The sequence below is a fragment of the Spiractinospora alimapuensis genome (genome assembly GCF_018437505.1).
Classification (GTDB): domain Bacteria; phylum Actinomycetota; class Actinomycetes; order Streptosporangiales; family Streptosporangiaceae; genus Spiractinospora; species Spiractinospora alimapuensis.
In genome coordinates, this window is record NZ_CP072467.1 from 3,648,424 (window position 1) to 3,705,543 (window position 57,120).

The window sequence follows — 57,120 nt, forward strand, 5'->3', positions numbered from 1 at the left end:
CATCGCGCCACAGGGTACTTGGCGATGGTGTTCGTGGATGCCCGGCAGAGGTGATGCTACGCGTCCACCAATACTCCGCGCCTGGAATTGGAGTTACTGACGAACCCGTGTGATTCGATTTGGGACGGGTTTGAGCTGGGGATTTCTAGTTTGGGTCGATTTGTCAGCACAATTTGTGTCCGAGTGAAATGGGGGGACGGGGCTGTCATCACGGGGCCTCCGCTGTGACGGCGACAACACCCGCGGCGAGCGCGTCCTGCTCCGTGACCAGCCGTACCGCCGACTCCGCCTCCAAGGTGCCCTCGAACCCCACGACGTCGGTACCGAAGGTGAGCGGCGGTCCGACCGCCCCCTGGGAGTAGCTGGCGAACGCGTTGTTCGGGTCCTGGTCCCCGCCGAGCGGCGTCAGGGGCTGTTCGTCGAGTAGGACCTGGTCACCCGGGATGTCGGCGTCGCCCTCCCAGGCCACCACGTCGAACCGCGCCGCCGCGTCGGCCGGGAGCAGACCGGCGAGCGGGAAGGCGATGCCGTCCGAGTCGTGCTGGATCGCCTGGGCGGTGTCAAGCACCATCGCGGTCTGGTTGGGCGCGTCCGGGTCGTCGATCACGGTGACCAGGGACCACCCCGCGTAGTGGCCGACTCCGGCCTCCCCGGGAATGTCCGCGACCCACCACGTACCGCCTCCTTGGTCACGCACCTGCTCGGTGACGTCGGCGAATCCCTGGTAGGCGGAGTAGTTGGGGAGCTCCACGGAGTCCACCTCCTGGGCCGGCACCTCGGTGTAGCCGTCGGCCTGCGGTCCGCGGAGGCGGGCCGTGGCGCCGGAGGCGGGATCGGCGACCCCGGAGAAGTACAGTCCCGCCCAGCGCACCTCGGCCCCTTCGGGGACGGACAGCTCCGCGGCACTCGACATGGAGGTCGTGGGGTCGTCGTCATCGTCGGCCGGGCGCATCGACCACGCGTCGTTGTTCCGGTTGTCGCCGCCCCGCTCCAAGGCCTGCGCACACGACCCCTCGTCCGCGTCGTCCTCCGGTTCGGGCTCCGACGGGACCTCCGGCAGGTCCTCCTCGGGGTCGGGTGCCGGGACGTCGGGAGTGGGCGGGAGGTCCGGGCCGTCCACCCCAGGGGGCGGGGTCGGATCGGGGAGGTCGGGGACATCCGGCGATTCGGGGACGTCCGGAACCTCGGGATTGAACGGGTCCGGAATGTTCCACGCGGGTTCGGTGGAGACACCGGGCTCGGGGTTCGGGGCGAGCGGTTCCGGCACGATGGGCAGTTGGCCAGGTACCGGGTTGGGCACACCGAACGGGAAGTCGGGCTCGCTGTCGTCCGTACAGCGCAGCAGGGCGTTGCCCACCGCCTCCACCCGCAGCGACCCGGTCCCCGCGTAACGCGCCGGGACGCCGTCGGTGGTCACACCTCGGTCCGCCTCCGCCTCGGCCAGGACCTCGCCGTCAGCGGTGCGCACCGAGAGGGAGAGCGTCCCCTCTCCGCTCGCGGAGCTGGCGACGTCGACGTCCACGTAGTCGGTGGTGCTGGCGCCGGCCTCCAGACCCGCGCGTGTGCACTGTGCCCCTTCGGGTTCGGGAACACAGGTCCATCCGTCGGTCTGTGACCGCGGTGTCGCGGGGGCCGACGATCCGGCTGCGGCCCCCGGAGCCAGCGACACCCCGTCGGGGAAGGTCAGGTCCGCCGTGAGCTCCTCGGTCCCTTCGCCGCCATTGTTCACCAGGCTGATCACGACGACCCCGGGGCGTCCGGGCACCAGTGCGCCCGCCGGCGCGATCGAGGCCCCGTACTCGGGGTCGTCCTCGCTCTCCGGCGGGTCGACGGCCTCCGGCGGGATGATGACGGGGAACAGGGGCGGAGGAGGCGCCGGGATCGAGAAGCCGGCGACGGCCGGATCGACGGACGGGTCGTCGGGGTCGTCGTTGTCGGCCGCGGCCGCCGAGTCGGGGCCGTCCGTGTCGGAGTCCGCGCCGTCGGAGTCGCCCCCGTCACCTCCACCGTCGCCGTCACCATCCCCGCCGCCCGAACCGGATCCGCCGCCGCCACCACCGCCGCCAGGCTGGTCCGGAGCCGCCTGGGCCGGCACCTCCGACTCGTCGTCGATCGGTTGATGGTCGCCGATCGGGGCGAGCGCGACCGCCGCGATGACCAGCGCCGCCGCAGCGCCGGCCGCGACCCCCTGCTGCTGCCGCTTCGGCATACGTCCCCAGACGCCGACCGCGGTCCCGGCCGTGGGCAGCGCCGACAGGTAGCCGGTGAAGCCGACCCCGGCGATGAGTGGTCCGACGATGCCGCGCAGCCCCACGTTGACGTCCATGAGTTCCGCGTAGACGTGCCGGCAGTCCCCGCAGGAGTCCAGGTGGCCGTCCACCGTCGCCGACTCGCGCTTGGCCAGCCCGCCCCGGACGTAGGCCCCGAGGCGCTCCAGCGCCGGACGGCACTTCTCCTCGGGCGCGTTGTTGGCGAGGTGCATCTGCAGGTAGCCCTCACGCAGCCGCTCCCGGGCGCGGTAGGCCAGGGCCGCGACGCCGTTGGCGCTCAGGCCGAGGATGGGGGCGACGTCGGACGGCCGCGCCCCCTCGATCTCCGTGTGCCACAGCACCGCCTGGTACCGCTCGGGCAGCGCGAGGAACGCCCGGGCGATGAGGGACCGCTCCAGCCCCTCCAGCGCCGGGTCGACGAACGGCTCACCGCAGTCGAAGGGTGAGATGTCGTCGGTGAGCACGTGGCGCTTCTGCCCGCGCAGGCGGTCGTAGGCCACGTGGCGTACCGAGGCGAGCAGGTAGGCACGGAACCCGTCCGTCGGCCCCGCTCCGCGCTGGAGGATGCTCAGCACCCGGGCGAAGGCCTCCGAGACGATGTCGTCGACCTCGGAGCGATTGCGGGCGAGCTGACCGGCCAGCGACCGTGCGGCCTCGCAGTGCCGTTCGTAGAGGGTGGCGTACCCCGACGTGTCACCGGCCCGAACCGCATCCAATAGCTGGTTGTCCGCGACCTCCGCCTCGGCCGAGCCGTAGGACCCTTCGTTCACCGATCATCCCTCCGAGGCGTCCCGAGACCGGGGCGCTGACCACGTGGGAGGGGGATGGAGCCGTGTTCACGTATCGGCGTATGTGTGAAGGAATCTGGCACTCCCCCCACCCAAGGCGAAAACCACAGGAAAAAAATCATGCCGTAGTCGCGTCATAGTCGCAGCAGATTCCAGTTATCCACATAGGCGACAACGCAGGAGTCATACGGAGGCCCTGGTCGGAAGCGGTGGACGCGACGCGAGTCGCCGGAGAAGGGAGGTGGCCATGCACGGGTGGCCGGTGGGCACACATCACAAACGACCGCAGGATCTGCGGACGACGTGGTGCTGGAACAGTCACGAACGGGGATGGGAGTCGGCCGAGGAGTGGTGGACGCCCGCGGTCGAGTCGCTGTGCCGCGCGCTCGTCGACGCACGGGGCGACGTGGCGCAGGTGTGTGCCCAGTTCGGTGGCGAGCGGGCACAGGCCGGTGTCGGGGTCGGCGCCACGATGGAGGACTTCGCGGCCCTGTGTGAGGTGACCGGCGGGGAGAACCCGCCTTTTCCGTTGGTGAAGGCGCTCGTCGAGGGGTGGGTGGACGGGACGCGGTCGCGTGACGACTGCCGCGACCCCCTGACCGGTCTCGCGGTGCCCGGCTACCTCCGCACCCGCCTGGGCGAGTTGTACGAGGCGTCCGCGGGTGATCCCCCGCAGGAGTCGCACCGGCTGCTCGTCGCGGTGGTCGACTCCGCGGCGGACCCGTGGAGCCGTATCGCCCGCCTGATTGTGGTCAGTCATGAACTCCGGTCCTTTTTCGGCGGTGGAGTGACTGTAGCGCTCCTGAGCAAGAGCCGCGTCGGAATCCTGGCAGCGCACGACGAGGGTGACCCGGACCGCGTCGCCGGTCTGGACCGAGATCTGCGTCGTCGGCACGGGGCGGAGCTCTGGAACGTTCCGTTGCCGGGAACTTATCCAGAGGCCGCGCAGCTCCTACGGGACATCGCGCGGCCCTCCTGACGCCGCCGGCACTGTTGGCCCCGTAGAGGGGGCGGGGCCCGGTGCCGGCGGCCCGTCTCGACGCGTCGGTCCCCATGAGGGGGGCGGGACCGGCCGGTCGAGACGCGGAGCGCGTTCGAGAGGAGGGGCTCGAACGCGCCCACACCGGACCCTCGGTCCCGACTGGGGAGTGGGGCTGACGGTCCGGGCTCCGGGGGCGTGCTCGAGAGGGAGTGGCTCGAGCGCGCCCCACCTCGGCCCGTCGGTTCCCACGAGGGGGGCAGGACCGGCGGGCCGAGACCGGGGGAGTTGGGGAAGAGACCGGGCCGCGTTCGAGAGGAGGGACTCGAGCGCGGCCCACTAGCGGGCGGCCGATTCACGAAACGCCCCGCCAGCGGGGACTCCAGGCAGTAAGGTGCGTTTCATGCGCTTTCAGCACGCCGCTCAGTTCGACACCGAGCTGCTGATGGGCGACACGGTGATCGAACGCGGAAGCACACTGTTGCCGGGCCCGGAGCCGGAGCGGTTCGACCCGCTGCGGAACTGGGCGCAGCTCTGCGCCAACGTCGAGGACCAACCCGTCACCTGGCGCGCCATCAAGGCCGGCGAGGTCGTCATGGACGGGGCCTGCTACCCCCGCGAGGGAACATAGCCCCGTCAGCCCGTGCGCCGCACCACCGCGCACGGTGTCAGAAGCACGGCCGCCGGTCGACATTCCCGCACCGAACGGAGCGTGCGGGGCGATTCGTCGTGCGGTGAACGAGCCGAGCCCCGTGCCCCCGGGCGGGAGCCCGGGCCGGGCCACGCCCGCTGGCCCCCCGTGCGCCGAACCATCGCGCACAGTGGCAGCGATCCCGCCGGCCATGGCCACGTCGGCGCCGTCCGCAGGCCCCCTACGGCAGGGCGTGGGCGTGTCATCTGCGGACCATCGTCGAGGCGAGCGAGGGCGTCAGGGGCGCTTCCGTGAGGGAGCGCACCCCGCAGGTGTCGTGCGGTGACGGAGCCGCCCCCACGCTCCGGGCGGGAGCCGCGGCCACGCCCGGACACGGGTCACGGGCGCGCCGGGGGGCGTGCCCGTGACCGTCGATGTTTCTCGTGAATCAACGCGGAGTCACGTCACAGCGCACGTGCGCTGCGCTGACCGCATTTGGAACAGCGGAACTCTCGTTCGGTTGGGTAGTGAATCCAGTCGTGCTCTCCGCCTCGCGGGCAGGCGCTCATGAGGGGTCTTCACCAGCCTTGGTCGGGTGCGAAAGCGTCCACGAGGGAACGCTTCCCCGGTGCGCGGAGCGAACACCGGGGTGGTTGACATTGGCTGTCTACCCAGCGGGCGCCGGTCCCTATCCGACGGTGAGCTCCGACGGGGTGGGGCCGACCACGAGCCGGTCCTGGCCGTCGGGCTTGTCCACGAGCACGCCGTCGCCGTCGCGGAGCTCTCCGGAGAGGAGCTCCCGGGCCAGGGGGTCGCCGATGGACCCCTGGACGAGGCGACGCAGTGGCCGGGCCCCGTAGCTGGGGTCGTATCCCTGGGTCACCAGCCAGTCCCGGGCGGCCTCGGTGACGTTCAGCGTGAGCCGCCGGTTCGCGAGGCGTTCGGCGAGTCGGTCCACCTGGAGGTTCACGATCTGCGCGAGCTCGTCCTTGCTGAGCGCGTCGAACATGATGATGTCGTCGAGCCGGTTCAGGAACTCGGGCTTGAACGTGGCGCGCACGATCTCCAGGACCCGGTCCCGCCGCGCGGCCTCCGCCATGGAGGTGTCCACGAGGAACTGCGAGCCCAGGTTGGAGGTGAGGATGAGCAGGGTGTTGCGGAAGTCGACCTGGCGCCCCTGGCCGTCGGTCAGCCGCCCGTCGTCCAACACCTGCAGCAGCGTGTCGAAGACCTCGAGGTGCGCCTTCTCCACCTCGTCGAGCAGCACCACGGTGTAGGGCCGGCGGCGCACCGCCTCGGTGAGTTGACCGCCCTCCTCGTAGCCGACGTATCCGGGCGGCGCACCGACCAGTCGGGACACGGAGTGCTTCTCGGAGTACTCGCTCATGTCGATCCGGACGATGGCCCGTTCGTCGTCGAACAGGAACTCCGCCAGCGCCTTGGCGAGCTCGGTCTTACCCACCCCGGTCGGACCGAGGAAGAGGAAGGAGCCGGTGGGCCGGTCCGGGTCGGAGATGCCGGCCCGGGCGCGACGCACCGCGTCGGAGACGGCGCGCACGGCGGCGGACTGGCCGATCAGCCGCTTGCCGAGCTCGTCCTCCATCCGCAGGAGCTTGGAGGTCTCGCCCTCCATGAGCCGCCCGACGGGGATGCCGGTCCAGGACGACACGACCTCCGCGACGTCGTCGGCGCCGACCTCCTCCTTCACCATGAGGTCGTCGTTCTGTTCGGCCTCCTCCTCGGCGGAGGACGCCTCGGCGAGCTGCTTCTCGAGGTCGGGGATGGCGCCGTACTGGAGCCGGGACGCGGTCTCGAGGTCGTTGTCGCGTTCGGCCCGGTCGGCCTGGCTGCGGAGTTCGTCCAGGCGTTCTTTCAGTTCTCCGACCTGGTTCAGGCCCGCCTTCTCCGCCTCCCATCGGGCGTTGAGCGCGTCCAGGCGTTCCTGGGTGTTGGCGAGCTCGTCCTGGAGGCGTCGGAGCCGGTCCTGGCTCGCCTCGTCGGACTCCTTCGCCAGGGCCATCTCCTCCATCCTCATCCGGTCCACGGAGCGCTGGAGTTCGTCGATCTCCACGGGTCGGGAGTCGATCTCCATGCGCAGGCGGGACGCGGCCTCGTCGACGAGGTCGATGGCCTTGTCGGGGAGGAAGCGGGCGGTGATGTACCGGTCGGAGAGCGTCGCCGCCGCCACCAGCGCGGAGTCGGCGATCTGCACCTTGTGGTGCGCTTCGTACCGGCCCTTCAGCCCGCGCAGGATGGCGATGGTGTCCGCGGCGGAGGGCTCGTCCACGAGCACCTGCTGGAAGCGCCGTTCCAGCGCCGGGTCCTTCTCGATGCGTTCGCGGTACTCGTCGAGCGTGGTGGCGCCGACCATGCGGAGTTCGCCCCGCGCGAGCATGGGCTTGAGCATGTTGCCGGCGTCCATGGCGCCCTCGGAAGCACCCGCGCCGACCATGGTGTGCAGTTCGTCGATGAAGGTGACGACCTGCCCCTCCGACTCCTTGATCTCGTTCAGGACCGACTTCAGGCGCTCCTCGAACTCGCCGCGGTACTTGGCGCCGGCGACCATCGCCGAGAGGTCCAGGGACACCAGCCGCTTGTTGCGCAGGGACTCGGGCACGTCGCCGTCCACGATGCGCTGTGCGAGCCCCTCCACCACGGAGGTCTTGCCCACGCCGGGGTCGCCGATGAGGACCGGGTTGTTCTTGGTGCGGCGGGAGAGGACCTGGATGACGCGCCGGATCTCGGTGTCGCGGCCGATGACCGGGTCGAGTTTGCCGCCGCGCGCCATCTCGGTCAGGTCGACGCCGAACTTCTCCAGGGACTGGTAGGTGTCCTCCGGGTTCTCCGACGTGACCCGAGCGTTGCCCCGCACCTGCTCGAACGCCTCCAGCAGGGCGTCCGGGGTGGCTCCGACCTCGCGCAGGATTCGGGCGGCCTCCCCGCCGTCGGAGGCGAGTCCGACGAGCAGGTGCTCGGTGGAGATGAACTCGTCCTCGAGCTGCTTGGCGCGCTGCGAGGCCGTGTTGATGACGGTGATGAGCTCCCGCGAGCTCTGCGGCGCGTTGACGCTGGCGCCGCTGACCTTGGGCAGAGCGTCGATCGCCTGCTCGGTGCGTTGTTGCACCGTGTTGGGGCTCGCTCCCACCGCCTGCAGCAGGGGACGGGTGATGCCGTCGGACTGCTGCACGAGCGCGTCCAACAGGTGGACGGGCTCCACGTTGGGCGTGCCGTCGGTCGTGGCGCGACGCATCGCGCCGGAGAGGGCCTCTTGGCTCTTGCGGGTGTACTTCAGGTCCATACTTCCCGTCCCCTCGGGTCGATCCGGTTCACACGACGGTGTGCGGCGGTCGGCTACCTGGGGGGTTCGCCCGACTCGAAGATCGTGACGCGCGCGTGGCGGACCGGCAGGATCTCGGCCCCCGGTCGGGTCTGTCCCACGCCGCGGCGCGCCACGGCGTTACGTGCCGCCTGCAGCTCGTTGCGCATGTGGAACACGTGCTGCCGCAGTTCCGCGACCTCACGCTCGAGCTCGAGGATCCGCTTGATGCCGGCGAGGTTGATGCCGTGCTCCTGCGAGAGGCGCTGTACTTCGCGCAGGAGCTGGATGTCGCGCATGGAGTAGCGCCGGCCCCGGCCGGAGGAACGGCCGGGGGAGACGAGACCGAGACGGTCGTACTGGCGCAACGTCTGCGGGTGCAGACCGGAGATCTCCGCCGCCACCGAGATGACGTACAGCGGAGTGTCGTCGTCGAACCGTCTGTCGTTCATGTTCTAGGCCCCCTTCGCGCGAGCCTCGAGACCGCTGCGTGGATCCTGGTCGGATGTGGCGGCCTGGTACTTCTCCAGGGCCTCACGGGCCGTGGGGTTCAGGGTCTTGGGGACCGACACCTCCACGGTCACCAGCAGGTCGCTGATGGTTCCGTCCCGTCGCGGCGCCCCCTTGCCGCGGACCCGGAACGTCCGCCCGTTGGGCGTGCCCGGTGGGATCTTCACGGTGACCGGGAAGCCGTTCAGGGTGGGGACCCGAACGTCGGCACCGAGCGCGGCCTCCGGGAAGGAGACCGGGATGGTGACGGTGAGGTTCTCGCCTGACTTGCCGAACAGTTTGTGCTGCTGCACATGCACCACCACGTAGAGGTCTCCGGCCGGTCCCCCCCGTTCTCCCGGCGCTCCTTTGCCCTTGATTCTGATGCGCTGCCCGTCGCTCACCCCCGCGGGGATGCGCGCCTGGATCGTACGGGTGCTCTGCCCCCGGCCGCTGCCGCTGCAGAAGGGGCATGGGTCGTCGACGACGAGGCCGCGCCCCTTGCACTCCGGGCAGGGTTCGGACAGGGAGAAACCACCGAGGTTGCGGCTCGCGTGCCCGGTGCCCTCGCAGTTGGGGCACACACGCGGTGTCGTCCCGGTCTTGGCGCCGGTCCCGTTGCAGTGGGCACAGGCGGACTCGCTGGTCAACCGGAACGAACGGGTGATGCCCGACGCGGCCTCCTGGAAGGTCAGCGTCGTCTCGGTCTCCACGTCGGCCCCGCGTCGGGCCTGGGTCGTGGTCGGACCGCCGCGGCCACGGTTGCCGAACAGGCCCCCGAACAGGTCGCTCAGGCGTTCTCCACCGGCCTGTCCTGCCTGGCCGAAGAGGTCCCCGACGTTGAAGTCGCCGGTCCCGCCGCCACCCCCCGGACGGTAGGACCCGCCGAACATCGACCGGGCGTCGTCGTACTCCTTGCGCCGGTCGGTGTCGGAGAGGACGTTGTAGGCCTCGGAGATCTCCTTGAAGCGGTCCTCGGCCGACTCGTCGCCCTTGTTCGCGTCCGGGTGGTACTTGCGCGCCAGCTTGCGGTAGGACTGCTTGATCTCGTCCTGCGTCGCCGTCTTCGAGACCCCGAGGACCTTGTAGTAGTCCTTCTCCAGGTAGTCCTTCGTGCTCATCGGCGCCTAGCCTTCTCCCGCTCGTCCGCTACGTCGTTGCCACCCGGCCGAGATTCTCGTGCCCGGGGTCGCCCCCGGGCACGAGAACTCCGCATTACTCTCGACTCGCTTCGGTGGCGTCCCCGGCGCCATCCGACTCCTCGGCCGTCGCGGACTCATTGTCCTCCGGCGGCGCGGCCGCCGACTCGGCGGCCTCCTCTGGTTCGTCCGCGGGCCCGCCGACGACGACGCGGGCCGGACGCACCACCCGCTCCTCGACGCGGTAACCGGGCTGGAATACCTCGATCACCGTCGGCGTGCTCAGCCCGGGCGTGGGGACCATGGTGAGCGCCTCGTGCACGGTCGGGTCGAACGTGTCGCCCTGTTCTCCGTACTTCTCCAAGCCGAACTTGGTGACGAGGGCCTCCAGGGACTCACCGACGGACCTGAAGCCGCCGGTGAGCTCGTCGTGGTCCCGAGCGCGACCGATGTCGTCCAGGACGGGAAGGAGTTCCCCGAGCACCTGGATCAGGGCCTGGTCGCGGGTCGCGGCCCGGTCCCGGTCGACCCGCTTGCGGTAGTTGGCGTACTCCGCCTGTACCCGCTGTAGGTCGGCGGTCCGTTCCGCGAGCTGCTGCCGAACGCCCTCGACGTCCTCGGCGACGCCCCCGTCCGTCTGGTCGGTCGCCGCTGCCGTGGCCTCGGCGTCGGACGGCTCGGACTCCGGGGTCACGCCCTCGGACTCCTGCTTCTCGGCCTCCTCCACCGTGGGTTCTCCTGCCTCTGCGCTGCGGGCCTGGAAGGTCTTGGGGTCGATCCGGCGGTTGTCCCGGATGACCGGACCGTCCTGGTCCGTGTCGTTGTCCTGCTCCGGTCGCGCCATCAGGCTGCTCCTCTCCTGATCAGGCGCTACCGTCGCGCTTGCCGGTGTCGTCGTCGACGACCTCGGCATCTACGACGTCCTCCTCGGCGCCACCAGCCTCCTCGGAGCCGGCGGCGGCTCCCTCGGACGGGGCCTGGCCCTGGCCGTAGATCGCGGATCCGATCTTCTGGCTGGTCAGGGCGACCTTCTCGCTGGAGGTGCGGATGGCCTCGATGTCGCTGCCCTCAAGAGCGGACTTCAGCTCGCCCAGGGCGGCCTCCGTCTCCTCCTTGGTCTCGGCCGGGATCTTGTCCTCGTTGTCCTTGATGACCTTCTCGGTCTGGTAGACGAGCGACTCCGCGTTATTGCGGACCTCGGCCTCTTCGCGACGCTTGCGGTCCTCTTCCGCGTACTGCTCGGCGTCCTTGACCATCTGGTTGATGTCGTCCTTGGACATCGCCGAGCCGCCGGAGATGGTCACCGACTGCTCCTTGCCGGTGCCGAGGTCCTTCGCGGTGACGCTGACGATGCCGTTGGCGTCGATGTCGAAGGTGACCTCGATCTGCGGCGTGCCACGCGGCGCCGGCGGGATGCCGGCCAGGTCGAAGACGCCCAGCTTCTTGTTGTACTGCGCGATCTCGCGCTCACCCTGGTAGACCTGGATCTGCACCGAGGGCTGGTTGTCGTCCGCCGTCGTGAAGATCTCCGAGCGCTTGGTCGGGATCGTGGTGTTGCGCTCGATCAGCTTGGTGAAGACGCCGCCCTTGGTCTCGATGCCGAGGGACAGCGGGGTGACGTCCAGCAGCAGGACGTCCTTGACCTCACCCTTGAGCACACCCGCCTGCAGCGCGGCACCGATGGCCACGACCTCGTCGGGGTTGACGCCCTTGTTCGGGTCCTGTCCGCCGGTGAGCTCCTTGACGAGCTCGGCGACGGCGGGCATGCGGGTGGAACCACCCACGAGGACCACGTGGTGCATCTGGCTGACGTTGATGCCAGCGTCCTTGATGACCTGGTGGAACGGGGTCTTGACCCGCTCGAGGAGGTCGGAGGTGAGGCGCTGGAACTCCGCCCGGGTGAGCTTCTCCTCGATGTGGAGCGCGCCCTCGGGCGAGGCGGTGATGTAGGGAAGGTGGATCGTGGTCTCCGTGGAGCTGGAGAGCTCGATCTTCGCCTTCTCCGCGGCCTCGCGCAGCCGCTGCATGGCCATCTTGTCCTTGGACAGGTCCACGCCGTTGCTGCTTCGGAACCGCTCGACGAGCCAGTCCACGACGGCCTGGTCCCAGTCGTCACCACCGAGGTGGTTGTCGCCGTTGGTCGCCTTGACCTCGACCACTCCGTCGCCCACCTCGAGCAGGGAGACGTCGAAGGTTCCACCACCGAGGTCGAAGACGAGGATGGTGTGCTCGTCCTCCTTCTCCAGGTGGTAGGCGAGGGCCGCCGAGGTCGGCTCGTTGATGATGCGCAGGACGTTCAGCCCCGCGATCTGCCCGGCCTCCTTGGTGGCCTGGCGCTGGGCGTCGCTGAAGTACGCGGGGACGGTGATCACGGCGTCCGTGACGTCCTCGCCGAGGTACGCCTCGGCGTCCCGCTTCAGCTTCTGCAGGATGAACGCACTGATCTGCTGGGGGTTGAAGGACTTGCCGTCGATGTCGATCGACCAGTCCGTGCCCATGTGCCGCTTCACCGAGCGGATGGTGCGCTCGACGTTGGTGACCGCCTGACGCTTGGCGACCTCACCAACGAGAACCTCGCCGTTCTTCGCGAAGGCGACGACGGACGGCGTGGTCCGGGCACCCTCAGCATTGGTGATGACTGTGGGCTCGCCGCCCTCCATGACTGAGACGACCGAGTTGGTCGTACCCAGGTCGATACCGACCGCACGTGCCATGAGTTCTTGTCCTCCGTCAAGATTGAGTCTTACCGACGCAATGCTCCTGCACCGCGCGGCGTGTGTCAAATCAGTTGAGTCTCATCGACTCAAGTTTAAGTCTCGCCCTGGTCAACGAGAGGCGTGGCCGGATTGTTCCCTGGGTCGGTGACGAATCGCCCGGGCTCCCTCCCGCCCGTGCGGCCGGTCCCCACGGATACCTTCCCGCGATGCGGGGGCTAATGCCGCGCTGACCAGCGGCATCTGCGCCGTCCGGCATGCGGAGGCCGCCGTGGTCGGAGCACGTCGCGCGCAGAGGGGAGCGGGCGGCCGGTCCGGGACGCGCCTTCGCCGCCCCCGCTGCCAGGCCAGAGGCACCGTTGGTACTACCGTTCGACGGCATGGGGTTCGGTGGCGTGGGTAGGGGTGCCGCTGTCCCCTCGCGTGACTACCGACCAGTAACATCACGCAGGATCGACTGTGTGACGAAACACTGTGTGCCCAACACTGTGTGACCTTCAGGTTCAGCCTTGATAGGAGGCCGTCGGCGATGCTCAACGTCGTCCTTGGGATCAGCACGGTAGTCATCGGGCTCGCCGCGGCGGTGATGTTCGGCCTGGCCGTGGCGAAGATCGTGCGCACGGTGCGGTTGGGGCGACCCGTGGAGCCCGAACGCAAGGGGCCGTTCGGCCAGCGGCTCACCACCGTGGTGATCGAGACCCTCGGTCACACCCGCATGCTGAAGTGGCGCTGGATCGGCGTCGCCCACTGGTTCATCATGGTGTCCTTCCCGGCGCTGGTGTTCACCGTGATCGAGGCCCAGGGGGAGGTGTTCGACCCCAAGTTCACGTTGCCCCTCATCGCCGACTCGACCATCTACGGACTGTTCATCGAGGTCATCGCGGCGGCGAGCCTCGTCGGGATCGTCGCGCTGCTCGTCTACCGGCTCCTCAACCGACGCCGGGGCCGCTCCTCACGCTTCGCCAACTCCCGGATGTGGACGGCCTACTACGTCGAGTCCTACATCCTCGGCCTGCTGCTGGCCATCTTCGTGATCCGCGGCTTCAAGGTCGCGATGGACGACTTCCCCTTCCCGGTGTGGGCGACACCGGTGTCGCACGCCGTGGGCTCGGTCCTCTCCGGCAACCCGGACGTCGCGCTGCCCGGAATCGTCATCACCGCGGCCTTCAAGCTGATCATCTCCTACGCCTTCTTCATCGTGCTCGCGCTTGTGCTCACGATGGGCGTCGGCTGGCACCGGTTCACCGCCCCGATCAACATCTACTTCAAGCGCAACGCCGACGGCGCCCCCTCCCTTGGGCCGGCCAAGCCGATGATGGACGCCTCCGGCACGAAGCCGCTGGACTTCGAGGAGGCCGACCCGGACGTCGACCCGTTCGGCGCCGCCAAGATCACCGACTTCAGTTGGAAGGGCCTGCTCGACTTCACGACCTGCACCGAGTGTGGCCGCTGCCAGACCCAGTGCCCCGCGTGGAACACCGGCAAGCCGCTGTCCCCGAAGAAGGTCGTCATGGACCTGCGGGACCACACCTACGCGACGGCCCCGCACCTGCTCAACGGCACCACCGCGGAGTCGGAGAACGTCCCCCAGGACGTCCTCGCGCTGTTGGAACGTCCCCTGGTCGGCACGGACGGCGCCGGGGTCATCGACGCGGAGGAGCTGTGGGCCTGCACGAACTGCGGCGCGTGCGTCGAGGAGTGCCCGGTCGACATCGAGCACATCGACCACATCCTGGACATGCGGCGACACCAGGTGATGGTGGAGTCCGACTTCCCCACCGAGGCCAACAGCCTCCTCAAGAACCTGGAGGAGAAGGGCAACCCGTGGGGGATGGCCGCCAACAAGCGCATGGAGTGGATCTCGGAGCTGGACTTCGAGGTGCCCGTCGCCGAGGACAGCCTCCCCGAGGGCACCGAGTACCTGTTCTGGGTCGGCTGCGCCGGGTCCCTGGAGGACCGGGGGAAGAAGACCACGAAGGCCATCGCCGAACTCCTGCACACGGCGGGGGTGAAGTTCGCCGTCCTCGGCCAGGAGTCGTGCACCGGTGACCCGGCCCGTCGGCTCGGGATGGAGTACGTCTTCCAGATGATGGCCGAGCAGAACATCGAGACCCTCAACGAGATCGGCGCCTACCGCATCGTCGCGAGTTGCCCGCACTGCTTCAACACCCTGGGGCGCGAGTACCCGGAACTGGGCGGCAAGTACGAGGTCATCCACCATACGCAGCTCCTGGCGCAGTTGGTGGAGAGCGGGAAGCTGACCCCGGTCAACCCGGTCGAGGAGAACATCACCTACCACGACCCCTGCTTCCTCGGCCGACACAACAAGGTCTACACCCCGCCGCGGGAGATCATGGAGAAGGTCCCGGGTGTGAAGACCCAGGAGATGCACCGCTGCAAGGAGCGCGGGTTCTGCTGTGGGGCCGGCGGCGCCCGCATGTGGATGGAGGAGCGGACCGGCAAGCGCATCAACACCGAACGCGTGGACGAGGCGCTGACCACTAACCCCGACACCATCTCCACCGGCTGCCCGTACTGCCAGGTGATGCTGGGCGACGCCGTCAACGAGAAGAAGGCCAAGGGCGAGGTCAAGGACACGGTCGAGGTCATCGACGTCTCGCAGCTCCTCGTCCGGTCGGTGCGCAAGCCGGAGGCGGCCACGTCCGACGCGGGGCCGGCCGAGACCCCCGCCGCGGAGTCACCGGACGCGAAGAACTCCGACGACGCCTGAACGAGCTAGACACGCGAAACACGGCGGGGGAGCACCCAGTGCTCCCCCGCCGTTCGTCACTCGTGACGGCCCGTGCCCCGCCTGGGGCCTACCGCCACCGCACCTCGCGGTGCTCCACGGCGCGTTCCTTGTAGTGCTGCGCGGTGTCGGCGAAGCTGGCGCGGTCGGCGTCGGTCAGCTCGCGGATGACCTTCCCCGGGACGCCGGCGAACAGGACGCCGGCCGGTACCCGCTTGCCCGGGGGAACGAGCGCGCCCGCCGCGACCAGGGTTCCGGCGCCGATGTGCGCGCCACCGAGGACGTTCGCCCCGATCCCGATCAACGCCCCCTCTTCCACCGTGGCGCCGTGCACCATGGCCTGGTGCCCCAGGCTGACGCGGTCGTGCAGGATGGCCGGCTCGCCCGGGTCGCAGTGCAGCGAGCAGAGGTCCTGGATGTTGCACTCGTCGCCGACGATCATGTCCTCGGTGTCGGCGCGGAGGACCGAGCCGTACCAGACGCTGCTGTTCGCGCCGAGCCGTACCCGGCCGACGACGACGGCGCCGGGGGCGACCCAGGCGCTCGGGTGGATGTCAGGTTGACCGAAATCGGCATCGCCGATTCTCGCTGATGTCACATGCGCTCCCACGTGCGTTCGGGTCCCGGCCGTGTGGCCGGCGACCTACTGCGCCAGCGTTGAATCCCGCATACCGTAGTAGACGGCCCGAGCCACGGGCTCGCTGCCCCGGCCGAACCGTCCTAGGTGTCCCTGCCGAGGTGTGGGGGAAACCGAGCTTGACCGGGGCGACGGACCGCATATCGTCAGCACAATTGAACAGCCCGTCATGGCCTTCGCCCCACCACATCTCCGGCGTCGCCGGGCCTCTCGGTGGAGCCTCGGAGCGGGAACAAAAGGATCGCTGAGGTCCATGTGTTCTTCGCGTCTGAGGGGAATGATGGGTACCAGTCGGGGTGACCCTCCCGATCCATAGCCGACCTGAGTTGATATAGGACATGAACGAGCAACGCAGCGATATCGTGCCGGGCTTTGTCAAACAGGAAGCCTTCACCACCGTCAAGAAGGGCTACGACAAGCAGCAGGTAGACGAGTACATCTGGCGTAACCACAACCAACTGCGCGACAGCCAGGAACGGCTCTCCCGCTCTGAGGACGAGATCGAGCGCCTGCGCCGTGACTTGGCCGAAGCCAGGGAGAAGGCGACGGTCAAGCCGCACCACGAGCAGGTCAGCGAGCGGATGAACGCGATCCTGCGGATCGCGGAGGAAGAGGCCGACTCCAAGCGCGCGCAGGTGGAGGAGGAGATACAGCGCATCCGTGAGGAGTCGACCAAGGACTCCAAGCGCCTGGTCAAGGACGCGGAAGCGCACGCCGAGCGGATCCTGGGCAGTGCCAGGGAGCAGGCTCAGGAACTCGTCACCTCAGCGAAGCAGGAGTCGGAGCAACTGCGCGCTCAGGCCCAGCAGGAGGCCGACCGGGTGCTGGCCGAGGCCGAGCAGCGGGCCCAGCGGATCCACGACACCGCCGACCACCGACTCGCCACCCTGACCGCCACCCACACCGAGGCCGTGCGCCGCCTGAACGACATGCGGGCGACGCTTGGCGACCTGCTGGACTCGGAGTCCTCGGCCGGGCCGCTGGAGGCAGGGCTGGAGAAGGGGCCGGGGGCCGGCACCACGAAGCCGCCGTCCGTCGCGAAGGCCGCCACGCCATCCGGGGGCACCAAGCCGCCGGCCGGCAAGCCGGTCGCGACCACCGAGCCGCCCAAGGGTGCTCCCGCCGGGGGAGCGGCACCCAAGAACGACAAGGCCGCCGGCCCCGCCGCTGGTGCGGGCAAGGCCGACGGCGCGGGTGCCGCGAGCAAGCCCGACAAGGCGGAGAAGGCCGACAAGGCCGAAGACGCGGGCAAGCCGGACAAGCCCGAGGCGTCCGCCGCGCCAGCCACCGATGAGGAGATCGAGGGACCGAGCACCGTGCGTCTGGGTGTTGGTCCACAGGCCTCCGCGGTGCGCAACGGCCCGCCTCGGCCGCAGGGCTTCCGCTATGACGCGCCCAGCCCCGAGCAGGACGGGGCCCCCAAGGCGGACGCCCCGGCGGACGCGCCGGAGTCCGAGGACCCCCAGACCGTCGTGCTTGGCGCCGACTCGGGGATCACCGGGGTCTACACGCGTCCCACCGGGGAACCGAAGTCCGACGGGGATGACGGTTCGGAGGGCGTGCGCATCGTTCAGTAGTACTGGTCGGCGCGAACTGGTCGGCTGTGCGAGCGCCGGAGTGTGGGCTTCGGGGGCGAAGCCCACACCCCCCTCCCTGGGGTGACCGGTGCGGCGACGCCGTCGGTCGGTCCCGCGTGGGGACGACCGGCCCCATTTGTCCCGTATCTCGTGTTCGGGACCTCGGCGCGGCCGATGGCCAGGTGTCGGCTAGTATTGCCCGACGTCATGATTATCCGTGCCGCTATCCGCTCCGACCTCGGAGCCATCCTTCGACTGTTGCGCGAACTCAGCGAGGGTGGACCTCAGCCCGCGCGGGCTGGCGCCGTGCGCATGTCCTCCGCCGCGGTACGGGCATGGACCCGGATCGAGACCGACCCCGACCGTACGGTGCTCGTCGCGGAGCGCCGGGGCCAGATCATCGGCACGCTCGACCTGATCATCGTCGCCAACCTGACGCACGACGCCCAGCCGTGGGCCATCGTGGACAACCTCGTCGTGGACCCCACCGCACGGCGTGCCGGCGTGGGTCGGGCCCTGATCGACGACGCGGTCGACCGCGCGGCGCGGTCCGCCTGCTACAAGATCGAGGTCCTTTCGCACGAGGCACGCCTGGGTGCGCACGCTTTCTACGCCGCGGTGGGCTTCCAGAACTCCGCTGAGGGCTTCCGCCGCTACCTGTGACGGTCAGCCGATGACGATGGAGTTGGCCTGCACCGGAGCCGAGAACTCGATCGATCCCTCACCACTGGCCACGATGCGCGAACCCCGGCACTGTGGTCCGGAGAAGAGTACGTAGCGTCCCTCCGGAGTGGTGTGGACGGACACGAGCCCGCCCTGACCGGTGACGAGGGTGTGGCAGCCTCCTTCGGACACCATCTGCTGGCGCCCCGACTCGAAGGTGAGGGTCGTGGGGCTGGGCGCGTAGTCGTCCGGCGAGGTGGCCCGGACGGCTCCGGCGATCGCGGCGGACATCGTTGCGAGGGATGTGGGGCGAACTGGCACGGCTGGCTCCCGACGCTGAAGCGATAGTGGCTATATGTCGTTTACCAGGCACTGACCGATATTACTACTCTCCGTGACGGAGTGTTGGGAATTCGTGTGCGCTCTGTGGTTGGGATGTGGGGGTGGTGGTGGGGATCCGGGTCGGGTTGGCCTGGATCCCCACCTGGGGCCGCCCTGCGGGAGGGGTGCGGGGCGGGGTTGTGGCTTGTTGTTAGTGGAGGCGTTTGTGGGTGAGGAGTTGGATGGCGACGAAGTGTTCGGCGCCGGCAGGATAGGTGCGGCCAGCGACATGCCACATGCCGTTGGTCAACGTGGCGTGGATCATTTGGCCGTTGTCTCGTTTGATGGAGAGGGAGACGTGGGTGCGGCCTTGTGTGGGGTTGGCGGTGGAGTGGTAGAAGACGGCGCCGTGTGGGGTTAAGAGGTGGAGGAGTGTGGTGACGGGGTTGGTGTTCACCGTCGGCCTCCCGCGGTGGGGACGAGGGTGGGGAGGTCGGTGGTGACGGTGCAGTGGCCGTTGTTGGTGATGGTGGTCCACCGCTCCACCAGACTCGCCACCAGGTTCAACCCGTGGCCGTGCTCGGTGAGAGGGTCGGTCTTCTTCCCCCACATCGGAACCGACTTCCCATCGGTGCCCTGGTCGATCACACTGATCCGCACCATTGAGGGTCGGATGTCGAGTTCCACCAGGAAGGACCCGCCGGGGTGGCCGCTGCGGGAGTGACGGATCGCGTTCGTCGCCAACTCGCTGACGACAAGGGCGGCTTCCTCGACTGTGCCGAGATCGGTGCCGCGCTGGTGGAGTTCGTTCCGAGTCCACGCCCGAACCAGGGCGACACTGCCAGGAACACCCGCGAACCTGCGGCCGGTCATGACACGACCTCCACAACCGGCATCGGCCCCGTCGACAACACCGAGGTCACCGTAGAGGGGTGGTCCAGCGCGGTGCCGCACCCTCGACACCACACATACGCATGGCGACGAAAGAGGTACGGCCGTACCCGAGCCGCACGGCGAAGGCGGCGGGGAGTGCTCGGCCCGGGGTGTTCAGCGCGCCTGGGGGTGGGCGTTAGGGTTCTCGCTGTCATCAGTCCTCCTAAGACTGGTGTCCACGCCCTCGGGCCGTAGCTGGCGGCCGCGAGGGCTTCGTGCTACTAGTTGAAGAAGTGCATGTGGATGTCGCCTCTCGGAATCCGACAGATGGATGCCACCCGGACAATTAGTAGCTGCGATCCTGAGTCCAGGATTAAGCGCTTCCGTTCCTCCGCTAGTGCTTTTGGTCCAAGGTGGGAGGGTGCGGGAAGCAGCACGCCATAAGTTTCAGGGCGGCGCAGAACATCGAGCAATCCACAGAAGGCAAGTGAAAATGGATCGTGGATTGTGCGTTCGATGAATGTCCCCGTCAGATTCAACTCATGCTGTGCGCAGTAATCCGCAAGCGATTCGTTCAAGGCCCCAGCCCGACCCGAGCGTGCTCGGGTGATCCGCAGGTACCCATACACAATTGGACCCTCAACGGCTCGGTTCTCGGTGAGAGGCTCCATGTCACCGATGGTCGCTCATGCGGCACTGAGCGCAAATGTCCCTGTGTTGTACTTTCGTTGCACTTGCGTCGCACCGTACGGCCCGATCTGCTTCCATGGCCTCCAGGAAGGAACGTTATGGCAACCGTGCAGAACTGGACGGGCTGGGAAGCCCGCGCGCTTCGCAAGGCACTACGGCTCAGTGTTCGAGCCTTTGCCGACCACTTGGGCGTCGCTGTGCGAACCGTCTCCAAATGGGAGAAACTGGGCTCTGGGACGATCCCGCGTCCAGACACTCAAGCAATCTTGGACACGGCCTTGTCGAGGGGTGACTCCACTGTCCATGACAGGTTCGCCATGCTGCTCAATACCCCGAGCACCCCATCGGGGTCTTCGTTCGATAGTGGACCCCGTGTGTGGGAGTACGAGACGTGGGCCGATGACCTCGATCGAGTGGCAATAGCCCTGAGTCGACAGAACTTCGCCTTCGCGACAAGCATGCTTCAGCGGTGGATAAGTCGCTGGAATGCGTCGGAACTGGACTTCAGAGGCCAGTATCTCTTCGCCCGTTCGATCGTCTTCCTCGGGGATCTTCACCGGGACCAAGGTTCTGTACTTGGCCCTCTCTCCGCGCATCACTTCTACACCAAGGCACGCTTACTGTTCGACCAGCTTGAGATTCCACGACGCGTCGCCCAACTTGACCTCTCCATGGCGGTCGTGACGGAAATGACTGGTCAGTTGGAGGACGCCGCCCGTCGTTACGAGTCCCTGGCCGATGATGAGCGACTATCACGAAGAGACAGATCGCGCGCCCGACTCTGGGTAGGAACAGCGCTCGACAAGCGCGGAGAGAGCGACTACGCCGTCAACGCCATGCTGAAGGCTGCACATCAGTTTGAAGAGTTGGCCGAGCCCGATGATTGGGCAGTCGCTCAGCAAAAGCTAGCGCTCCTGTACAGGAGAACCGGCGAACAGGCCGCCGCGCTTCGATGTATCGAGACAGCGCGAAACAACGGGTCAAATGACTCGCCCATGCAATCCGTTCGACTCGATGTTGCACACGGCCACATCCTGCTCTCCGATCCGGCCACCCACGACGACGGCTTGCGCTTGCTCGGTAGAGCCGAGAAGCTTGCTGCAAGAGTTGGTCTGCGGCATCAACTTCAGAGTGTGGAGGCTATCCGGAAGCAGGCTGTTGTGCAGGTTCTTCCGTGAGTGATCATCGGGGAGTTGTTTGTGTCGGGTGGGTCGCGGTGGTTGGCGGATGAAGAGCGTGGCTGGGCCAGGGTGGTGTGGGATTTCCACCTGATGGGGCACCGGGTGGGGCCGGTTGACGTCGCCGTGGGGCTGGGGAGCCACGATCTGGGGGTGCCGGCGCATTGTGCCCGGCTCTACCAGGCGGGACTGTTCTCGACCCTGGTGTTCACCGGAGGGCCGAATCCGACGAAGCCGGGGCGTTTCCCGCGCGGGGAGGCAGTGCACTTCTCCGAGCACGCACAGGCGCTCGGCGTGCCCCCGGAAGCAATCGTGGTCGAGCCGCACGCCCGCAACACAGGCGAGAACATCCGCTTCTCCCGCGAGGCACTCACCCAGGCCGGCACCGAGGTGAAGTCAGTCCTGTTGGTGTCCATGCCCTACATGGAACGCCGCGCCTACGCCACCGCCCGCAAGGAGTGGCCCGAAGTCGACATCACCTGCACCTCCGCACCCCTGGACTTCGACGACTACCTCAAGACCATGGACAACGAACAGTTCGTGGTCGACATGCTCATCGGCGACCTCAACCGCATCATCGAGTACCCCGAACGCGGATTCGCCATCCAACAAGACATCCCCCAACCCGTCCTCCACGCCTACCAATCCCTCATCAACGCCGGCTACACCAGCCGCCTCCTCAAACCCACCTAAAAACAACAACCACGCACAAAACCCCGCCGTAGAAGGAAACCCGCCCGGCTACGGTGACCCTGACGCGTAACGCCACCCAGCCGGGAGGAACCATGCCAGAATCCCCCCACCTCACCTGGCACAAGAGCAGTTACAGCGCAGGCAGCCAGAACTGCGTCGAAGTGCGCGAGCACCCAGGCGGCGCCGACGTCCGCGACACCCAACACCCCGACCTCGGCCACCTGTCCTTCACCGCGAGCGAGTGGTCGGCGTTCCTCCACGCCACCAGAACTGGCGAGCTCTAGTCCCCCGCCCGACTCCAGGCCGCCAGCCAACGACGAGTACGACCGAAGCCGCCACAGGAAACCCGCCACGCGCAGCGTGACTCTCAGGTCGTGGCTTCAATCAGTCACGCGTCGCGCGGCTCACTCCCCAGTGGCCACTTCGGTTGGGCGTCTGCGGGGTGCAGGGCCTGGTGCCGGGCGAGCCCGTGCGCTAGGTCGCCAACCATTGGTCAAGAGCAACCGAAGCCGCCGGGTGTTAATGAGCCGCGCGGAGCGCGACCTTCTTTTTTCGTGAGTCGGTCGCGGGGGCGTGGTTGGAGTACTTCAATGGGGCGGCATGAGGGTTTCTGAGCTTGAGGTCCGCTATGTCCTGTCTCGCTATCTTGAGCGGTATCCCGATGAGGTCGCCGACGTGGGGGTGTTGTTCCAGGCGCTTGACGAGGGGCACGATGTCTGTTCCCGCGGTGAGTTCCGGCTGGGGCACGTCACCACTGGTGCGGCGGTCATCGACCCTCGGGGGCGGGTGTTGCTGATTCGGCACAAGACGCTGGACCGGTGGCTGTTGCCCGGCGGGCACCTTGAACCAGAGGACACAACGCTGCTGGTCGCCAGTCTCCGTGAGCTCGAGGAAGAGACCGGAATCCCCTGGCAACGTGCCGTTTCCCCGCCAGCCCACGATGTCGTCCCGGTAGACATCGATATCCACACGATCCCCGCCAACCCGACCAAGGCCGAACCCGAACATCTCCACTTCGACTTCCGGTACGCCCACTGGGTGGACAACACCGATGTACGGCTCCAACTCGAAGAGGTCACCGACTTCGCCTGGCGCCCACCAACCGACCTTCCCACCAAACTCGCGAGCAAGCTCGCGCCCGTCACACCCACCGGACTCTAAGCACAGCCACCAGGGAAGGGGAATTTCGTGCGTGATCGGTCGAAGCATCGGCGTTACGGTATTGATCGGTATTCGCGTTCGGTGTGGGCGGGGGAGAGTCCGCGGCCGTTGCTGGTGGCTGAAGGGGAACGGCAGGGCCGTGCTGTGGGGCAGCAGACCGTTGTGGAGCTCGTCCCCGCCCCGGACTTCGTCGCTGAACGCCTGGCGGGTGTGGGGCCGGGAGAGATGGTGCATGTGCGCCGTCGCGTCACCATGTTGGACGGCGAACCCAACCAGACCGCGGATTCCTACTTCTCCCAACCCACGGCGGAGCTGTCCGGCGCGCTGCTCACTGGCGAAGGGGGCGGGGGTCACATCGCCCGCATCGACGCGGTCTCGCCGGTGCGTGAGGTCCAGGAGGAGCTCACCGCACGGATGCCCACCACCGCCGAATCCGCCAGACTCTCCATCCCCACCGGAACCCCCGTCGTCGAGCTTCTGCGCAGCTATCACACCGACATCGGGGTCCTCGACGTCACCCACTTCGTCATCCGAGCCGACCTCGCCTCCTTCGACTACCGATTCCCCATCCCCGACTAGCCCCCACCTACCCACGAGAGCCGTCACGCTCCGCGTGGCTCACTTACGGGTGGCCACTTCGGTTTCGCGCCTGCCGGGTGAGGGGCCTGGTGGGCGACGGTCCGGGGTGCCGGACCCGCATCCATTGGCCTGGAGTCACCGAAGTGGTGCGCCGCGTGGAGCGCGACCTTCTATGGCTGCTGCGGTAGGGGCGTCATGCCAACTTCGCGCGTGCGCCCACGATGTCGTAGACCGCCGCAAGGAATGGTCCGGATCGGCCCTGATCGCGCAGTCGAAGGTTGAAGGGTCGCGGGAACAGGGGTTGTCCCGCGCCGAGAGTGACGGGGGCGTAGGTCAGCAACACGTCGTCGAGCATGCCGGCTTCCGCGAAGTCCGCGGCGAGCGCTCCTCCACCCACCATCCACACGTCGCGACCGTCGGCGGCGGCCTCGATCCGCGACCGGTGCCGCTTTGGGTCGCCTTCGAGGAACGTCACGTCACCGACCGGGGTCTCCAAGTCCTGGTGAGTGAACACGAACCACGGCAGCGAATGGGGCATCCCCGGATCGCCGCTCTTCAGTTCGTCGAGTATCACTCGATAGGTCGTGGCTCCCATGACCAGGGCTCCCACGTTGGCTATGAACTTGTCGTAGTCGACCACCGAGTCACCAGAGGCCGACAGTTCACTGTCATCCTGCTCGTAGAGTCAATCGAGAGAACCTCGGTCGTCGGTCAGGAATCCGTCGAGCGTCGTCGCCGTGTAGTAGCGATACCGGGTCATGTGTGGTCCTTTTGGTCGCGTTGCCACAGAATGGGATCACCCGTGCCGGGGTCGAGTCCGCATTGCCGCAACCATGTACGGGCGATTTGGCGCCGATGAGCGGAGAAAGTAATGACGTGGGCTAGGACGCTCGCCATTTGGAAACTCTCGGGCGGGTCGCACAACGCGTCGATGAGCGTGTCGTCCCAAGCGCCTCGCCGCTCGATCTCCCGCCAGAAAGTCAGCCAGCGTGGCGCGACATCGGCGTGACGGGATGCCAGGTTACTCACGCTCACCGTACCGCGCGTAGGAGTGTCGTGGCCCTCAAGGGAGGCGAGCCATGTCTCGTGCGCCCAAACCAGGTTATCGAGGACCGCTGCCAAGTGATTCTCTTCGCCATCCCAGGGAAGAATGACGTGGTCTGGCGCCCGGACGAGAAAGAGTTCTTCTTCGCTCAGATTCTTCGAAACATCGAGAAGTAGCGCGATATCGTCAATCTCTTGTAACAGGAGTTGCTGGGCGACTGGATTCATACTCCGCTCCCGGGCATCGACCCACAGCGACATCTGGGGGTGGTAGTGAATTCCATTCGGTGCGGGGAGCCACACCGAGGAGTTGGGCGGTGGCGGGGTGCTCGGAAGACGGCCATAAGCGCGGTGGAACGCCCGAGTGAAACCGTCAATGGACTCATACCCCGCGGTGAGCGCTACGTCGGTCACCGTGTCGCCGTGCCGCAACTGCCAGGCGGCGCGTTCAAGCACCACCCTGCGACGCATCGCGACCGGCGACTCACCAGACCCTCGTCGCAACATACGACTGAAATGGAACGGACTGAAGTTGGCGCCGGCCGCCATCGACGTCAGGTCGTCGTGTGGTTCGGCCAGGACCGCGTCGAGGAGCTGACGCAACCGGTCACGAGATGGGTCCATGCGACCAGTGTGCGGGACGGATGGCGCCGCGCGCTCGACCGTTCTTGCTCTGATCAGGGCCCACGTTCGATCGCTGGAGTGCCTCTCGCGTCGCTGGTACACCGCCGAGGCGACGTCCCCCAGTCAGTACCGCGGACGGCGCCACGAACCTCGCCGTAACGCGGTGGGCCACTTCGGTTACGCGTCCGAGGGATTAGGGGCCTGGCGGCGTGCCGTGCCACGCGAAACCCGCCACGTGACGTTCCGCCCGGTCCTCGCTACAGCGGGACGTTGACGCAGGCGAGGCGGTCGCCGGCTTGGCCGGCGGCGCCGGGTTCGTGGCTGGTGTGGTCGGCGTGGATCACGATGGACTGGGCCTCGCCCGTGCGGACGTGCCAGTTGACTTCCGTCTCGGACTCGGCGTCGCCGTCGTCGTCGGTGGTGAAGTCGAGCCAGACCTCGTTGTCGGGGTTGGCGTAGGTGGGGTCGGTGGAGGGCTGCTCGGGGTCGAGCTCGTCCTGGTAGTGGGGTCCGGAGTCGTCGGGGTGCGACCCGCACTGGTCGGTGTGGAGGTGGGCGCCGTACTCGCGGTCCGGCTCCAGGTCGTCGACCTCCAGGCTGAACTGGGTGCTGTCCTGGGTCGGAGTCACGGTGACGTCGACTTCGGAGCCGTTGGGGACGAGGCCCTCGTCGTAGGTGACCGCGGTGGCGTCGTCCCCGTAGGGCTCGAACGCGGCTTCGATGGCGAGGGACTCGTCGGCGTCCACGGGCGCGGCCGCCGTGGGTTCCTCCTCACCGGCCCCATACCCGCCGTTGTCGTTACCGTCGCCGCCGGTGCCGCCACAGGACATGAGGGCCAACGCCGCCACAGCGGCCGATGCCGCGGGAATGATGCGCACCTGTCGCTCCATCGCTCTTCGAGTACTGTCAATCGCGAAGAGTCACCATGGTAGCGAACCGGAACTGTGGAACGGGAAAGACGAAGTGTCAGTCCGCGTGGCGCTTGCCGGCCTCCAATGCCTCCATCGCGCTGACCGCGGCCTCGACCGATTCGTGCACCGGCACCTGCCGATGCAGCCCGACCAGACGCACCACCTTGTCCACCCGCTCCGTGGGTGCCGCCAACGCGACGCTGCCGCCGCGCTCAGCCACCAGACGGTAGGCGTTGATGATGGCGTTCAGACCGCTGGAATCCATGAAGTCCAGTTCCGCCAGGTCAAGGATCAACCACGGTCCGTTCACGTCGACAGCGGTGTGGATCGTGCCCTCGAGGTCATCCGCCGTCGCGATATCGAGTTCGCCTTCGACACTGACGATCACACTGAGCTTCTCCACACGGGTGCTCAGCCCCAGCCTGTGCACGTTGTCTCCTCCCAGCCCCCTCGCGGTGAGGGGTTCCCCGACCCGTGAAACCGGCAACGCTGGCCCGAGCCGAGTGCTTCGTCCCCCACGGGAGGGTGTGGACCCTGTGCCCCTGTCGTGGCGTCGGGAGTCGCTCGGCCGAAGGTGCGCCTGCCGGGCTCAAAGGACTAGAACCCAAACGGTATTAGCAAAAGGGGGATTCGGGAATCCCGCGAAGGTAGGGAATTTGCCATGTGGTAGCTCACAGTGAAGGGAGCGGAGGTCAGCGTCGGTCGAGGGTGGCGAGGACCTCACGGGCGGCCGCACTTGCGGTCAGGTCACCGGACCGTACGGACGCTTCCAGTTCACGGGACACGGCGCGGACCTCGGGGTTCGCGCGCAGCCGGTCCAGGAGTTGGTCCGTAACCTGTGACCACATCCATTCGACCCGCTGCCGGGCCCGCCGGTCCTCGAACGCGCCTCGCGACCGCTCCACGTCGCGGTGCCGCTCGACCAGGGACCAGATCTCGTCCAGCCCGTCGCCGGACAGTCCACTGCACGCCCGGACCCGGGGCCGCCAGGCGTCCGCCTCGTCGGTGGTCTGCAACATCCGCAACGCACGCTCGAGTTCCCGCGCGGCACGGTCGGCCTCCACCCGGTGGTCGCCGTCGGCCTTGTTGATCCCCACCACGTCCACGAGTTCGAGGACGCCGCGTTTGATGCCCTGCAGACTGTCTCCGGCCCGGGCCAGGCCGAGCAGGAGGAACGTGTCGACCATCCCCGCGACGGCGACCTCGGACTGTCCCACACCCACCGTCTCGACGAGGATCACGTCGAAGCCGGCGGCCTCCATCAGGATCATGGTCTCGCGGGTGGCCCGGGCGACGCCGCCGAGGGTTCCGGAGGTGGGGGAGGGGCGCACGAACGCGTTGGGGTCCGCGGCGAGGCGCCCCATCCGTGTGCGGTCGCCCAGGATGCTGCCCCCGCTGCGGGTGGAGGACGGATCGACGGCCAGCACGGCGACCCGATGCCCGCGCCCGGTCAGCAGGGAGCCCATCGCGTCGATGAATGTCGACTTGCCGACCCCGGGCACCCCGCTGATCCCCACCCGGTGCGCGGCGCCGCTGCTGGGGAGGAGGCGGCGCAGCAGTTCCTGGGCCGCCTCCACGTGGTCGGAACGTCGCGACTCCACCAGGGTGATCGCGCGGGCCAGCGTGGCGCGGTCCGCGGAGGTCACCCCACGGACAAGGTCCTCGATGTCCACTGGTCGTCGTGTCACCCCTCGTGCCCCAGGCGCGTCCCGAGCCGCTCGAGCAGACCGCCCGCGGCGTCGGCGATCACCGTGCCGGGTGGGAAGATCGCGGCCACGCCGGCGGCGTACAGAGCGTCGTGGTCGGCCGGCGGGATCACACCACCGACGACGATCATGATGTCGTCGCGTCCACGTTTCGCCAGTTCGTCGCGCAACGCCGGGACGAGCGACAGGTGCCCGGCCGCGAGCGAGGAGACGCCGACGATGTGCACGTCGGCCTCCACCGCCTGCTGGGCGACCTCCTCCGGCGTCTGGAACAGCGGGCCGACGTCGACGTCGAAGCCCAGGTCGGCGAACGCGGTGGCGATCACCTTCTGGCCGCGGTCGTGCCCGTCTTGGCCCATCTTCGCGACGAGGATACGGGCGCGACGCCCCTCCTGCTCCTCGAACCGTTCCATCCGGGCACGGATGTCGTCCAGGGTGGACGCGGCGGGGGTGGAGGACCCCGACTCGTCGCGGTACACCCCCGAGATGGTTCGGATCTGTCCCGAGTGTCGTCCGAACACGCGCTCCATCGCCTCCGAGATCTCCCCGACCGTGGCCTGCGCCCGCGCCGCCGCGACCGCGCGCGCCAGCAGGTTGTCCTCCAGGTCGCCGGCGGTTCCCTCGGGGCGCGCCATCGCGGCTTCCGCGGCCCGCGTCAGGTCCCGCAGCGCGGAGTCCACCGCGTCGGCGTCGCGGGATTCCCGTAGTCGGCGCAGCTTCTCCAGTTGCTCGGCCCGCACCCGCGAGTTGTCGACCTTGAGGACGTCGATCTCCTCGGCCTCGCCGTCGGGGCGGTAGGTGTTCACCCCGATGACGGGCTGGATCCCGGTGTCGATCCGGGCCTGGGTGCGGGCGGCGGCCTCCTCGATGCGGAGCTTGGGCAGGCCGGCGTCGATCGCGGCCGCCATCCCGCCCGCCTGCTCCACCTCCTGGAGGTGGGCCCGTGCGCGGTCGGCGAGGTCCTGCGTCAGCCGCTCGACGAAGTAGCTTCCCCCCCACGGGTCGATCACCCGCGTCGTGCCCGACTCCTGCTGGAGGAGGAGCTGGGTGTTGCGGGCGATCCGGGCGGAGAAGTCGGTCGGCAGCGCCAGCGCCTCGTCGAGGGCGTTGGTGTGCAGCGACTGGGTGTGGCCCTGGGTGGCCGCCATCGCCTCGACGCAGGTCCGCGCCACGTTGTTGAAGACGTCCTGCGCCGTCAGCGACCAACCGGACGTCTGGCTGTGCGTGCGCAGCGCGAGCGACTTGGAGTCCTTGGGGTCGAAGCCGTGGACGAGTTCCGCCCAGAGGAGGCGGGCCGCGCGCAGCTTCGCCACCTCCATGAAGAAGTCCATGCCGATGCCCCAGAAGAAGGACAGGCGGGGCGCGAAGGCGTCGATGTCGAGCCCGGCCGCGCGGCCGGCCCGCACGTACTCCACCCCGTCGGCGAGCGTGTAGGCGAGCTCCAGGTCCGCGGTGGCCCCGGCCTCCTGCATGTGGTAGCCGGAGATCGAGATCGAGTTGAAGCGCGGCATCCGCGCCGCCGTGTAGGAGAAGACGTCGGAGATGATCCGCATCGACGCCTGGGGCGGGTAGATGTAGGTGTTGCGGACCATGAACTCTTTGAGGACGTCGTTCTGGATGGTCCCCGCGAGCTGCTCGGGCGCGACCCCCTGCTCCTCGGCCGCCACGATGTAGAGCGCGAGGACGGGAAGCACGGCCCCGTTCATGGTCATGGACACCGTCATCTTGTCCAACGGGATCCCGTCGAACAGTTGCCGCATGTCGTAGATGGAGTCGATGGCGACACCGGCCATGCCCACGTCGCCCCCGACCCGGGGGTGGTCGGAGTCGTAGCCCCGGTGCGTCGCCAGGTCGAAGGCGACGGAGAGCCCCTTCTGGCCGGCGGCCAGGTTCCGTCGGTAGAACGCGTTGGACTCCTCGGCGGTGGAGAAGCCGGCGTACTGCCGGATGGTCCAGGGCCGCGTGGTGTACATCGTGGGGTACGGGCCACGTAGGAAGGGCGCGATCCCCGGGTAGTTTCCGGAGACGTCGGGAGCGTCGGCCTCGGTGTAGAGCGGCGCGACGTCGATCCCCTCGGGGGTGGTGCGGTTCAGGGCGGCGGCGTCGGTACCGATCTGCGCCCGGACCCCCTCCCGCCAGGCCGCGGTGTCGGGGACGGCCGCGTCGCCGGCGGGGCCGATCGTGGAGAAGTCCGGGATCGCGTGGCCGGAGTCGGGACGGGTTGCGGTCATGGTGCCACTCCCACTTCATCGCACAGTTCCGTGAGCACGGCGACGACGTCGCTGCGTCGCGTGAGTCGCGTGTCCACGCCGGGCGGCAGGTCCGAGCCGCCCGCGATCATCACGTGGCTCGCCCCCCGCGCGCGCAGGTCCCGCACGGTGTCGGACGCGTGCCTCTCATAGTCTTCGTCGCCGGCGCAGAGGCAAACCACCGTCGTTTCGCTGTCGGCGAACGCGGCGGTGGCGCTGGCGGCGTCGGCAAGCGGGCCGGGATTGACGGCCTCGAACCCTCCCGCGGCGAGCAGGTTCGTCACGAAGGACGCCCGCGCGTTGTGGGCCGCCAAGGACCCCAGGGTGACGAGGAACACGCGGGGTCGCTTCCCGGTCGCCCGGAGGTGGGCGTCGCTGCGGTCGCGCAACGACTCGAACTCCTCCGCGTAGCGGCGCGGCGTGAGACCGCCCCGGAGTGGGGGTGTCGCGGGGGCGGGTTCGCGGCCGATCTCGGGTTCAGCGAGGTCGGGAAACTCGCTCACCCCGGTGAGCGGGTCGATTCGGCGGGCGAGGTTGGCCCGTCGGCGCTCCCACGCGTCGTCGACCCAGCCGGAGATCAGGCCGGAGTCCAGCGCGGCGGCGGCGCCGCCGGCCCGCTCCACCTCCTGGAAGTAGCCCCACCCCGTGTCGCGCAGGGAGAGGGTGAGGTCCTCCAGGTAACCCGACCCGCCGCCGGGGTCCAGGACACGGGCGAGGTCGCTCTCCCGCAGCAGCAGGAGCTGGGTGTTGCGGGCGATGCGCCGGGAGAACCGGTCCGGGAGGCCCAACGCGTCGTCGAACGGGCGTACCGTGACCGCGTCCGCCCCGCCCACTCCGGCCGCGAAGCACGCCACGGTGGTCCGCAGGAGGTTCACGTAGGGGTCCCGTCGCGTCATCATGGCGGCCGAGGTGACCGCGTGCTGGCGCATCCCGCGCGCGTGCTCGGGCACACCACAGACCTCGGCGACGCGTGCCCACATCGCGCGGGCGGCCCGCAGCTTGGCGATGGTGAGGAACTGGTCGGCGCTGGCCGCGAACCGGAACTCCATCTGGTTCGCCGCCGTGGCGAGGTCCAGGCCGGCGCCGAGCAGCGCCCGCAGTGCGCTGACCCCGGCCCCGACGGCCACGCCGAGTTCCTGCGCCTCCGTGCCGCCGGCGTCGTGGACGTGGGACGCGTCCACCGTGATGGTGCGCAGCCACGGGCGGGACCGGCCGTGCTCGGCGGCCAACCGCGCGGTTCGGTGCAGGACGGTGGCGGCGTCCTCGTCGGCGGACCCGAAGAACGGGTCCAGCCCGAGGTTCCCGAAGACGACGTCGTCGGCGATGTCCTGGTCCCTGGCCGCGCGCAGCAGCGCCGCCGCCGCGTCGGGGTCGGTGCCGTCCAGGGTGACCGCGTGGCGGTTGAGGTCGAGACCGTCGAGCACCTGCGGCAACTGGTGGACGGGAAGCCCGCCGTCACCGACCCGCAGCCACACGCCGTCCACACCACCGGCGAGGTCCTCGTCGATGGCCGCGACCGCGGCGTCCGCGTCGGGTGTGCGGTGGAGCTGGCGGATCTCCCAGCCGTGGGGCAGGGTCCCCGCGGGGGTGGACCCTCGGGTGTAGGGAGCGCTTCCCGGAAGACCCGCGTCCGGACCCGGACGGTCATACAGGGCGTGAACTCGGATGCCGTCATACGTGGTGGACGTCAGGAGGTCCTCGGGCGCGTCGAGCTCGTCGGTGTCCTTGCCGCTCTTGGTGAGCACACGGGCGACGAGCGCGCGCCATTCCTCCCGGGTGGCCGTGGGAAACGGCGTGGTTTCCCCGGCGGTCCCGCCGTTGTCCGGGATGTTTCCGCTCATCCCACCAAGATTAGATGTCGTCTCTTCGCAGGTGCGCGGCACGGTATGGGAATGGCGCGGCGGGGCTCCGGAAGAGGAATTCGGAGCGCGCACAGACGTCCGCTTCGCGCGCGATGCCGTTCGTCGCCGGAGAAGTACCGTTGGGCCGATCCGGGCCCGCTATGCATAGACGCTTTGGGGTTACTGTGCCACTCTGGGGCACGTCCCGACCACGCGAGGCGAATGGTGCGCCCGAGGTTCGCGGTAACGCGAGTGACGGCGCGTTCGGTCACGCCGGGATACGGATCGACAAGGTCGTGGCACGGTATGGGGACGAAGGAAATGCAGCTCGGTCAGAAGCGTCAACGATGCCGGTTGGACGAGTGTGAGTGGTGCACTCGCGACGACCTGCCGTGCGGAGGATGCTCTGGGACCGGATGGTGGAACCCAGAAATGCCGCACCAGGAGGGCAACGGAGCGATCGTGTGGATCCGGGTCGAGGAACCCTGCCGGATCTGCGCCGCGACGGGGCGGGAGCACGGAGTTCCGGAGGTCATCGAGGACTCCCAGGAGGACACGCAGACGCCGTTGCGTCGCGCCTCCTGACTCGCTTCCGCTCGCAAGACCCACAGGGGGGGGGGTGGGAGCCCGCGCGGTCACGTCCGAGGGGGGTCGTGGCCGCGCGGGCGCGTCTCCGTCGACGCCCGGCGGCTCTGTTCCGGACCGGCCGGTCGCTCAGTCACCGGTGCCGGGCGCGGGCCGTGAGGTGGGGTCGGCGACTGTGGGGTCGACCTCGACCAGCCGGTGCTCCACCTCCGCCACACTGGCCGCGCCACCGGTCCGCTCGGCGACCCAGTCGGTGAAGCGCGCCTCCTGGCCCTCGGGCACGAGGACCTGGAACGTGACGACCTCGGTGTAGCGGGTGTCCTCCACGCCGTAGGCGGAACCCCGCAGCACGCTCTCCAACCGCCCGGCCTGGGTGTAGTCGGTGATCACCGAGACGATCGCCATCGATCGGAACTCGACGACCCCGATCGCGTCCACCGCCTGCCCCACGGCGTTGCCGTAGGCGCGGATCAGTCCGCCGACGCCCAGCTTGGTTCCGCCGAAGTACCGGGTGACCACGGCGACGGTGTCGGTGAGGTCGCGGTGCCGCAGCACCTCCAGCATGGGGAGACCCGCGGTCCCCGCCGGCTCGCCGTCGTCGTTGGAGCGCTGGATGTCCCGATGCTCGCCGAGGATGTAGGCCGTGCAGTTGTGGGTCGCGTTCCAGTGCAGCTTGCGCCGTTCGGCGATGAACGCCCGCGCGGCGTCCTCGTCATCGACGCGCGCGAGGGAGCACAGGAACCGAGACTTCTTGATCTCGACCTCGTGCTCCCCGCCACCTCGAACCGTCCTCACGTTGACGATCCTAGGGAGTACCGTCGCGCGACTGGCGCGGCCCTTCCTCTGACGGACGTCCGCCGACGACGGTGTGACCGGTCGTGGGCGGGGACCGGGTCGTGGCGCGGCGCTCTTGTGGCCAAGCCGCCCCGGCGCGCGCACCGCGCCCGACCAGGAGAACGCCACCACACCGACGTCACCCGTCCCGCGACGCACCGGGCCGGAAGAACGCTTCCGCCACGCCACCGGTTCCCCCACTCGTGGGCGCACCACCCCTCGGAGCGGTTCAGCCCCAGAGACGGCGCACGGCCCAACTGTCGCTGTGTGGGTCCTGGGTGATGTCGACGATGCTGGCGTGCCCCTCGTCGGACTCCGTCGCCACCCGGACCAGGCGCGCGGAACTCGGCTCGGGGGTGGTCGTCCACGAGGCGATCACCCGCCGCACCCGGTACACGTGTCCGCGCCACGCGAAGAGGGCGGGCTGTCCGGAGGTCGTGGACTGGACGTCGATCTGTTCGTTCAGGAGACTCATGCGGACAGTCTATCGAACAGGGATTCGATTTGATGGCGACACGCACGGCAAATAATGCGAATCTTCTCGCGTGGTGTCGCTCGTTCGGGTCCGGTCTGGCACCGAATGCTAGCGCTCTTGGGGGCGTGGCGCCGGTCGGATCGACGCGGCGGCAGGTCGCGGCCGGTTCCGACTGACGTGGGCTACTCGAGGAAGGCCGCGATCCCCTCGGCGACGCCGGCCGCCGCGTCCTCGCGCCAGTCCGGGTCACTCAGCAACGCGGCGTCCTCCGCGTTGCGCATGTTGCCCGCCTCGAGGAACACCTTGGGCACCGTGGAGAGGTTGAGGCCACCGAGGTCGTCTCGGACGTGGATGCCGTCCTCGGTCGAGATGTAGTCGGAGATCGCCATGTCGGCGGCCTCGGCGTAGGAGTCCCGGACTGACTCGCCGAGGTCCCGGGAGGGCTCGACGATGTCCTCGGTGTGTCCGCTCACCTCGGCGGGCGCGATGATGTGGAAGCCGCGTCCGCTCGGCGGTCCGCCGTCGGCGTGCAGGGAGATGGCGGCGTCGGCGTCGATGTCGTTCGCGGCGCCGGCGCGGTCGGGCAGGCAGGGGCCCACGCCGTCGTTGTCCTCACGGGTGAGGACGACCTCGGCTCCGTCCGCTTCGAGCAGGTCACGCAGCTCGGTGGCGAGGTCGAAGTTGAACTCGTGCTCGGCGTATCCGTCGTCCGTGGAGGCGCCCACGGTGTCGCAGTTCTTCATGAGTCCACCGGCGTCGATCTGTTCGTTGATCACGTCGGGTGCGGTGTGGTTGGCGCCGTTGTGCCCCGGGTCGATCACGACGGTGAAGCCGTCGAGCGGGCCGGGTGGGTCCGTCGGTTCCTCAGGCTCGTCGGTTCCGTCCCCCCGCGGGTCCTGCTCCCCGTCGGCGTCGACCGTGTCGGGTTGGTCCCCGGTGGACGGTGACGGTGGGTCCTCCGAGGTGTTCGCGCACCCCGCCAAGAGAAGTGCGAGGACGATGGCCGGCACCGCACGCGGTATCGCTGACCGGTGTGGCCGGGACGGGACGGAGAGCGGGATCGCGGCCTCCAAGCTCGGCTCGATGTATCCGGGATGCGAGCTTAGGCGATGCGGGTGGTTGGGGTGTTATCGCTGCTCAGGCCGGACCGGGTGTGCTGGGTGGCGTCGGCGCGTGAGAAGGGGCGGGAGCTCCGATCGGCCCCGCCCCTGCTCAAAACCGCGCCGTGAACTTCTTCCTGGCGGACATCGGAACCGACCCCGATGCCGCGCGTCTCCCCCCGACAGGATTGCCGTCCGTGCGGGAGGCTACTCCGAGCGCTGACTTGGGATGCCCGCGAGCAGCGCGCGAACCTCGGTCTCCCGATACCGGCGGTGCCCACCCAGCGTCCGAATCGAGGTCAGCTTGCCCGCCTTCGCCCAACGCGTGACGGTCTTGGGGTCCACACGGAACATCGTGGCGACCTCGGCAGGGGTCAACAGGGGCTCCGCCTCGGGCGTGCGAGTTGACATGTGTTTGGCCTCTCCTCCTGGATCTGTGTGCCGATCCTGAGCCGTTAATCCTGGCACTTGGCCCGGATGTCCAATATTGCCCTCATGGTCTATATTGAGCCACCCGAGGTGATTGTGCGACCACTTAACGCGATTTTGCGGGAGGGTTCCCCTAATCCCGACCATCGACTGGGTCACGCTGAGTGATTCTAGCGATACGTTTAGTGGCATGTGGCGTATTCGGTCAAAACTTCGTTGTCCGGCCCTGTTTCGCTCGATCCCGATCGGCCGGAGTGTTAGCGCGACGCCGACGCGGCCGCGGAGTCCGGCCTCCAGTCCCAGCATCGCGTGACCGGTCACGGTCGTGCTTTCGTTCGTGCATTCGAAGTGTCGCAGTCGCCTGGGGTTCCCGATGTGCAAATCTGGAATGCCACGTCATGCCCCGGTCTCGGCGCGTCGTCTCACTACGCAGAGTGCGGCTTCGGCCGAGACAAACGGCCGAACGCGGCTCTCCCCTGACCGAAAGTGGACAGGTATGCCCATTTTGTTCCCTTTTGATGGGGCCTGCGTAACTCCTCCCAAAAGGACACCAGGGAAGGGGCCAAAGAGACCAGTTCACTCAGGTAAAAATCTGGTGTTCCAGGTGTGGAGTGCGTGTCGCGCCCGCCGCCGTGGTCCAGCCGGAGCGTCGGAGCCCCGGACCGTCAGGAACGTCGCAGGAGGTCGCGGACCGGTAAACCGGTGGCGTTGCCTGGGTAAACCCCGCTGAGCGACGGAGCGTGCGTCCTGCGGGGGCCTGGGTGTCACTGGTGCGGCGGCCGTGGTCACCGGAGGGGCGGGAGAGGCCCGGTGGCTCGGCGGGCGAGCCGCCCCGCTCCGGGGAGTGCCGACCTCGGCGGTTCAGTTCGCGCGTTCCAGAGCACGAACCGCCCGCCACCGGCGTTTGAGTCTGCGGTACATGGCCAGCGCGACGGGACGTTGCCCCAGCCGGTCACCGTCGATCGCGGCCGCGACCTCCGCCGCCGAGTGGTCCGCGCGCAGATGGTCGTCGCTCAGAAGCTGCACCAGGCCGCCGTAGTCCAGTTCGATGAGCGAGTTCGGGTGCCACGTGTGGAGCCACTCCTCGAGGCTCGGCATCCGGCGCAGCGCTGGGAGGATGCCCTCCCGGCGGGCGAGGGCCGCGTCCCCCGGGCGTGGGTCCCGGGTGGGTGGGAGGAGCTGGTGCACGGTCGCCGCCCGCCGACGCGCCTCCGACATCCCGGTGACGTACAACAGGGACCTGGGCGGAGGCTCGGGACGTTCGGGGCTGAGCTGGTCGTGCGGGGAGGAGGGCGGAGCGTGCTTCCCGCCGAGGACGAGGCAGCGCTCGGCGTCCTCGAACAGCGCGAACCAGGTGAGGGGGATCCGCCAGGTGCTGGTGAGGATCTGGGCCGCGGACGGTTCCCCGTCGCGTGCCCAGGACTCGTAGCCCGCGCGGGCCGCGCCGGCGGCGGTGTCCGGGAGGTAGGAACTCAGCAGGCCCCGGGGGGTGGATCGCCAGAAGTCACGGAACGCCATCCACGACCGCAGGCGCGTCTGCCACGGGCAGACGTAGGTCTGTCCGTTCCACCGCCGCACGTAGGCGTGCTCGCTCTCACTGTGTGGAGCGACCCGAGCGGGGGAGGATACGGCGCGCCGGAGATTTTCCGCGTGTTCTGCCGCGACAGCCCCGTGCCGGCGGGGACGGTGGGGGGAGTGGGCGTAGGCACGCCAGTACGCTCGTGTGCGTGGAGGGTAAGCCGATATAGGCTGGTAGACACGGAGATAGGCGGCGTATGGCAGCACGGACGCATGGTCGCATAGATCCACGGTCGACGCCGCGAGGCGATCGGCTTGGCGCATGCCCTGAGGGCGGCGGCGTAGGCAGGCGCGTTCCAAACCGGGTACGGTTGTATCCGAACGTAAGCTGGCGCCTGTCGTCAGTGCGGTGACGGCCGCCAGCCCGGCGTCGCGGATTCATGAGTGATGTGGGGTTTGAGGTAACCCGATCGTTGAGGGGGTCGAGCCAATGGGGCGCGGCCGAGCCAAGGCCAAGCAGCAGAAGGTGGCCCGGCGGCTGAAGTACAGCGCCGGCGGAACCGATCTCGATCGGCTGCGGGCAGAGCTGGGTGTCGTTGATGAGGACGCGTCGGACGACGCGCCCGAAGAAGAGAATGTCGGCCCTTACGATGACCTGGTCGAACGCTACGCGGATTTCGCGGAGACCGACACCAGCGGCACGGAGGAAGAGCGCTCTGACAGCGCTCGCTGACGGATAGCCGAACGGGGACCAGGCGTTGAGCGTGGTCCCCCCGGCATTGTTCACACGGGGGTCGCGGCGTACGCCGTCACTGATCTCATCCCGCATGTGATCCACTCAGCACCACGTCGTCGAGGTCCGATGTGACCGATCCCATGTGCCATGCCGGCAGGGAGCGTTCGTCCAGGATCCGGAGCGTTTCGTCGAGGTTCTCCGCGGCGACGACGGCGACCATCCCAACACCCATGTTGAACGTGGCCTCCATGTCCTCGGTGCTGATGTCGCCGTGCGTCGCGAGTACGTCGAAGACACGTTGTGGTCGCCAGGTGTTGCGGTCGATCCGTGCGCCGAGTCCGTCGGGGAGCGAGCGGGCGAGGTTCGCGGCGAGGCCACCACCGGTGATGTGGGCGAAAGCGTGGACCTCGGTCTCCGCCGCGAGCGCCAGGCAGTCCTGGGCGTAGATCCGGGTCGGGGTGAGCAGGGCCTGGCCGAGGGGTTCGGCGATCTCGGGGAGTTCGGTCGCGAACGTGAGGTCCGTCGTGTCCACCACATGCCGGATCAGCGAGTACCCGTTGGAATGTGGCCCCGAGGACGCCATGGCCACCAAGGCGTCGCCCGGGCGGACCCGGTCGGGGCCGAGGATCGCGTCGGCCTCGACGACTCCGGTGGCGGCACCGGCGAGGTCGTACTCCTGGGGGTCGAGCATGCCGGGGTGTTCGGCGGTCTCCCCGCCCACGAGCGCGCATCCCGCGCGGACGCACCCCTCGGCGATGCCTCCCACGATCTCGGCGACCCGCTCCGGGTCGACCGATCCGCAGGCGATGTAGTCGGTCATGAAGAGCGGTTCGGCCCCGACCACCACGAGGTCGTCCACCACCATGGCGACGAGGTCGATCCCGATCGTGTCGTGGCGGCCGAGCGCCTGCGCCAGCATCACCTTGGTGCCCACGCCGTCCGTGGAGGTCGTCAACACCGGGGCGCGGTACTTGCTCGGGTCGAGCTGGAAGAGCCCCGCGAATCCGCTCGCGTCCGCGCGCTGTTCCGGCCGCTTGGTGCGGGCGGTGTGGCGCTTCATGAGCTCGACGGCCCGTTCCCCCGCGGCGATGTCGACCCCGGCCGCGGCGTAGGCGGAGGGCCCCTTCCCGGTGGGACGGCCGGCGGGACTGGCGGAGCTGGCGGACACGGTGACCTTTCTGGTCGGCGGAGGACTACGGCGTCGATGTGGTGTGCGGGCGGGCTCCCGCGCACTCGCGCGGTCGCGGATCGTCGGAGACGTGGGTGAGGCGGTCGCGGGCCTGGGCCGCCGCGTCGATCCGGGCCGACCAAAGGGCCTGGGGCGCGCCACGGCCACCCGGCCGGTTAGGCACCCCGCGTGGGCTCCAGGTGGAACTTGCCCCGTGCCTCGTCGGCGACCTCCGTTGGGTAGTCGCCGTCGAAACAGGCGCGACAGAGGTTCGGCTTGGGCACGTGGGTGGCCTCCACCAGTTGGTCGAGGTCGATGTAGCCCAGTGAGTCGGCGCCGATGGAGTCGCGGATCTCGGCGAGGTCCATCTGGCCGGCGATGAGCTCGTTCTTCGTCGCGAAGTCGACCCCGTAGTGGCAGGGCCAGGCGACGGGTGGGCTGCTGATGCGCACGTGGACCTCGCGGGCCCCCGCGTCGCGGAGCATTCGGACCAGCGCCCGTTGGGTGTTGCCGCGAACGATCGAGTCGTCCACCACGATCAGCCGCTGGCCCTCGATCACCTCGCGCAGCGGGTTGAGCTTGAGGCGGATTCCGAGCTGGCGCAGGGTCTGGCTGGGCTGGATGAACGTGCGGCCGACGTAGGAGTTCTTGACGAGCCCCTGGGCGTAGGGGATGCCGCTGGCCTCCGCGTAGCCGACCGCCGCCGGCGTGCCCGACTCGGGAACGGGGATGACGAGGTCGGCGTCGACCGGGTGCTGCCGGGCGAGGCGGCGCCCTACCTCCACCCGGGTGCTGTGCACGTTCCGGCCGGAGATCGAGGTGTCGGGCCGGGCGAGGTACACGTACTCGAAGAGGCACCCACGGGGGGTCTCCGGCGCGAACCGCAGTGACCGCACCCCGCGGTCGTCGATGGTGAGGAGCTCGCCGGGGGCGACTTCCCGCACGAACTCCGCTCCCACGATGTCGAGGGCGGCCGTCTCGCTGGCCACGACCCAGCCACCGGCGCCCGCCATCCGGCCGAGCACCAGAGGGTGGATGCCCAGCGGGTCCCGCGCGGCGTACAGCGTTGACTCGTCCATGAAGACGAGGCAGAACGCTCCCTCCACGTGCGGCAGGACCTCCATCGCGGCGTCCTCGACCGATTCGCCGGCGTCCCGCGCCAACAGCGCGGTCAGCACCTCGGTGTCGGTCGTCGCGCTCAGCCGGGCGTTGCCCGCGCGGGCCACCAGTTCCGGCACGTTGGTGAGGTTGCCGTTGTGGGCGAGCGCGAGGCTGCGCCCCGCCGTCATCCGGAACGTGGGCTGCGCGTTGGACCAGACCGAGGATCCGGTCGTGGAGTAGCGACAGTGTCCGATCGCCAGGTGGCCCCGCAGCGACTCCAGGGTCGCCTCGGTGAACACCTGGGACACCAGTCCCATGTCCTTGTAGACGACGACACGTTCGGAATCGCTGATCGCCATTCCGGCTGACTCTTGGCCGCGGTGTTGTAGCGCGTACAGGCCGAAGTAGGTGAGTTTGCTGACTTCCTCACCGGGTGCCCATACGCCGAAAACGCCGCAGGCGTCCTGCGGTCCAGCCAGATCGTGCTCGGTGCTGGACCCGTCCTCCGAATTCGGCACGGGACTCAGCATAGCCGCTGGCCATCGTGGTCAATTCCGGTGGGGTGCGTCCACAGGGGCAACTGCGACGTTAGGTCGGCGCGTGTGCCGCTCGCCTGCACGTCGACCGCGGTGCGGGCGTCGTCCCACGTTCGTTCACCGGCGGCCAGCGCCAACCAGGTGAGCGGGGCGCACTCCACGACCGAGGCGGGGGTGCCGCGTGTGTGCCGGGGGCCGGCCAGGCACTGGACGGCGCCGTAGGGCGGCACGCGAACCTCCAGGGCGTTGCCCGGGGCGCGTTCGACGAGGACGTCGAGGCTGACCCGCACGGCCGCGCGGACGGCGGTCCGTTGGGGTTGGTCGCCGCGTTCCTGGGCCCGCAGCACCGCGTCCACGGCGGCGGCGAGCAGGGTCATGCGGTGGGAGGATCCCGTCCAGGGGGCCCGGCCGTCCGCCGCGAGTTGCGCGTCGAGCCCTTCGCGGAGTTCGCGCAGACGGCGCTCCGCCTGTTTCTTTCCGGCCATCGCCCCCAGCGTAGGCCCCCGTGACCACGACCGTCCCCGCTCCCTGTTCTCTCCCACCAGGATTTCTCCACCCTCATCAGGGCTTCTCCGCATCGAGCGGGTGGGGGTGCACATCCACCTGCTGTAGCGCGGTGGATCGCCCCCAAGTGGCAGCGGAAGCGGAGCGCGTGGTGGGGTGTCCAACGGAACACGCCCACGAGTCTTCTGTGCGACAAGTCTTGTTTGAGGGTTTATATCCTGTTTATCGAAAGTCGCTGGTAAGCGGGCGAAACGGGGCGTGCCAAGACATGTCCCAATCTGGAGGGGATCACTAGGATGGTGACGCCTGACGCCGGCGTCCCCCACTCGCATTGGGTCTGGACGTCCCATCGCAACCCCGGGAGTCAGATGTGCGCCTGTGGCTGAACCGGCGGGATGACAGCTATTACGAGATGTTCGCCGCGTCGGCGGACAACCTCGTCGTCGCCTCGCGGCTCCTGGTGGACCTGATCAGTGATGGGTCCGATCGGGAGGCCATCACCGAGAAGCTCCGCACCTGTGAACACACTGGTGACGAGCACACCCACGCGATCCTGCGCCGACTGAACCAAAGCCGGGCGACCCCGTTCCAGCGTGAGGACATCTACCGCCTCGCCTCGTGCCTGGACGACGTCGTGGACTCAATGGAGGCCGCGGGGGACCTGATCGACCTCTACCAGCTCGAGCAGCTCCCCAAGGGGATCGTGGACCAGGTGGAGGTACTGGAGCGCGCCGCCGAGCTGACGGCGGGCGCGATGGCCCGACTGCGCGACGTCGGGGACCTCGCCGACTACTGGATCGAGATCAACCGACTGGAGAACCAGGCGGACCGGATCTACCGTCGCCTGCTCGCCCGCCTGTTCAACGGGACCTATGACGCGTTGACGGTGCTCAAGCTCAAGGACGTCATCGAGGAGCTGGAGAGCGCGGCGGACGCCTTCGAGAACGTGGCGAACACCGTGGAGAGCATCGCGCTGAAGCAGTCCTGACACGGGCTGACGCGGACGGAAACGGGCGCGGAGCCAACGACGAACCCCCACACCCGGCAGCGATTCTCGGGCGTGGGGGAGTCCGGCGGTCGAGGACGGGTCAGCCGAAACGGCCGGTGATGTAGTCCTCTGTTTCCTTGCGGTCGGGCTTCGTGAAGATCTTCGCCGTGTCGCCCCGCTCCACGAGGTGGCCCGGCTTTCCGGTCCCTTTCGTGTTGAAGAACGCCGTGGTCTCGCTCACGCGGGCCGCCTGCTGCATGTTGTGCGTCACGATCACGATCGTGTAGTTGGCCTTGAGCTTGGAGATCAGGTCCTCGATGGCCAGCGTGGAGATGGGGTCCAGCGCCGAGCAGGGCTCGTCCATCAGGAGGACCTCGGGCTCCACCGCGATCGCGCGGGCGATGCACAGGCGCTGCTGCTGACCGCCGGACAGCCCCGTACCGGGGGACTTCAGTCGGTCCTTGACCTCTTCCCAGAGGTTGGCGCCGGTGAGCGCCCACTCCACGAGGTCGTCCGCCTCGGAGCGCTTCATGCGCTGGTTGTTGAGCCGGACGCCCGCGATCACGTTCTCGTAGATGGACATAGTGGGGAAGGGGTTGGGCTTCTGGAACACCATCCCGATCTCCCGCCGCACGGCGACCGGGTCGACGTCGGGGGAGTAGATGTCCTGGTCGTCCAGCATCACCTTGCCGTTCACCGTCGCACCGGGGAGCACCTCGTGCATCCGGTTGAGGGCGCGGAGGAACGTGGACTTGCCGCACCCCGAGGAGCCGATGAACGCGGTCACCGAGCGCGGTTCGATGGTCATGGAGACGTCCTCGACGGCGAGGAAGTCCCCGTAGTAGACGTTCAGTCCGGAGACGTCAATTCGCTTCGCCACTGCCTCTGTCCGATCGCGTCAGTACGTACACAGGTCACCGCCCGACCTTGGGCGCGAGGAACCGGGAGATGAGCCGGGCCGCGAGGAAGAGCAGCATCACCACGAGGATCAGGGTCAGGGCCGCGGCCCACGCCCGCTCGTAGTTGATGGCGCCTCCCATGCGCACCTGCGAGTAGATGAAGACCGGCAGGCTCATCATCTGCCCGTCGAACAGGTCCCAGTTGATCCGGACCGCGGAGGAGCCAGCGGTGAGGATCAGCGGTGCCGTCTCCCCCACAACACGCGCGATGGCCAGCATGATTCCGGTGGTGATGCCCGCGGTGGCCGTGGGGAGCACCACCTTCACGATGGTCCGCCACTTGGGGACGCCGAGGGCGTAGGACGCCTCCCGGAGTTCGGCGGGCACCAGGCGCAGCATCTCCTCGGAGGAGCGCACGACCACCGGGATCATCAGTACGGACAGCGCCACCGCGCCGGCGGCGCCGTTGGTGTGGCCCGGACCGAAGAGCATCATCCACAGGGCGACGACGAACAGCCCCGCCACGATGGACGGGATACCGGTCATGACGTCGACGAAGAAGACGATGGCCTTGGCCAGGCGCCCCCGCCCGTACTCCACCAGGTAGATCGCGGCCAGGATGCCGATCGGGACGGAGATGAGGGTCGCCATCCCGGTGATCATCAGGGTTCCGACGATGGCGTGGTAGACGCCACCGGCGTCCATGCTCGGCAGGACGCCGTTCATGGAGACGCTGAGGAAGTAGCCGTCGAAGCGGGGAAGCCCGCGGGAGATCACGGTCCACAGCAGTGAGACCAGTGGCACCATCGCCAGGCCGAAGCAGGTGTAGACGACCGCCGTGACGAACCGGTCCCGTGCCCGCCGCCGGTTCTCCACGATGGTGGAGGCCAGTGTGATGCCCACCGCGTACAGCACCACGGTGCACACGGCGAGCAGCGGGAGGGAGAAGATGCCGAACGCGGCGGAGCCGCCCGCGGACACCGCGGCCACTCCCACGAGGAGCAGCGGCGGGAAGTAGCGCGGGAGGGAGCCGGCCAGCAGTTTGGAGTCGCTGATCGGCGGCTCGGGCGGAGCTTCTGTGGTGGTGGTCATGCCATGGCCCCCTTGCGGGAGACGATGAGGCGCGCGGCCATGTTCACCAGCAAAGTGATCACGAAGAGCATCAGACCAGCGGCGATGAGAGCGGAGACCCCGTAGCCGGTGGCTTCGGGGTACTGCAGGGCGATGTGGGCGGCGATGGTCTGGTTACCGCTCTGCAGCAGGAACCAGGACGCCACCAGGGACGGCGACAGCACCATGGCCACGGCCATGGTCTCGCCGAGGGCGCGGCCCAGGCCGAGCATCACGCCGCCGATCACACCCCGACTGCTGTAGGGGAGGACCGACATCCGGATCATCTCCCACCGGGTCGCGCCCAGGGCCAGGGAGGCCTCGCGGTTCGCGGTGGGAACCTGCTGGAACACGTCCCGGGAGATCGCGGTAACGATCGGGAGGATCATGACGGCCAACACGATGGCGGCGGTGAGGATCGTGCGTCCGGTCGTCGAGATGGGGCCGGCGAAGAGGGGGATCCAGCCAAGGTAGCGCTCCATGAACGCGTAGGCCGGAAGCAGTTGGTGGACCAGCCAGCCGATCCCCCAGAGTCCGTAGACCACGCTGGGGATCGCGGCGAGGAGGTCGACGAGGTAGCCGAGGACGGCCGCCAGTCTCCGGGGCGCGTAGTACACGATGAACAACGCGATCCCGATGGCGACCGGTGTCGCCATGACCAGAGCGAGGGCGGCGGCGAGCACGGTACCGAACCCGAGGGCCGCGATACCGAACGCGGGCGACTCCCGCGTGTTCGCCTCCCACTCGCTGCTGGTGAAGAAGTTGACGGTGTTGGCCGCGAGAGAGTCCCACGCCTGAATCACCAGGAAGGCCGCGACACCGGCCAGGATGAGCAGGATCAGGAATCCTGACGCCCGGGTGCTGTTGGCGAACACGGAGTCGCCGATGCGTCGTCGCGTGGACGATGCGTTGTTCGGCGGGACAACCGGTGGGGGGGACTCGGTGCCGGTCAACTCGTTCCCCGACAGTGGCATCCCGCCACCGCAACCGCCGCCGGGCGGGCAAGGGTCAGTCGAAGGCCCACGCCTTTACCTTTCCTGACGGTCCTACCGTGATCGGTTCCGAGCACGGCTGTGTGGATTTGACCTGGTTGGACCGTATTCAGGTGAGGTGACCAAAGCCCCCGCGGCCGGTGAACGGAAGATGAACACCACATCTTGTTCAGGCAAAATCCTGGCGGGTGAACGACCAACGCCCTGCCCGCGACACGGTCGTGACGGGAACCGGGCAGAGCGGTGAAGGGGGTGAACCCCGGGGCCTCAGGTGTGTCCGGGAGCGGAGTAGAGGACGTCAGTGGTCCACACCGAGAAGCCCACCGACTCATAGAGGTGAACGGCGGCGTGGTTGTTCTCCTCCACGTAGAGCAGAGCCCAGGGCAGGCCCCGTTCCCGGAGGTAGCGCACACCTTCCACGGTGAGCGCACGGCCAAGCCCCGTCCCCTGCCACGCGGGGTCGACGCCGACCACGTACACCTCGCCCACCGGCTCGTCGGCGAGGCCGGCGCCGTCGGCGTGGACCTTGGTCCAGTGGAAGCCGGCGATCCGTCCACTCTCCCGGTCGACGGCGACGAAGAAACCGTCAGGATCGAACCAGTCCTCCTGCTGACGCTGACGCAGGTCCTCCAACGTCATCGCGCCCTGCTCCGGGTGGTCGACGAACGCGCGCCGATTGGCCTCCAACACGGCCTCGTCGTCCTTGCCGGGCTGGAAGGCGCGGATCTCCAGCCGATCGGCCGCCGCGTCCCGCAACTCCGGCCGGGCGAGCCGGACCGGCCCGTCGTGGTCACGCAGACGCATCCGCAGCTTGCGCAGCCCGCGCACCCGAACCATGCCATGCCGGACCGTCAGTGCGCGCGCCCCCGGGTGCTGGCCGTGCGCCCACACGGCGAGCCGATGGTGGTCGGCGATCATCGCGGACAGGAGTTCCTCCCCGTACCCGTGTCCGCGTCGCTCCGGCGCCACCACGAGCTCGCCGGTGTCGTTCTCCACGTACCCGAAGCCCGCCAGCCCCGCCTCCGCGTCCTCCAGCAGATAGAACCGGGCCCCCGGAGCCGCCCCGTGCTTGACCCGCAGCAGGGTCTGCTCCGACAGAGCCGCGACCCCGTCGTGCTCGTCCGCGGCCTCCCCCAGCGCCAACACCGCGGGAATGTCCGCCTCGGTCAGGGTCACACTCGTGCGCAGATGACTCATCACCCCATTGTGCTGCGCCACACCCCCTCCCGCGACGACAGCCGCGAGTCAAGGCGATAGCGAGTAGGTCACACTCCGAGCCGGGAACCGCGCGGCGCTCCGCGTCTAGCCCCGGTCGTGCTGGGCGACGTTGCGCGCGTACTCCGACGGAGGGGCGGCGACGTACACGAGTTCCGTTTCCTCGGGACGGAAGCTACGGCCTCAATCGCCCTTGAGATCAAGGCCGCACGGCTACGGGCTCTCCGGCCGGCCCGGCGCGTGGGTCGCGCGACAGGGGGACACTCAGGGATGTCCCGGATGTGGGGATTGGCGTCGTGATGAATACTTGGTGGCATGGGCGATGAGCGGGTGAGAGCCGGAACACCGGAGGTTCGAGCTTCGGACGCGGAGCGGGACGCGCTGGTCACGCGGCTCGGTGAGGCGATGGCCGAAGGGCGGCTGGACGTCGCGGAGTACGAGGAGCGAGTGGACGTCGCCCTCGCCGCGCGCAGCCGTGGCGAGCTGGAGCGGTTGACCGACGACCTGCCGGCGCCGACACCCGCCAAGCGAGACGGGCCGATGCAGGGCGCGGAGCGCCTCACCGATAGTGTCCCGACGAGCAGCACGGCCATCTGCGTCATGGGCGCCGCGGTCCGCGACGGCACCTGGACCGTGCCGAAGAAGTTCACCGCCCTCTCGGTGATGGGACACGCCGAGATCGACCTGCGTGAGGCCCAGTTCACCGCCAAGCACACCACGATCCAGGCCCACTCGCTCATGGGTTCGGTCGAGGTCGTCGTTCCCGACGACGTGCACGTGCGCGTCGAGGGAGTCGGCGTGATGGGCGCCTTCTGGATGGACGACGACCCCGCCGACGTCCCCGCCGACGTGCCGATCGTCACCGTCACCGGCATCTCCCTCATGGGCGCCGTGTGGAGCAGCACCCAACCCCGCGAACACCAGAAGCCCCCGAAGAAACGCTGGTGGCACCGACGCAAGAGCGTCACCGAGGGCTAACCACCCTCGGGCGAGTCCCTGTGGCGCAGCCGCACCGGCCAGCCGGAACCACGCCGCACCGAACACCCCGCGCCTGTGCTTCTGGGCGGGGTTCACACCTGCCGATACTGCGCGCCCACGTCACCCAGCGGTCCATCCCCGCGGGCGCGGGGCTTACCGCCCGGCCCACGCCCGCGGATGGTGGGAGGCCGGTCCATCCCCGCGGGCGCGGGGCTTACCAGGGCGCGACCTGGGCTTCTTTCCGGGCGTTATCGTTCCGCGATATGCGGGGCGAGTCTATGCACCTCATGATGCCCCAATAGGCCGGAAAGTGGACGGAAAACGTCCACATTGTTCGTCGGTGTGCTTGCTCGATCGCGGAATCGCGGACGGGTTGTGTCCGCGATGACGGTGGAGCGCGGTCACGGGTGTTCGTTGGTCACGGGGGCCCGCGTTCCGCCTCACTTGCGGCGGCGGCCTCGGTAGCCCGCGCGTACCCGTCGGGCGGGGGCGAGTGGTGTGGCCAGCAGGAGGAGGAGCAGCAGGGTCACCAGCAGCACCGCGGGGGTCATCGCCGCTCGTGCCGGAGCGGGATCCGTCGCGAGGTTCACGGACTCGGCGTCCTCGTCCTCCTCCTCGCTCCCCGGCGTGATGAAGGGAAGCTCCGCGAGTCCCTCGGCGTCGCCGGGCGAAGGTCCGCTCGGGACCGACGGCAGCGGCGCGGGGTCGCGCGGGTCCGGCCCGTCGCCGTCCCGGGGACTGGGCGCGTTGGCGCGTGGCGCGCCGTCGGAATCTCCCCCGTCGCTGTCACTGGGACGGTCGGAGGTCCGGTCCGACCGTGGCGGTGCGGACGACGTGGGTGCCGAACTCGTGGGATCCGACGATGTCGGGTCCGATGACGTCGGTGACGGCGTCGAGGTGGGCGACGGCGTCTGCGTCGGAGACGGTGTCGGGCTCGGCGTGGGCGTTGGCGTAGGAGTCGGGGACGGCGTCGGCTCCGACTCGGGAACGACGTTCAGTCGCGTCTCGGTGCGTACCGACGACGGCTCCTCGCCGTCCTCAGGCTCGCCGACCACGTAGTCGACCTCGACCGCGAGCACGGTACCGCCCGGCTCGCTCGGCGCCTCCCCGGACACGACGCCGGTCGCGGTGTCGCCGGGAGCGACGACACCCTCGACGAGCGACGACTCCAGGCCGCCACAGGAATCACAGCTCGGCCGCACCGCCGTGATGTGGATGTCCTCCGCGCTCGCACCACCGGTGGTGTTCTCGGCCTTGAACACGACCCGCAGGTCGTCCCCGACCTCCACGGTGGCGGTCTCGGGCGAGGTCAACCCCACCGGACTGACATCGGCACCGGCCGTGGGGGCGAGCGCGACGTGTCCCGCGGCGACGGCGAGAGCGGCGAAGCCCGTGGCGAGCAGACGCGATCGCGCGCCCGTGCCCCTGGCGTTCACCGGTCCCCCTTCAGGCTCGTGGTGGCCGGCAGAAACACAACCGACCCAGACCTCGTCCGAATTCTAGGGTGTTGACCCGTAATCTGACGAGCGTCCAGGCCGGTTCCGGACGCGGCTTCTGTGCGAATTTATCCATCTCGGGTCAGACGAGACGAAAGTCGCCGATGTCGCCCGCGTTGCCGCAGGGCAGGGTGGGTCCGGTGAACGCCTCTCCGGTCGGTGATCCCGACTACGGCGCGAGAGACACGCCGGAGTCCGTGTCGGCGGACGAGGCACCCATTGTGGTTGACGCGGACGACGAACCCGTCCCGCCCTCCCGCGCTGGCACCTGACCCCCGGCGGGCTCGGCGCCGTGCCGGCTGGCTGACTCCGCCATACTCTGCCGCCCGGATGGCTCCGTCACGACGAACCGATAGCCGACGTTGCGCACGGTGCCGATCAGGGCCTCGTACTCGGACCCGAGCTTCGCGCGCAGGCGGCGGACGTGGACGTCGATGGTGCGGGTGCCGCCGAAGTAGTCGTAGCCCCACACCTCCTGGAGTAGCTGCGCCCGGGTGAAGACGCGCCCGGGGTGTTGGGCCAGGAACTTCAACAGCTCGAATTCCTTGAAGGTGAGGTCGAGCGTGCGAGCGCGCAGGCGTGCCGTATAGGTGGCCTCGTCGATGGTGAGGTCGCCGCGGCGGATCTCGCCGGGCTGGTCGCCGGCGGTCTCGCTCTGGCCGACGGAGAGGCGCAGCCGGGCCTCGACCTCGGCCGGGCCGGCGGTGCTGAGCAGGAAGTCGGCGGCGTGCCAGTCGCCGCTGATGGCCGCCAGGCCGCCCTCGGTGAGGATCGGCAGCATCGGGCAGTCGACACCCGTCGTGTCCAACAGGCGGCACAGGTTGCGGGCGCCGGCGAGGTCGGAACGGGCGTCGACCAGGATCGCGTCGACGGAGGAGGCCGTCTGCTCCGGGAGCGAGATGAGCGCGCCCGCCTCGGCCGGTGCCACCCGTACGGAGTGCAGAAGGAGTCCGAGTGCCGGGAGCACTCGATCGGAGGGTTCGCTGGAGTTCGTGAGTAGAAGCAGGTGGCTCATGCGTCACTTCTTCCGGTTGCCACGCGAAACGCGGTGGAGCGAAGGCGCCGTTGCCCCCGTTGCGGTGGTGCTGACCAGTAGGTGTGTGCCTCCGTTGTCCCCTACAAGGATAATGAACCCATGGCGACGGTAACCATGCGGTACTGGGCCGCGGCCAAGGCGGCCGCCGGCAGGGACCAAGAAGAGTGCACGGCCGACACGCTCGCCGAGGCGCTGGAGAGTGTGCGTGTTCGGCACGGTGAGGACGGTCGTCTCGCCGCTGTGCTGGAGCGCTGTTCGTTCCTCGTCGACGAGACCCCCGTTGGGGCCCGGCCGCACGCGGAGGTACGGTTCGGCGACCAGGCGACGGTGGAGGTTTTGCCACCGTTCGCGGGCGGGTGAGACGTATGGACCGTAATGGGCGTGTCGAAGCTCACACCATCACGCTTCTGGGCAGGGCAGGCTGCCACCTCTGCGACGAGGCCCGCGACGTGATCACACGCGTCGCCGCCGACACCGGCGCCGTGGTCCATGAACGCGACATCGACGAGGCGTCGCGGTGGGAGCGAGACGAATACTGGGACAAGATCCCCGTGACCTTTGTCAACGGCGCGCAGCACGACTTCTGGCGGGTGAGCGAGAAGCGGCTTCGCCGGGCACTCGAGGAGGGATGAACGACGCGTGGCGAGCGGCGAGGTTTCGGATCGTCGGCGGGGCAGCCGCCGCGGGCCAACTTTGTGCCCTTATTCACAACCGCGTAACCTGACCGCCATCAATCAGGCCGACGGGGTTGCCGCATGGGGGCGGTGTGGCGTGCGGGTCGCTGGTTCCGCGCGAGGTCTCGTGTTCCTCCTCGTCCGAACGCTGATCCGGAGCGCCCATCCGTGACACGCAGAACCCCCCGGCCGCGCGAACGCGGGATCCCCGAAGCGACCGTGGCGCGACTGCCGATCTATCTGCGAGCGTTGCAGGCGCTGACGGAACGTGGCGTGCTCACCGTGTCCTCGGAGGACCTCGCCGCGACGACGGGCGTGAACTCCGCCAAGCTCCGTAAGGATCTCTCCCACCTCGGTTCCTACGGGACGCGCGGGGTCGGCTACGAGGTGGAGTACCTCGTGTACCAGATATCCCGTGAACTTGGTCTCACCCAGGACTGGTCGGTCGTCATCGTCGGTATCGGAAACCTGGGCCGCGCCCTCGCGCACTATGGGGGCTTCCAACACCGTGGGTTCCGCATCGTCGCCCTCCTGGACACCGCGCCGGCGGTGGTCGGTCAGGAGGTCGCCGGGATCCAGGTCCGCCACCTCGACACCCTGGAGGACGTCGTCGGGAGCGAGGGCGTGTCGATCGGGGTCGTGGCCACTCCCGCCGCCGCCGCGCAGGCGGTCTGCGACCGTTTGGTGCAGTCGGGAGTCAGCAGTGTGTTGAACTTCGCTCCCGTGGTTCTCACCGTGCCGCCGCGGGTCGAGGTGCGCAAAGTGGATCTCTCCATCGAGTTGCAGATCCTCGCGTTCCACGCGCAACGGCGGGCTGACGGCGACTCGGGAGTCGTCCCCGGCGTAACGCTGTGAGCGGCCGACACGTCCCGGTCCGGGCTGGGAGGTCGAGCCGAAGTCACCGTATCCTTCCTACTCGTTACCGTAGAGGTAGCGGGCCAGGAAACACGACCTAAGGGCCATAGGGTCGAATGAATCGGGACACCACGCGGGTGGCGGGTGTCCCGGCGGCCGGCGGACCGCGCCGATACGGCTGTTGTTTTGGAGACGTCAATGACTGTCCTCACCGTAGGACTGAGCCACAAGAGGTCACCGGTAGCGCTGCTGGAGCGCATCGCGCTCGCGCCTGAACAGCGCCCGGAGCTCCTCACCGAGCTGGTTGCCCTGCCCGGAGTCGACGAGGCCATCATCGTGTCGACGTGCAACCGGGTCGAGGTGTACGCCGCGGCCAGTGACCCCCACGAGGCGACGACCTCGATCTGCGGTGCGCTGTCGCGGCGCACGGGCGTGCCCGAGGCCGACATCGAGCGCGAGCGCTACGTGCACGTCGGTGACCAGGCCGTGCGTCACCTCTTCTCCGTCGCGTGCGGACTGGACTCGATGGTCGTGGGGGAGGGGCAGATCCTCGGCCAGGTGCGTGACGCCCTCAAGGACGGCCAGCGGGAGGGCACCGTCGACCGGGTCCTCAACGACGTCGGACAGCGGGCGCTGCGCGCGGGCAAGCGGGCCCACACCGAGACCCACCTCGACCAGGCCGGCGCCGACATGGTGACCCACGGCCTGAACGTCGCCACCCGGCACCTGCGTCCCGGCGCCGACCCCCTCACCCTGACCGGCCTGCGCGTCCTGGTGCTGGGCGCCGGCTCGATGAGCGCCCTCGCCGCGAACACCGCGGTGCGCCGGGGCGCCGAGACACTGCTGATCGCCAACCGCACCTTCGAGCGCGCGGCGCGGGTCGCGGAGTGCCTCGAGGAGGCCTACGACACCGTCGGTACCCGGGCGGTGCCCTTCGACGACGTCGCCGGGGAGCTCGACAAGGTTGACCTGGTCATCACCTGTACCGGCGCGCAGGAGACCGTGCTGACGCGCGACGACGTCGCCGCCGCCGTCGACGGCCGCGTCGACCACCCGCTCGTCCTGCTCGACCTCGCGCTGCCGCACGACATCGACCCCGGCGTCCACGACCTCACCGGCGCGATCCTCGTCGACCTGGAGGCGCTGCGGGCCGCGGCCCGCGAGCACGCGACGGATTTCCACGACACCCAGATCGTGCCGGCCGTGCGTGAGATCATCGACGAAGAGGTCACCGAGTACGTGACGGTGCGCCAGGCCGAGAAGGTCGCGCCGACGGTGAAGGCACTGCGCAGCCGGGCGGCGGACGTGGTCGCCGCCGAGTTGGCGCGGCTCTGGGGGAGACTGCCTGACCTGGAGGACCAGGACCGCGACGAGGTCGCCTACGCCGTGCGCCGCGTCGCCGACAAGCTTCTGCACCACCCGACGGTGCGGATCAAACAACTGGCCGGTGGCCCCGCCGGACACACCTACGACGCCACGGTGCGCCAACTCTTTGACCTCGACCCGCCCACCAGCGGCACGGAGACAGCCGCGTGGGCCGTGGCCGGACGTGAGGGAGACGCATGAGACCGCTGCTGTTGGGCACACGCCGCAGCACCATGGCCACCACCCAATCCCAGGGGGTGGCCGACCAACTGTCCGCCGCGACGGGGCGCGCGGTCGAGCTGGTGCCCACCACCAGCTACGGGGACGTGACACGCGCGCAGCTCACCCAGCTCGGCGGGACCGGCGTGTTCGTCGCCGCCATCCGGGACGAGCTGCTCGCCGGACGGGTCGACTTCGCGGTGCACTCCCTGAAGGACCTGCCCACGGCCCTCGTCCCGGAGCTGGTGCTGGCCGCGGTCCCCGAGCGGGACGACCCCCGGGACGCGCTGTGTGCCCGGGACGGCGCCCGGCTCGCCGACCTGCCCTCCGGGGCGCGCGTCGGGACGGGATCTCCGCGCCGGGTCGCCCAGCTCGCCGCCCTGCGCCCCGACCTCTCCTTCGTCCCGATCCGCGGTAACGCCGAGACCCGCCTGGGCAAGGTGGCCTCCGGTGAGGTCGACGCCGTCGTGCTCGCCCACGCGGGACTGGCCCGCATCGGCCGGCTGGACGACGTCACCGACGTCCTGGAGGTCGACGACGTCCTCCCGGCGCCGGGACAGGGAGCGCTGGCGGTCGAGGCGCGGGACAGTGACAGCGTCATCGACCTCCTCGCCGCCGTGGACCACGCGGAGACCCGGATCGCGGTGCACGCGGAACGGACCGTGCTCGCCGAACTGGAGGCCGGCTGCGCCGCTCCCGTGGGCGCGTACGCCGTGGTGAGCGCCGGGACCCTGCGTCTGCGCGCCGTGGTCGCGGCCACCGACGGCTCCGAGCAGATCCACGACGAGGCCGAGGTGGCGTTGCCGCGGGTCGAGGCCGGAGCCGAGCCCCGGGACAACCCGAGAGACGACGCCAAGCAGGGGGCGGCCGGCACCGCCGACGCGACGGCGCTGGACACCGCGCGACGGCTCGGCCGGGACCTGGCGCTGCGAATGATCGGCAATGGCGCCGACCGCATCGTCGCGGACGCCCGAGCCAGCGAGTAACGCAATGAACCATCAGGGAGTAGACGTGACAAGCGAGGGTGAGGCATCCGTCGCCGACGGCCACGTGGCCGCTGTGGGTGCGGGGCCGGGTGACCCGGAGCTGCTCACGCTGCGCGGAGCCGCGCTGCTGGAGCGGGCCGATGTCGTGTTCGGCCTCAGCGAGGACGAGGAGATGGCGTCGTTCCGGGACGCGCTGCTGCAGCACCGCGGCGCGAACACCCGCGTCCTGGGGCCCGATGAGTACGGCGACGACCCCGACGCCCTGGCCGTGGCCAAGGCCTGGGAGGGCAAGCGGGTGGTACGGCTCTACGCCGGTGACCCGCTCCTGGGTGGCCAGGTGGACAACCTCGCCGACGCGTGCCGCGCGGCCGGGGTGGAGTTCGAGCTCGCCCCGGGGCTGTCCGCCGCCCTCACCGTGCCGTCCTACGCCGGAATCCCCCTGATGGCGAACAACGCGTCGGAGACGCGGCTGATCGACGGGAGCGGCGACATCGCCCAGCTTCCCGGCATCGAGCGGCAGGACACCACACTCGTCGTCCTCAACGCCCAGGGCGAGGGGGACGACCCCTTCTTCGACCGCGTCACCAAGCCGTTGGTCGCCGCCGGACGCCCCACGACCACACCCATCGCGGTCGTGCGCATGGGCACCACCACGAAGCAGACCACCGTGGTCTCGACACTGGGCAAGCTCGCCAGTGCCCTGCGGTCCACGGACGCCAAGGGCCACCACGTCACCCGCCCCGCGACCGTCATCGTCGGCCCGGGCGTGCGCCGCCAGTCCGACCTGACGTGGTTCGAGAGCCGGCCGCTCTTCGGATGGCGGGTCCTGGTGCCGCGCACCCAGGCCCAGGCCGCCGGACTGACCGAGCAGCTCCGTGGCTACGGGGCGGTTCCCGAACAGGTTCCCACTATCTCAGTGGAGCCGCCGCGGACCCCACAGCAGATGGAGCGCGCCGTCCGTGGCCTGGTGAACGGCCGGTACCAGTGGGTGGCCTTCACCTCCACCAACGCCGTCCGCGCCATCCGGGAACGTGTCGAGGAATACGAGCTGGACGCGCGCGCGTTCGCCGGGGTACGGGTCGCGGCGGTCGGTGAGGCGACGGCCGACGCGCTGCGGGACTTCGGGATCGAACCCGACCTGATGCCGGCCCCGGAGACCCAGTCCAGCACCGGGCTGGTGGAGGTCTGGCCGCCCTACGACCCGGAGCTCGACCCGATCGAACGGGTGCTGCTGCCGCGCGCCGACATCGCCACCGAGACGCTGTCCGCCGGAGTGCAGGAGCTCGGTTGGGCGGTCGACGACGTCACCGCCTACCGGACCGTGCGCGCCGCACCCCCGCCCGCGCCCGTGCGGGAGGCCATCAAGGGCGGCGGTTTCGACGCCGTCCTCTTCACCTCCTCCTCGACGGTGCGCAACCTGGTCGGTATCGCCGGCAAGCCGCACGCGGCCACCGTCATCGCCGTGATCGGCCGCGAGACGGAGAAGACCGCGCTCGAACACGGCCTTCGAGTGGACGTGGTCGCCGAACGCGCGTCCGTGGCCTCACTCGCGGAAGGACTCGCCGCCTTCGGAACGAAGCGGCGCCAGGAGGCCATCGACGCCGGCAAGCCCGTGCTGCGTCCCAGCCAGAAGCGACGCGGACGCCGACGCAAGACAGTGTGACCCCGACTGACGGCGAGCGAAAGAGAGAGACGATGACCGCCCGGTTCCCCGAGGCACGTCCCCGTCGACTGCGGACGTCCCCGGCCATGCGCCAACTCGTGGCCGAGACGCGGGTCCACCCGTCGGATCTGATCCTGCCGCTGTTCGTCAAGGAAGGCGCCAGCTCTCCGGTCCCCGTCAGCTCGATGCCGGGCGTGGTGCAGCACACGCGCGACAGCGTGCGCAAGGCCGTCAACGACGCGGTGAGCGCCGGGGTCGGCGGCGTCATGCTCTTCGGAATCCCCGAGGTCAAGGACGACCGTGGCTCGGGCGCGGACGACCCGGCTGGAGTCGTGCAGCGGTCCCTGCGCGACCTGTCCGACGAATTCGGCTCCGACATCGTCGTCATGGCCGACCTCTGCCTCGACGAGTACACCTCACACGGGCACTGCGGACTGCTGACGAAGTCCGGCGACGTCGACAACGACGCCACGTTGGAGCGTTACGCCTCGATCGCGGTCGCCCAGGCCGCGGCCGGGGTGTCGGTCGTCGCGCCCAGCGGGATGATGGACGGACAGGTCGCCGCGATCCGGTCCGCCCTGGACACCGCCGGCTACTCCAACGTCGCGATCCTGGCCTACGCGGCCAAGTACGCCTCGGCGTTCTACGGACCGTTCCGTGAGGCCGCCGAGTCCGCGCCTCAGTTCGGCGACCGCGCCGCCTACCAGCAGGACCCCGCCAACGTGACCGAGGCGCTGCGCGAGATCCGGATGGACGTCGCCGAGGGCGCGGACATGGTGATGGTGAAGCCGGGGTTGGCCTACCTCGACATCATCGTGCGCGCCGCGGCCGAGACCGACGTGCCGCTCTCCGCCTACCAGGTGAGCGGCGAGTACGCGATGGTGGAGGCGGCGGCCGCCAACGGCTGGCTCGACCGCGAACGCGTGATCCTGGAGACGCTCACCTCATACCGACGGGCCGGGGCGCGCCAGATTCTGACCTACTGGGCGGAGGAGGCGGCGCGCGCGCTGCGCTGAATCCGCTGATCTCGAGAAGTAACTCCACAACAGGGTCGAGGGGGAGGAGCCGGGATTGGCAGACGTGATCAGTAGGAGAGGGCGACGGCGACGTCGAACCGCGCCGATGTCCTCAGTGGCGATGGAGTACGCCCAACAGGGCTGGCCCGTCGCCCGAGGCGCGGAGCCGGGAACCCCCGGCATGGGGAGCTGTACCTGTGACCGGCTGGGCTGTCCGGCCCCCGGAGCCCACCCCATGTCCGCGGCATGGGCACTGGAGTCCACGACGGACCCCTCCGTCGTGTCCCGCTGGTGGTCGATGTCTCCCAACGCCAACATCATCCTGCCGACGGGCCGGGTGTTCGACGTCATCGACGTCCCCGCGAACCTCGGCATGTTGGCTCTGGCCCAGGTCGGCCGCTCCGGAACCCCCTGTGGGCCGGTCGCCGCCATTCCCGGTGAGCGGTACCTGTTCTTCGTGGCGACCCGCGGTGCGCCGGAGGACGAGAACGAGTGGTGGACCTGCCATCTGGACTGTGTCCCCGAGACGGTCGCCGACAGCCCCGGCCTGCGCTGGCACTGTCGCGACAGCTACGTGGTCGCACCCCCCTCCCTCCTCCCCTCCGGAGTCCAGGCCACCTGGATCCGCACCCCCCAAACCGACTTCGCCTCCCTGACCCTCCCCGACCCCATCACCATCCTCAACCTCCTAGCCGACAGCGCCGCCCCCACCCCCTGACCCGCCCGCGTGACAGCGGAGGCCGCGAACACCGCGATTCATCACCGCCTGGGTGTCGCCATTTCCCGTGCGACGCCGTGCACCTCGGCGCGTCCCGACGCG

At 69.0% G+C, this 57,120-nt stretch carries 53 protein-coding genes; 22 read left to right on the forward strand and 31 right to left on the reverse strand.

From position 1 onward, the window contains the following. Positions 1-208: 208 nt before the first annotated feature. Positions 209-3,040, reverse strand: a complete 2,832-nt coding sequence (locus tag J4H86_RS16950; protein WP_236538735.1) for a sigma-70 family RNA polymerase sigma factor — start codon at positions 3,038-3,040, stop codon at positions 209-211. A 265-nt stretch (positions 3,041-3,305) separates the two neighbouring features. Between J4H86_RS16950 and J4H86_RS16955 the strand changes: the two genes are divergently transcribed. Both J4H86_RS16955 and J4H86_RS16960 read left to right on the forward strand, forming a co-directional pair. After that, positions 3,306-4,037 (forward strand): hypothetical protein, encoded by a 732-nt coding sequence (locus J4H86_RS16955; protein ID WP_236538736.1) that lies wholly within the window; start codon positions 3,306-3,308, stop codon positions 4,035-4,037. Between the two features lie 403 nt (positions 4,038-4,440). Beyond that, positions 4,441-4,668, forward strand: coding sequence for a hypothetical protein (locus J4H86_RS16960; RefSeq protein ID WP_236538737.1), 228 nt, complete (start codon positions 4,441-4,443; stop codon positions 4,666-4,668). 688 nt (positions 4,669-5,356) lie between these two features. Here J4H86_RS16960 and clpB read toward each other — a convergent pair. The 5 genes from clpB to dnaK form a co-directional block, all read right to left on the reverse strand. Next, a complete protein-coding gene (gene clpB, locus J4H86_RS16965; protein ID WP_236538738.1) occupies positions 5,357-7,966 on the reverse strand; it encodes an ATP-dependent chaperone ClpB in 2,610 nt (869 codons plus the stop codon). Positions 7,967-8,019: 53 nt separating this feature from the next. Continuing rightward, entirely contained in the window at positions 8,020-8,436 is a 417-nt protein-coding gene (locus tag J4H86_RS16970; protein ID WP_236538739.1) for a heat shock protein transcriptional repressor HspR, read from the reverse strand. Positions 8,437-8,439: 3 nt separating this feature from the next. Next, positions 8,440-9,594, reverse strand: coding sequence for a molecular chaperone DnaJ (dnaJ, locus tag J4H86_RS16975; protein ID WP_236538740.1), 1,155 nt, complete (start codon positions 9,592-9,594; stop codon positions 8,440-8,442). Between the two features lie 94 nt (positions 9,595-9,688). Then, positions 9,689-10,456, reverse strand: coding sequence for a nucleotide exchange factor GrpE (gene grpE / locus J4H86_RS16980; protein ID WP_236538741.1), 768 nt, complete (start codon positions 10,454-10,456; stop codon positions 9,689-9,691). A 19-nt stretch (positions 10,457-10,475) separates the two neighbouring features. Next, entirely contained in the window at positions 10,476-12,326 is a 1,851-nt protein-coding gene (gene dnaK / locus J4H86_RS16985; RefSeq protein WP_236538742.1) for a molecular chaperone DnaK, read from the reverse strand. A gap of 529 nt (positions 12,327-12,855) precedes the next feature. On the opposite strand from dnaK, the gene J4H86_RS16990 reads away from it, so the two are divergent. After that, positions 12,856-15,057: a heterodisulfide reductase-related iron-sulfur binding cluster gene (locus J4H86_RS16990; RefSeq protein WP_236538743.1), complete on the forward strand. Its 2,202-nt coding sequence runs from the start codon at positions 12,856-12,858 to the stop codon at positions 15,055-15,057. 88 nt (positions 15,058-15,145) lie between these two features. Here J4H86_RS16990 and J4H86_RS16995 read toward each other — a convergent pair whose 3' ends face one another. After that, entirely contained in the window at positions 15,146-15,673 is a 528-nt protein-coding gene (locus tag J4H86_RS16995; protein ID WP_236538744.1) for a gamma carbonic anhydrase family protein, read from the reverse strand. Positions 15,674-16,050: 377 nt separating this feature from the next. On the opposite strand from J4H86_RS16995, the gene J4H86_RS17000 reads away from it, so the two are divergent. Both J4H86_RS17000 and J4H86_RS17005 read left to right on the forward strand, forming a co-directional pair. Continuing rightward, on the forward strand, positions 16,051-17,289 hold the full coding sequence (locus tag J4H86_RS17000) for a DivIVA domain-containing protein (protein ID WP_236538745.1): 1,239 nt from the start codon (positions 16,051-16,053) through the stop codon (positions 17,287-17,289). Between the two features lie 207 nt (positions 17,290-17,496). Further along, positions 17,497-17,952 carry a GNAT family N-acetyltransferase gene (locus J4H86_RS17005; RefSeq protein WP_236538746.1) on the forward strand — a complete coding sequence of 152 codons (456 nt, stop codon included), beginning with the start codon at positions 17,497-17,499 and terminating at the stop codon, positions 17,950-17,952. A gap of 3 nt (positions 17,953-17,955) precedes the next feature. On the opposite strand, the gene J4H86_RS17010 is transcribed toward J4H86_RS17005, so the two are convergent. The 3 genes from J4H86_RS17010 to J4H86_RS17020 form a co-directional block, all read right to left on the reverse strand. Next, entirely contained in the window at positions 17,956-18,243 is a 288-nt protein-coding gene (locus J4H86_RS17010) for a hypothetical protein (RefSeq protein WP_236538747.1), read from the reverse strand. 241 nt (positions 18,244-18,484) lie between these two features. After that, positions 18,485-18,730, reverse strand: coding sequence for a hypothetical protein (locus J4H86_RS17015; protein WP_236538748.1), 246 nt, complete (start codon positions 18,728-18,730; stop codon positions 18,485-18,487). Further along, a complete protein-coding gene (locus J4H86_RS17020) occupies positions 18,727-19,146 on the reverse strand; it encodes an ATP-binding protein (RefSeq protein WP_236538751.1) in 420 nt (139 codons plus the stop codon). The genes J4H86_RS17015 and J4H86_RS17020 overlap by 4 nt, the downstream gene beginning before the upstream one ends. A gap of 1,064 nt (positions 19,147-20,210) precedes the next feature. Between J4H86_RS17020 and J4H86_RS17025 the strand changes: the two genes are divergently transcribed. The 5 genes from J4H86_RS17025 to J4H86_RS17045 all read left to right on the forward strand — a co-directional run bounded on the left by J4H86_RS17025 (position 20,211) and on the right by J4H86_RS17045 (position 23,447). Beyond that, the gene (locus J4H86_RS17025) at positions 20,211-21,014 is read left to right on the forward strand and encodes a hypothetical protein (protein WP_236538752.1); all 804 of its coding nucleotides are present in this window, start codon (positions 20,211-20,213) and stop codon (positions 21,012-21,014) included. 93 nt (positions 21,015-21,107) lie between these two features. Further along, positions 21,108-21,707, forward strand: coding sequence for a YdcF family protein (locus J4H86_RS17030; protein ID WP_236538754.1), 600 nt, complete (start codon positions 21,108-21,110; stop codon positions 21,705-21,707). A gap of 92 nt (positions 21,708-21,799) precedes the next feature. Then, positions 21,800-21,991 carry a DUF397 domain-containing protein gene (locus J4H86_RS17035; RefSeq protein ID WP_236538755.1) on the forward strand — a complete coding sequence of 64 codons (192 nt, stop codon included), beginning with the start codon at positions 21,800-21,802 and terminating at the stop codon, positions 21,989-21,991. Positions 21,992-22,307: 316 nt separating this feature from the next. Then, on the forward strand, positions 22,308-22,868 hold the full coding sequence (locus J4H86_RS17040; RefSeq protein WP_236538756.1) for an NUDIX hydrolase: 561 nt from the start codon (positions 22,308-22,310) through the stop codon (positions 22,866-22,868). Between the two features lie 144 nt (positions 22,869-23,012). Beyond that, positions 23,013-23,447, forward strand: coding sequence for a UTRA domain-containing protein (locus J4H86_RS17045; RefSeq protein ID WP_236538757.1), 435 nt, complete (start codon positions 23,013-23,015; stop codon positions 23,445-23,447). A gap of 193 nt (positions 23,448-23,640) precedes the next feature. On the opposite strand, the gene J4H86_RS17050 is transcribed toward J4H86_RS17045, so the two are convergent. From J4H86_RS17050 to J4H86_RS17080, 7 genes are all read right to left on the reverse strand, one after another. Then, positions 23,641-24,087: a dihydrofolate reductase family protein gene (locus tag J4H86_RS17050; protein ID WP_236538758.1), complete on the reverse strand. Its 447-nt coding sequence runs from the start codon at positions 24,085-24,087 to the stop codon at positions 23,641-23,643. A 116-nt stretch (positions 24,088-24,203) separates the two neighbouring features. Then, positions 24,204-25,115: a helix-turn-helix domain-containing protein gene (locus tag J4H86_RS17055; RefSeq protein ID WP_236538759.1), complete on the reverse strand. Its 912-nt coding sequence runs from the start codon at positions 25,113-25,115 to the stop codon at positions 24,204-24,206. Between the two features lie 257 nt (positions 25,116-25,372). Continuing rightward, complete coding sequence (locus J4H86_RS17060; RefSeq protein WP_236538760.1) at positions 25,373-25,993, reverse strand: superoxide dismutase family protein; 621 nt, start codon at positions 25,991-25,993, stop codon at positions 25,373-25,375. An 88-nt stretch (positions 25,994-26,081) separates the two neighbouring features. After that, positions 26,082-26,456 carry an STAS domain-containing protein gene (locus J4H86_RS17065; RefSeq protein ID WP_236538761.1) on the reverse strand — a complete coding sequence of 125 codons (375 nt, stop codon included), beginning with the start codon at positions 26,454-26,456 and terminating at the stop codon, positions 26,082-26,084. A gap of 262 nt (positions 26,457-26,718) precedes the next feature. Then, on the reverse strand, positions 26,719-27,714 hold the full coding sequence (gene meaB, locus J4H86_RS17070) for a methylmalonyl Co-A mutase-associated GTPase MeaB (RefSeq protein ID WP_236538762.1): 996 nt from the start codon (positions 27,712-27,714) through the stop codon (positions 26,719-26,721). Further along, a complete protein-coding gene (gene scpA, locus J4H86_RS17075) occupies positions 27,711-29,963 on the reverse strand; it encodes a methylmalonyl-CoA mutase (RefSeq protein WP_236538763.1) in 2,253 nt (750 codons plus the stop codon). Before scpA ends, meaB begins: the two co-directional genes overlap by 4 nt. Then, complete coding sequence (locus J4H86_RS17080) at positions 29,960-31,822, reverse strand: methylmalonyl-CoA mutase family protein (RefSeq protein ID WP_236538765.1); 1,863 nt, start codon at positions 31,820-31,822, stop codon at positions 29,960-29,962. The genes scpA and J4H86_RS17080 overlap by 4 nt, the downstream gene beginning before the upstream one ends. Positions 31,823-32,254: 432 nt before the next feature. Here J4H86_RS17080 and J4H86_RS27465 point away from each other — a divergent pair, with 432 nt between their 5' ends. Continuing rightward, entirely contained in the window at positions 32,255-32,407 is a 153-nt protein-coding gene (locus J4H86_RS27465; protein WP_330932428.1) for a hypothetical protein, read from the forward strand. A 129-nt stretch (positions 32,408-32,536) separates the two neighbouring features. Here the strand turns inward: J4H86_RS27465 and J4H86_RS17090 are convergent, their stop codons facing one another. From J4H86_RS17090 to J4H86_RS17110, 5 genes are all read right to left on the reverse strand, one after another. Beyond that, positions 32,537-33,202 (reverse strand): YigZ family protein, encoded by a 666-nt coding sequence (locus J4H86_RS17090; protein WP_236538766.1) that lies wholly within the window; start codon positions 33,200-33,202, stop codon positions 32,537-32,539. A gap of 268 nt (positions 33,203-33,470) precedes the next feature. Further along, on the reverse strand, positions 33,471-33,716 hold the full coding sequence (locus tag J4H86_RS17095) for a DUF6504 family protein (protein ID WP_236538767.1): 246 nt from the start codon (positions 33,714-33,716) through the stop codon (positions 33,471-33,473). 182 nt (positions 33,717-33,898) lie between these two features. Further along, positions 33,899-34,726 (reverse strand): N-acetylmuramoyl-L-alanine amidase, encoded by an 828-nt coding sequence (locus tag J4H86_RS17100; RefSeq protein WP_236538768.1) that lies wholly within the window; start codon positions 34,724-34,726, stop codon positions 33,899-33,901. A gap of 297 nt (positions 34,727-35,023) precedes the next feature. Then, a complete protein-coding gene (gene bldC, locus J4H86_RS17105) occupies positions 35,024-35,227 on the reverse strand; it encodes a developmental transcriptional regulator BldC (RefSeq protein ID WP_011293174.1) in 204 nt (67 codons plus the stop codon). An 879-nt stretch (positions 35,228-36,106) separates the two neighbouring features. Next, on the reverse strand, positions 36,107-36,823 hold the full coding sequence (locus J4H86_RS17110; protein WP_330932429.1) for a hypothetical protein: 717 nt from the start codon (positions 36,821-36,823) through the stop codon (positions 36,107-36,109). Between the two features lie 430 nt (positions 36,824-37,253). Here J4H86_RS17110 and J4H86_RS17115 point away from each other — a divergent pair, with 430 nt between their 5' ends. Continuing rightward, complete coding sequence (locus J4H86_RS17115) at positions 37,254-37,496, forward strand: DUF3073 domain-containing protein (protein ID WP_236538770.1); 243 nt, start codon at positions 37,254-37,256, stop codon at positions 37,494-37,496. Between the two features lie 85 nt (positions 37,497-37,581). Here J4H86_RS17115 and purM read toward each other — a convergent pair whose 3' ends face one another. From purM to J4H86_RS17130, 3 genes are all read right to left on the reverse strand, one after another. Beyond that, positions 37,582-38,667: a phosphoribosylformylglycinamidine cyclo-ligase gene (purM, locus tag J4H86_RS17120; protein WP_236538771.1), complete on the reverse strand. Its 1,086-nt coding sequence runs from the start codon at positions 38,665-38,667 to the stop codon at positions 37,582-37,584. 176 nt (positions 38,668-38,843) lie between these two features. Then, positions 38,844-40,286: an amidophosphoribosyltransferase gene (purF, locus tag J4H86_RS17125; RefSeq protein ID WP_236538772.1), complete on the reverse strand. Its 1,443-nt coding sequence runs from the start codon at positions 40,284-40,286 to the stop codon at positions 38,844-38,846. Positions 40,287-40,291: 5 nt separating this feature from the next. Beyond that, positions 40,292-40,789 (reverse strand): sterol carrier family protein, encoded by a 498-nt coding sequence (locus J4H86_RS17130; RefSeq protein ID WP_236538773.1) that lies wholly within the window; start codon positions 40,787-40,789, stop codon positions 40,292-40,294. A 389-nt stretch (positions 40,790-41,178) separates the two neighbouring features. On the opposite strand from J4H86_RS17130, the gene J4H86_RS17135 reads away from it, so the two are divergent. Next, positions 41,179-41,796, forward strand: a complete 618-nt coding sequence (locus tag J4H86_RS17135) for a DUF47 domain-containing protein (protein ID WP_236538774.1) — start codon at positions 41,179-41,181, stop codon at positions 41,794-41,796. 100 nt (positions 41,797-41,896) lie between these two features. Here J4H86_RS17135 and pstB read toward each other — a convergent pair whose 3' ends face one another. The 4 genes from pstB to mshD all read right to left on the reverse strand — a co-directional run bounded on the left by pstB (position 41,897) and on the right by mshD (position 45,994). Further along, on the reverse strand, positions 41,897-42,676 hold the full coding sequence (gene pstB, locus J4H86_RS17140; protein WP_236538776.1) for a phosphate ABC transporter ATP-binding protein PstB: 780 nt from the start codon (positions 42,674-42,676) through the stop codon (positions 41,897-41,899). A 34-nt stretch (positions 42,677-42,710) separates the two neighbouring features. After that, complete coding sequence (gene pstA, locus J4H86_RS17145; RefSeq protein ID WP_236538778.1) at positions 42,711-43,787, reverse strand: phosphate ABC transporter permease PstA; 1,077 nt, start codon at positions 43,785-43,787, stop codon at positions 42,711-42,713. Continuing rightward, entirely contained in the window at positions 43,784-44,758 is a 975-nt protein-coding gene (gene pstC, locus J4H86_RS17150; protein ID WP_394356523.1) for a phosphate ABC transporter permease subunit PstC, read from the reverse strand. Before pstC ends, pstA begins: the two co-directional genes overlap by 4 nt. 306 nt (positions 44,759-45,064) lie before the next feature. Next, positions 45,065-45,994 carry a mycothiol synthase gene (mshD, locus tag J4H86_RS17155; RefSeq protein WP_236538782.1) on the reverse strand — a complete coding sequence of 310 codons (930 nt, stop codon included), beginning with the start codon at positions 45,992-45,994 and terminating at the stop codon, positions 45,065-45,067. Between the two features lie 333 nt (positions 45,995-46,327). Between mshD and J4H86_RS17160 the strand changes: the two genes are divergently transcribed. Then, a complete protein-coding gene (locus J4H86_RS17160) occupies positions 46,328-46,990 on the forward strand; it encodes a DUF1707 SHOCT-like domain-containing protein (RefSeq protein WP_236538783.1) in 663 nt (220 codons plus the stop codon). Between the two features lie 440 nt (positions 46,991-47,430). Here the strand turns inward: J4H86_RS17160 and J4H86_RS17165 are convergent, their stop codons facing one another. After that, positions 47,431-48,426: a hypothetical protein gene (locus J4H86_RS17165; RefSeq protein WP_236538785.1), complete on the reverse strand. Its 996-nt coding sequence runs from the start codon at positions 48,424-48,426 to the stop codon at positions 47,431-47,433. 229 nt (positions 48,427-48,655) lie between these two features. Further along, a complete protein-coding gene (locus J4H86_RS17170; protein ID WP_236538786.1) occupies positions 48,656-49,501 on the reverse strand; it encodes a winged helix-turn-helix transcriptional regulator in 846 nt (281 codons plus the stop codon). A gap of 120 nt (positions 49,502-49,621) precedes the next feature. Here J4H86_RS17170 and J4H86_RS17175 point away from each other — a divergent pair, with 120 nt between their 5' ends. From J4H86_RS17175 to J4H86_RS17210, 8 genes are all read left to right on the forward strand, one after another. Further along, a complete protein-coding gene (locus tag J4H86_RS17175; protein WP_236538787.1) occupies positions 49,622-49,882 on the forward strand; it encodes a MoaD/ThiS family protein in 261 nt (86 codons plus the stop codon). A gap of 5 nt (positions 49,883-49,887) precedes the next feature. Further along, positions 49,888-50,154: a glutaredoxin family protein gene (locus J4H86_RS17180; protein ID WP_236538788.1), complete on the forward strand. Its 267-nt coding sequence runs from the start codon at positions 49,888-49,890 to the stop codon at positions 50,152-50,154. Between the two features lie 210 nt (positions 50,155-50,364). Next, a complete protein-coding gene (locus J4H86_RS17185) occupies positions 50,365-51,051 on the forward strand; it encodes a redox-sensing transcriptional repressor Rex (RefSeq protein WP_236538789.1) in 687 nt (228 codons plus the stop codon). 198 nt (positions 51,052-51,249) lie between these two features. Then, complete coding sequence (locus J4H86_RS17190; protein WP_236538790.1) at positions 51,250-52,617, forward strand: glutamyl-tRNA reductase; 1,368 nt, start codon at positions 51,250-51,252, stop codon at positions 52,615-52,617. Continuing rightward, the gene (gene hemC / locus J4H86_RS17195) at positions 52,614-53,621 is read left to right on the forward strand and encodes a hydroxymethylbilane synthase (protein WP_236538791.1); all 1,008 of its coding nucleotides are present in this window, start codon (positions 52,614-52,616) and stop codon (positions 53,619-53,621) included. Before J4H86_RS17190 ends, hemC begins: the two co-directional genes overlap by 4 nt. A gap of 4 nt (positions 53,622-53,625) precedes the next feature. Beyond that, entirely contained in the window at positions 53,626-55,284 is a 1,659-nt protein-coding gene (locus J4H86_RS17200) for a bifunctional uroporphyrinogen-III C-methyltransferase/uroporphyrinogen-III synthase (protein WP_394356391.1), read from the forward strand. Between the two features lie 32 nt (positions 55,285-55,316). Then, complete coding sequence (hemB, locus tag J4H86_RS17205) at positions 55,317-56,300, forward strand: porphobilinogen synthase (protein ID WP_236538793.1); 984 nt, start codon at positions 55,317-55,319, stop codon at positions 56,298-56,300. A 106-nt stretch (positions 56,301-56,406) separates the two neighbouring features. Next, positions 56,407-57,018 (forward strand): bifunctional DNA primase/polymerase, encoded by a 612-nt coding sequence (locus tag J4H86_RS17210; RefSeq protein ID WP_236538794.1) that lies wholly within the window; start codon positions 56,407-56,409, stop codon positions 57,016-57,018. Positions 57,019-57,120: the final 102 nt, after the last annotated feature.

Bases quoted from the DNA above. Each gene is read 5' to 3' on its own strand.
- J4H86_RS16955 (WP_236538736.1), top strand. From the start codon at position 3,306: ATGCACGGGTGGCCGGTGGGCACACATCACAAACGACCGCAGGATCTG.
- J4H86_RS16960 (WP_236538737.1), top strand. From the start codon at position 4,441: ATGCGCTTTCAGCACGCCGCTCAGTTCGACACCGAGCTGCTGATGGGC.
- clpB (WP_236538738.1), bottom strand. From the start codon at position 7,966: ATGGACCTGAAGTACACCCGCAAGAGCCAAGAGGCCCTCTCCGGCGCG.
- J4H86_RS16970 (WP_236538739.1), bottom strand. From the start codon at position 8,436: ATGAACGACAGACGGTTCGACGACGACACTCCGCTGTACGTCATCTCG.
- dnaJ (WP_236538740.1), bottom strand. From the start codon at position 9,594: ATGAGCACGAAGGACTACCTGGAGAAGGACTACTACAAGGTCCTCGGG.
- grpE (WP_236538741.1), bottom strand. From the start codon at position 10,456: ATGGCGCGACCGGAGCAGGACAACGACACGGACCAGGACGGTCCGGTC.
- dnaK (WP_236538742.1), bottom strand. From the start codon at position 12,326: ATGGCACGTGCGGTCGGTATCGACCTGGGTACGACCAACTCGGTCGTC.
- J4H86_RS16990 (WP_236538743.1), top strand. From the start codon at position 12,856: ATGCTCAACGTCGTCCTTGGGATCAGCACGGTAGTCATCGGGCTCGCC.
- J4H86_RS17000 (WP_236538745.1), top strand. From the start codon at position 16,051: ATGAACGAGCAACGCAGCGATATCGTGCCGGGCTTTGTCAAACAGGAA.
- J4H86_RS17005 (WP_236538746.1), top strand. From the start codon at position 17,497: ATGATTATCCGTGCCGCTATCCGCTCCGACCTCGGAGCCATCCTTCGA.
- J4H86_RS17010 (WP_236538747.1), bottom strand. From the start codon at position 18,243: ATGTCCGCCGCGATCGCCGGAGCCGTCCGGGCCACCTCGCCGGACGAC.
- J4H86_RS17020 (WP_236538751.1), bottom strand. From the start codon at position 19,146: ATGACCGGCCGCAGGTTCGCGGGTGTTCCTGGCAGTGTCGCCCTGGTT.
- J4H86_RS17030 (WP_236538754.1), top strand. From the start codon at position 21,108: ATGGGGCACCGGGTGGGGCCGGTTGACGTCGCCGTGGGGCTGGGGAGC.
- J4H86_RS17035 (WP_236538755.1), top strand. From the start codon at position 21,800: ATGCCAGAATCCCCCCACCTCACCTGGCACAAGAGCAGTTACAGCGCA.
- J4H86_RS17040 (WP_236538756.1), top strand. From the start codon at position 22,308: ATGAGGGTTTCTGAGCTTGAGGTCCGCTATGTCCTGTCTCGCTATCTT.
- J4H86_RS17055 (WP_236538759.1), bottom strand. From the start codon at position 25,115: ATGGACCCATCTCGTGACCGGTTGCGTCAGCTCCTCGACGCGGTCCTG.
- scpA (WP_236538763.1), bottom strand. From the start codon at position 29,963: ATGACCGCAACCCGTCCCGACTCCGGCCACGCGATCCCGGACTTCTCC.
- J4H86_RS17080 (WP_236538765.1), bottom strand. From the start codon at position 31,822: ATGAGCGGAAACATCCCGGACAACGGCGGGACCGCCGGGGAAACCACG.
- J4H86_RS27465 (WP_330932428.1), top strand. From the start codon at position 32,255: ATGCCGCACCAGGAGGGCAACGGAGCGATCGTGTGGATCCGGGTCGAG.
- J4H86_RS17095 (WP_236538767.1), bottom strand. From the start codon at position 33,716: ATGAGTCTCCTGAACGAACAGATCGACGTCCAGTCCACGACCTCCGGA.
- bldC (WP_011293174.1), bottom strand. From the start codon at position 35,227: ATGTCAACTCGCACGCCCGAGGCGGAGCCCCTGTTGACCCCTGCCGAG.
- J4H86_RS17115 (WP_236538770.1), top strand. From the start codon at position 37,254: ATGGGGCGCGGCCGAGCCAAGGCCAAGCAGCAGAAGGTGGCCCGGCGG.
- J4H86_RS17130 (WP_236538773.1), bottom strand. From the start codon at position 40,789: ATGGCCGGAAAGAAACAGGCGGAGCGCCGTCTGCGCGAACTCCGCGAA.
- pstA (WP_236538778.1), bottom strand. From the start codon at position 43,787: ATGACCACCACCACAGAAGCTCCGCCCGAGCCGCCGATCAGCGACTCC.
- mshD (WP_236538782.1), bottom strand. From the start codon at position 45,994: ATGAGTCATCTGCGCACGAGTGTGACCCTGACCGAGGCGGACATTCCC.
- J4H86_RS17160 (WP_236538783.1), top strand. From the start codon at position 46,328: ATGGGCGATGAGCGGGTGAGAGCCGGAACACCGGAGGTTCGAGCTTCG.
- J4H86_RS17170 (WP_236538786.1), bottom strand. From the start codon at position 49,501: ATGAGCCACCTGCTTCTACTCACGAACTCCAGCGAACCCTCCGATCGA.
- J4H86_RS17175 (WP_236538787.1), top strand. From the start codon at position 49,622: ATGGCGACGGTAACCATGCGGTACTGGGCCGCGGCCAAGGCGGCCGCC.
- J4H86_RS17180 (WP_236538788.1), top strand. From the start codon at position 49,888: ATGGACCGTAATGGGCGTGTCGAAGCTCACACCATCACGCTTCTGGGC.
- J4H86_RS17190 (WP_236538790.1), top strand. From the start codon at position 51,250: ATGACTGTCCTCACCGTAGGACTGAGCCACAAGAGGTCACCGGTAGCG.
- hemC (WP_236538791.1), top strand. From the start codon at position 52,614: ATGAGACCGCTGCTGTTGGGCACACGCCGCAGCACCATGGCCACCACC.
- J4H86_RS17200 (WP_394356391.1), top strand. From the start codon at position 53,626: ATGAACCATCAGGGAGTAGACGTGACAAGCGAGGGTGAGGCATCCGTC.
- hemB (WP_236538793.1), top strand. From the start codon at position 55,317: ATGACCGCCCGGTTCCCCGAGGCACGTCCCCGTCGACTGCGGACGTCC.
- J4H86_RS17210 (WP_236538794.1), top strand. From the start codon at position 56,407: ATGTCCTCAGTGGCGATGGAGTACGCCCAACAGGGCTGGCCCGTCGCC.